The sequence below is a fragment of the Frateuria edaphi genome, assembly GCF_021117405.1.
Classification (GTDB): domain Bacteria; phylum Pseudomonadota; class Gammaproteobacteria; order Xanthomonadales; family Rhodanobacteraceae; genus Frateuria_A; species Frateuria_A edaphi.
Window position 1 is genome coordinate 3,085,001 of record NZ_CP088251.1, and the last position, 56,118, is coordinate 3,141,118.

Below are 56,118 nucleotides of genomic sequence, written 5' to 3' on the forward strand. Positions count from 1 at the left end.
TTCCTGCTGCTGTCTGCTGCCGGCTGCGCGGGTGCCATGCCGAAAACATCGACACCAGCGGTGGAACTGCACGGGCATCGCTTCACCACCGAGCTCGCAACGGACGAAGCCAGCCGCGAACACGGCCTGATGATGCGCGCGGAGCTGGCGGCCGATCACAGCATGCTGTTCGTCTTCCCCGACACGCAGCCGCGCTGGTTCTGGATGAAGAACACGCTGGTGCCGCTGGATATCCTGTACTTCGATGCCGACCGCAAGCTGGTGTCGATGCAGCTGGATGTACCGCCGTGCAAGGCCGATCCCTGCCCGAGTTATCCGAGCGACGCGCCGGCGCGCTATGTGCTCGAGCTGCCTGCCGGGACGGCACGACGCGTCGGCGTGGAATCAGGCGACGAGCTGAAGGTGGAAGGCGACATCGGTCCGGTACGCTGACCGGCGCCGCGCTGACAGGGAAGCCCCACCTGGTAGGGGACCAGCCGCGACGGGTCGAGCCGCTCCAGCACCGCCCAGTCGTCCTCGAACGGAATGAACTGTTTCATGGGTGTCTCCTGTGCCGGGTACGAAGACAGGAAAGCAGACGGCCCGGTCCGCACGATGACGGAACCGGGCCGTTTGATGACATGCGCGAGGCGCGCGTCAGTCGGTCTCGACCATCTCGAAGTCGTCCTTGGTCGCGCCGCAATCAGGGCAGGTCCAGGTGTCAGGCACGTCTTCCCAGCGCGTGCCGGGCTCAATGCCTTCCTCGGGTACGCCTAGCGCCTCGTCGTAGATGAAGCCGCACACCACGCACATCCATTTGCGCGTCGCGGGGGGTTGGGCGTCGGTGCTCATCGGATCGTGTCTTCGTCTGCAGTTGAATGGGCCATTCTCGCAACTCCCCTGCCCGAGCGAAAGCGCGGCGACCTGAAAGAAGGACTTCCATGCCCTGTCTCCCATCAAGTGGCTTGTACGCGATCACCGATGGTCCGCGTAGCGACCTGGTGCAGGTCGTCCGGGACGCGCTGGCCGGCGGCGTGCGTCTGCTGCAGTACCGCGACCTTGGCGATGACCACGCACGCCGCCATGCCGAAGCGCAGGCGCTCAAGCGGCTGTGCGACGAGCATGGCGTGCCGCTGTTGATCAACGGCGACGCCGCGCTGGCGCAGGCGGTCGGCGCCGCTGGCGTACATCTCGGTGAGACAGCCGAGGACCTGGCCAGCGCGCGCGATCGGCTTGGTCCCCAGGCGATCATCGGCGTGTCCTGCTTCGATTCGCTCGAACGCGCACGCGGGATGGTCTCGGCAGGTGCCGATTACGTTTCCTTCGGCGCCTTTTTCCCCTCGTCGACGTTGCCGCGCGCGCGCATGGCACCCCTGGAGTTGCTGAGGCAGAGCGCCGCACTCGGCGTGCCGCGGGTGGCGATCGGCGGCATCACACCCGAGAATGGCGCGGCCCTGGTCGACGCTGGCGCCGACTACCTCGCGGCCATCTCGGCCGTGTTCGGCGCCACCGACGTGCGCGCGGCCGCGCGCCGCTTGGCCGACCTCTACCGTTTTCCTTCCAGCGAGTCCCATCCATGACCACCAACCATGAACTTTTCCAGCGCGCGCAGCGGCTGATGCCCGGCGGCGTCAATTCGCCGGTGCGCGCGTTCAAATCGGTCGGCGGCGAGCCCTTCTTCACCGCGCGCGCCGACGGCGCCTACCTGTGGGACGTGGAAGGCACGCGCTACATCGACTACGTGGGTTCGTGGGGCCCGATGATCGTCGGTCACAACCATGCACACGTACGCGGAGCCGTCGAGCGCGCCGTGCGCGATGGCCTGTCCTTCGGCACGCCTTCCCGAGCCGAGGTGACCATGGCCGAGACGATCACGCGTCTGGTGCCTTCGGTGGAAATGGTGCGCATGGTCAACTCCGGCACGGAGGCGACGATGTCCGCCATCCGGGTGGCGCGTGGCGCGACCGGGCGCAACAAGATCGTGAAGTTCGAAGGCTGCTACCACGGCCATGGCGACAGCTTTCTCGTCAAGGCCGGCTCCGGCGCCCTGACCTTCGGCGTGCCGACCTCGCCGGGCGTGCCCAAGGCAGCCGCCGACCTGACGCTCACCCTGCCCTACAACGACCTGCCGGCGGCCGAGGCCCTGTTCGCCGAACACGGGGCCGACATCGCCGGCCTGATCATCGAACCGGTCGCTGGCAACATGAATTGCATCCCGCCGACGGACGGCTATCTCAGGGGCCTGCGGGAGCTGTGCACGCGCCACGGCGCGCTGCTGATCTTCGACGAGGTGATGACCGGCTTCCGCGTGGCGCTGGGTGGCGCGCAAGCGCATTACGACGTGACGCCGGATCTCACGACTTTCGGCAAGGTGATCGGCGGCGGCATGCCGGTCGGTGCCTACGGCGGGCGGCGCGATCTGATGGAGCAGGTCGCGCCAGCCGGCCCCATCTACCAGGCTGGAACGCTCTCGGGCAATCCGGTGGCCATGGCGGCAGGCTTGGCCATGCTGGAACTGATCCAGGCCCCGGGCTTTTACGACGCGCTGGCCGCACGCACGCGGCTGCTCTGCGACGGCCTGCAGGCGGTGGCAGACGCCGAAGGCGCGCCGTTCACCACCAACCGGGTTGGCGGCATGTTCGGGCTGTTCTTCACGGGCGAGAAGGTGACGAGCTACGCACAGGCCACGGCGGCCGATGCGGCGCTGTTCAACCGCTTCTTCCATGGCATGTTGAAGCGCGGCGTTTACCTGGCGCCGAGCGCGTTCGAGGCGGGATTCCTGTCCAGCGCGCACAGCGAGAAGGACATCGCGGACACGCTGGAAGCCGCCCGGGGCGCGCTGCGCGAGGCCAGGCAACAGGGGTGAGTACAGACATTCGCTGCGTGCTGTTCGATCTCGACGGCGTGCTCGCCGACTACGATCGCGGCAGGCGGGTCGAAACCTTCGCGCGGCATCTCGGGCACCGGGCCGAAGCCGTGCACGCGGCGATCTACGCGTCGGGCATCGAGGATGCCGCCGACGCCGGCCTGCTCGATGCGCCCACCTATCTGTCGGCGCTTGGGCGCGAGCTCGATCGCGACATCGATGCCGAGGCCTGGGTCGATGCGCGTCGAGCGGCAAGCTGCGTCCGACCACCCGTACTTGAACTTGCGGGTCGGCTCCGCGATCAGGGGATCGCGGTGGCCGTGCTGAGCAACAACGGTTTATTGATGGCCGAACGCTGGCCGGTGATCGTGCCGACACTGCTGCCGTTGTTCGAACGCCGGTTCTTCTGTTCGGCCCAGCTGCAGGCGGCGAAACCTTCGCCCGCTGCCTACCTGCGATGCCTCGAGGCGCTGGCCATGCCGCCCGCGGCCACGCTGTTCGTCGACGACAGCGACGCGAATGTCGCCGGCGCCCGCAAGGCCGGGCTGGTCGCGCACCACTTCACGGACCTGCAGCAGTTGCGTTCCGCGCTGGCGAACTGCGGCCTGGCCTGAGGCCGCCTACCAAGTGCCGGTGTTGGGCATCGACGACCACGGCTCCTGCGGCGACAGGTGGCCGTCCTGCAGCAGCTCGATCGAGATCAGGTCGGGGGAGCGGACGAACGCCATGTGCCCGTCGCGCGGCGGGCGATGGATCGTGTAGCCCATGTCCTTCAGACGCTGGCAGGTGGCATAGATGTTCTCCACGCGGAAGGCCAGGTGGCCGAAGTTGCGCGCCGAGCCATAGTCTTCCCGGGAGTCCCAGTTGAAGGTGAGCTCGATCTCCGCCTCGGGGCTGTCCGGCGCGGCAAGGAACACCAGGGTGTATTTGCCCTCGGGAACCTCTTTGCGGCGCGCCTCGCGCAGACCGAGGCCGTCGCAGTAGAAGCGCAGCGACGCGTCGAGGTCACGCACGCGGACCATCGTGTGCAGATACTTCATGGCGTGTCTCCGGCAGGGGTCGCGAGGAAGTCGGTGAATGCCGCGCGCAGGCGCTGCAGGCCTTCCGCCAGTTCCTCGTCGGTGATGGTCAAAGGCGGAAGCAACCGCAGCACGTCGGGCCCGGCCTGCAACAACAGCACACCGTGTGCAGCGGCGACGTCGAGGATGGCGCCGGCCTTGCCGCGATGCGGCGCGGCCAGCGCCGCGCCCAACATCAGGCCGCGGCCGCGCACTTCATCGAAAAGGCCCAGGTCGGCATCGATGGCCGCCAGGCTGGCACGCAGTTCGTTGGCCTGGCGCTCCACGTTGAGCAGCACCGCGGGCGAACCCAGCTTGGCCAGCGCCACGCGCGCCACGGCAGCGGCCAGGGGATTGCCGCCGAACGTGGAACCGTGCGCGCCGACCTGCATGGTCTGCGCAACCTTCGGACCGGCCAGCATGGCGCCGATAGGAAAGCCCGCGCCGAGCGCCTTGGCCAAGGTCACGATGTCCGGCGCCACGTCGTCCTGCACGTGCGCGAACAAGGTGCCGGTGCGGCCCATGCCGCACTGGATCTCGTCCAGCACCAGCAACGCCCCATGCCGGTCGCATTGTTCTCGTACCTGCTTGAGGAAGCCGGGGGCCGCCGGTCGCACGCCGCCCTCGCCCTGCACGGGCTCCACCATCACGGCGGCCACGTCGTCGTGCGCGAAGGCCATCTGGAGCGCTTCAACGTCGTTGAACTCGATGTAGCGGAAACCACCCGGCAGTGGCTCGTAGCCTTCCTGGTACTTCGGCTGCGCGGTGGCCGTCACCGTGGCCAGGGTGCGTCCATGGAAGGAGCCACTGAAAGTGACTATGGTGCGCCGCCCGGCATCGCGCCCCTGCGCGGCCGCCCAACGGCGCACCAGCTTGATCGCAGCCTCGTTCGCTTCGGCCCCCGAGTTGCACAGGAACACGCGCTCGGCAAAGCCGGATGCCTCTACCAGTTCCTGCGCGAGCTTCAGCGGCGGCTCGGTGTAGAACACATTGCTGCTGTGCCACAGCTTGTGCGCCTGTGCAGTCAGCGCGGCGAGCAGGTCCGGGTCCTGGTGGCCCAGGCTGTTGACCGCGATGCCCGCGCCGAAGTCGAGATAGTCGCGCCCCTGCGTATCCCAAAGCCGCGCGCCGAGGCCATGGTCGAGCACGAGCTCGCGCGGACGGTACACCGGCAACCAATAGCGCCGGGCCAGGTCGATCAGGGAAGCGTCTTGCGGGGACATGGCCTCTCCGGCGGCGCACGGGCGCCGTCGCAACGTGCGTGGGAATGCGACCGGGGCGTCGCCCGCACATGCTAGCACCGCGACCCCGGCGGCCCGAACGGCTCCGGCTGTAACAGCCGCACAAGGTGTATCACTGCTGTTACACCCCGCGCCAAGCCCGATTCTATGCGGCTTGCGACCGCCGAAAGGCTCTCGGCGCGCGGCTGCCTGTAACACCCGTGCGGGATTCGTTTGCCTGCATCCGCTCAAAAACCGCGCAGTGGCGCGGTCTGGCGGCCTTCGGAAGCTTTGGCATGGCGCTTGCCACCAGGGCTCTCACCGAAGGAACGAGCGTGCCATGGAATCCGCAGTCGCCCCCCACCGCCTTCTCGCGCTCCCGCCGTTCGCGGCCATGATCGCGCTGGTTGGCATGCCGTTCGCCAGCCATGCGGCGGACGCGCACCGCGCGGTCGACGCCAGGCCGGGCGACATCGTGTTGTTGCGCACTGTCTCCACGCGACCGGCCGCGCGGCCGGCACCGCCGGGGATGGCGCTGATGGTCTCGCCCTCGCCACAGCCCGAGATCTTCGCCTCGCTCGACAGCAGCGAACTTTCCGACGACGACATCGCGCAATTGGGCGCCACGCCCTCGCCCACCGCGCAACTGCAGTCGACCGTGGGCCAGACGCTCGACGGCATGCTGGTCCGCGGCGGCGGCAGTAACACGGTGGCCGGCAACGGCGTGAGCAACACGGTCGCGGCGCCGATCGGCGCGGTCGGCAACGCGACCGGCGGCATCGGCGACCAGGTGCAGGGCGCGCTGGCGCAGTTGCCCTTCGGCAACGGGCATTGATCGCCATGCGCCGCGCGACCGTTCTCACCTCTCTCGCCGCGCTGGCTATGTTGAGCACCGGCGTCAGCGCGGGCGATGACGACTACGCCGCCATGCTCGGCTACCTCACCAGCAGCCGCCTGGATGGCCATGTCTTGAAGGGTGCCGACGGCAGCGTCGCGGTGAACCTGGCGGCGGGCGACCTCAACAGCCAGGCCAACCTGCGCGCCTTCGCCACCGGGCCGGATGCGCAGGCCTGGATCGACGCGCGCCAGCGAACGCTTGGCAACCAGGCCAATGCGCCCACGCACGCGCAGGCCACCATCGCCGGCGACGTCCTCGCCGGGGCGCACGGGCTCGTATCGATCAACCAGGCCAGCGGAACGGCGAACACGCAGCTCAATGCGGTCGCCGCGGCGCTGGCCAGCCAGGGCATACGCGAAACGACGGACGGATCCCTGTCCGCTGCCGTTTCGGCGTCGGCAGAAGTGCAGCCGGGAGCGGGCGCCGGCGTACCGGGCGAAGGCACGCGCAGCGTGTCGGTCGCCGCGGGCGCCATGCAGGGCTTCCGTGGCGTGCTGCAGCTCAACCAGACCGCGGGATCGGGCAATGCCACGGGCAACGTCCTTTCGCTATCCGTGTCGGAGCTACCGCGGTGACCACCATAAGAATCGGAGTGAGGACACCATGAACGCATCCAAGAAGACCCTGATCGCCCTGGCGGTCGCCACGCTGTTCGGCAGCCCGATGGCTTTCGCGAATGGCCATGACCAACACCACTCGCCGTTCGATTCGGCGGCGGTCGCCACGGTCGACAACAACCAGTCGGTGACCGGCAACGTCACCGCCAACAACAAGCTGAAGAACACCAGCTCCATCGATGACCGCACGGCCGCCCAGGCCTCAGGCAACATCGGCATGAACGTGGCTTCCGGCGACAACAACGCCCAGGACAATGCCGCTGCGCTCGCCGCCACGGACGCCGACTTCGCCTTCGGCCTGGCCGATTCCGAGATCGACGTCGGCCAGTCCGGCATGGGCAACGTCACCGTGAACGAAGGCGTCAAGAACGATGCCTACGTCACCGACAACGCCTTCCGCTGGGCCTCGGGCAACATCGGCGTGAACGTCGCCTCGGGCAACAACAACCAGCAGAAGAACGCGCTGGCCGCCTCGGTCGCGACGACCAAGTTCGCCCATGCCGGCGTGAGCGTCGACCAGGCCTCCTCGGGCAACATCGTTAGCAACGCCGGCCGCGTGGAGAAGTACTACGACACCACCACCGTGCACATGAGCGGCACGGTGCAGGGCTACTCGCTCGGCCTGGGCGCGGGTGGCTATCAAGGCCAGACCAGCAGCACCTCCTACGGCGTCGAGGGCGGCCTGTGGACCGTCGGACCGTTCCCGGCCGGCTTCTACGGCGGCCTGACCGCCAGCGAGTCGCAGGGCCAGGAGCAGGGTCAGCTGGGCTTCGTCGAGGTTTCCGCCAGCGACCTGCTGGCCGATCTGTGCGGCACCGTGCAGACCGCCCGCTACGTCGTGGTCAACGCTACCAACGACGCCAGCCTGTCGGGCAATGCCTTCCAGCATGCGACCGGCAACATCGGCGTGAACGTGGCCTCCGGCACCGGCAACCTGCAGGCCAACAGCCTGTCGCTCGCCGTCGCGCAGCCCAGCCCGTAACAACTTCGGCCAAGGCAGGCCAACGAGGGCGGTACCCGGCTGTCCGCAGCCGGGTTCCTATGGAACCCCCCGGCCCGGCCCCTGCGGGCCGGGGGGACTTCCTCCCACTGGTGACATCCATGCGACTGATGACCCGCACCTTCCTGCTCTGCAGCCTCGCGCTTGGCACGCTGGCCTCCGCGCGCGCCGGCGAGGTGCGCTTTGGTGGCGTGCTGCCCAATGGCGGGCTGTACGCACATCCCGTGGAGAGCATGCAGGAGGCGCGCTACCGCAACCTGGTGCGGCAGGAAACCGACTACAGCTGCGGCGCCGCCGCGCTGGCCACGATCCTGCGCTACGCCTACCACCTGGACGTGGACGAGGCGGTGGTGATCCAGGGCATGCTGGGTCTATCCGACGAGAATCTGGTCAAGCAGCGCGGCTTCTCGCTGCTGGACATCAAGCACTACGTGGAAGCATTGGGCATGCGCGGCCGCGGCTACCGCGTGGACGAATCACGCCTGCGCAGCCTGCGCGTGCCCGGACTGGTGCTGATGGACGTGCGCGGTTTCCGTCATTTCGTGGTGCTCAAGCAGGTCCAGGGCAATACCGTGGAGCTGGCCGACCCGATGCTCGGCAACCGCAGCCTTTCCATCGCCGAATTCCTCCAGGCCTGGCAGTCCCGGGCCGTGTTCGTGGTGATCGGCAACGACTTCGATCGCAACACGGTGCTGCTACAGCCGGAGGGCAAGGCCAGCGCGCGTGCCCTGTATGCCCGGCAAGGACCCATTACCGATGCCGAACTGCTCGACTTCGGCTTCAGCAGCGTCGATCTGTTCTGAGAGGAACTTAAAGCCATGCTTCGCCGTTCCCTCCCCTTTCTCGCCGCCGCGCTGCTGCTGGCCCCGGCGCTGGGCGCGCACGCGGCCGACAGTGCACCCGGCACCGGGCTGCACGAGCTTGCCGACACCGAGCTCAATGCCATGCGTGGCCGTTACACCGTCGACGACCACACCGTCGCCTGGTTCGGCGTGACCATGATCTCGACCTGGCAGACCGGCAGCGGCCAGCTGCTGCAGGGGACGCTGGCCTTCGGCATGGATTTCGGCAACGGGAAAGGCCAGCCCACGCTCAACTTCACCCCAAGCGTGACCCTCACCAAGGCCGATGCCCCGGTACCGATGCCCGCCACCGGCACCCGCAGTGTCGATGGCAGCGGGCTGGCCCACGTCGGCGGCCTGCTGCAAAGCGTGCAGGTGGCCGGCGACGGCAACCTCGCCAACAACGTGGCCCGGTTGACCATCCGCGACGGTAACGCGCCCGCCACCACGGGTAGGGCCACCGGAACCGGCGGCGCCAGCGTGAGCGACGGCAACGCGAGCGTCTCGGTCGGCTTCGACGGCCAGTCCGCCGGCGTGCAACTGTCCATCGACGGCCAGGGCACGGTGCAGCAATGGATCCGCAACGGCAGCCTCGGCCAGAGCGTGCAGCTCGCCGCGGACGGCCAGAGCGTGAGCAACCGGCTGGAGATCGACCTGGTACGCCAGGTGTCATCGGCCAACACGCCGCTTGCGCTGAACGTGGCGCAGGCGATCGGCCTCACCCGAGGCATTGCAGGGAACTGAAGCGCGCGCCACCGCCCGGCACGCCTCCGGTCCAGGGGAGCAACACCATGCACAAGACCTTGTTAGCCACCGCCGTGGCCTGCGGGCTGCTGATCGGCCTGCCCTTCGACCTAGCCGCCCAGGCGGCGCCCATGCCGCAGGACGAAGCCCAGGTGCAGACCTTGCTGGCCCAGCTGCAGGCGCTCAAGGCCAGCTACGCGCAGCAGGTACGCCAGCTTCGCGAGCTGGACATGCAGGTGCAGGCGCTACAGGCGAAACTGGCCGGCAAGACCGCGCCACCCTCGCTGCCTGCACCGGGCGGCACGCCACCGACGGACCGGGTGGCGCAGGCCGGCACGCCGCCGGCCGACGAAGGTACACGTGCCGGCAGCGCCGCCCAGGCCGAAGCCGCGCGCCAGGAAGCGCCCACCCGCAGCCTGAAGGATGCGCTGCAGCAGGAGCACGCGCTGTTCGACCGCAAGTTCACGCTGGAAAACAGCGTCAGCTACGCCCGCTACGACCGCAGCCAGATCACGCTCAACGGCTTCCTCGCACTGGATGCGATCTTCCTGGGCAACATCGCCATCGAGGACGTCAAGTCCGACTCGCTCACCTACAACCTGGCCGCGCGCTACGGCGTCAGTCCGCGCCTGACATTGAACCTGGACGTGCCCTACCTCTGCCGCAAGACGGTCTACCAGAAGGGCGGCGCGGGCGGTTCGGCGGCGGCCATCGCGGAGGAGGACACCACCGGCGCGGGCCTGGGCGACGTCGGGTTGAGCGCCAACTACAAGCTGTTGGACGAGACCGGCTCGCGGCCCGACACGGTGCTGACCCTGGGCATCACCGCGCCGACCGGGCAATCGCCCTACGGCATCGACTGGAAGGTGCTGCAGCGCGACGACGACCAGTACATCAGCTTCGCCGTCCCGGACAAGCAACCCACCGGCAATGGCGTATGGCAGGCGAACCTCGGCCTGTCGGCGGTCAAGACCATGGACCCGGCGATCGTGTTCGCCAACCTCGGCTACATCTACTCGAAATCGCGCGACTTCGACGACATCAATACCGATCCGGAAACGCGGAACCCGGGCACGGTCAAGCTCGGCAACACCTATTACTTCGGTGCGGGCGTGGCCTTCGCGTTCAACGAGCGCACCAGCCTGAGCCTGTCCTTCGCCGACAAGCTCAGCGCCAAGGCCTCGCTGCGCTACAAGGGCTCGCCCTGGTCGAAGGTGATCGGTTCGGACGCCCATGCCGCCACCTTCAACATGGGCGTGACCCATGCATTGAGCCAGCACACCACGCTGGTCACCCTGCTCGGCATCGGGCTGACGCCGGACGCGCCGGATTTCAGCCTGAGCTTCAAGGTTCCCTACATGTTCTAGCCGCGGCGGACCGGGTCGGACGACCCGGTCAAAGCTGCTCAGGGCGCGGCCTGCGCCAGCTCGTCCAGCGCCAGGCCGTGCTTCTTGCACAGGCGGTAGACGGTGACCCGGGCGATGCCCAGCCGCCGCGCGCATTCGCTGACGTTGAAGCGGGTCTCGCGCAGGCACGCGACCAGCGCATCGCGCTCGGCCGACACGCGCACGCGTTCCAGCGCGGCCGGCGCATGGCCCGGACGCACGGGCAGGTCCAGGTCGTGCACGCTGATCAACGAATCCTCGGCGACCACGGCGGCCCGTTGCACCCGGTTGACCAGTTCCCGCACGTTGCCTGGCCAATGGAATGCGCGCAGCGCGCGGCGTGCGGCCGCGCTGAAGGCGAGCGCGCGGCAGTCGTGTTGTTCGCGGAAGGCGTCCAGGAAGTGCTGCGCCAGCAGTTCCATGTCGCCGCCGCGTTCGCGCAGTGCCGGCATCTGCACGCGCAGCACGTTGAGCCGGTAGTAGAGATCCTGGCGGAACCGGCCGGACGCGACCGCCTTTTCCATGTCCACGTGGGTGGCCGCCAGCACGCGCACGTCCGCGTGCAGGCTCTGGCTGCTGCCGACCCTCACGATGGTGCCCTCCTGCAGGAATCGCAGCAGACTGGTCTGCGCGTCCAGTGGAAGGTCGCCGATCTCGTCCAGGAACACGGTGCCGCCGCTGGCGCTTTCGATATGGCCGATGCGGCGGGTGGTGGCGCCAGTGAACGCGCCGCGTTCGTGGCCGAACAGTTCCGACTGCACCAGGTTGCCCGGCAGCGCTCCGCAATTGATCGCGACGAACGGCCGCCCTGCCCGCGGCGACAATTGGTGGATGACGCGCGCGGCCACTTCCTTGCCGGTGCCGGTTTCGCCGGTGATCAGGACCGGCAGGTCCACCGGCGCATACTTGCGCAGGCCGATCCGCAGCGCCCGCATCGCGTCACTGGTGCCGACCAGGCCGGGCATGTCCGGTTCGCTGCGGGCGGGCATCCCGCCCACGGCCAGGCGATCGAGCGCCTCACTTAGGCGCGGGAAGTCGATGGGGCTGGTGAACACCGCCATGCAGTCGCGCAGGATCGATGTCACGCGGGGCTCGTGCGCGGGCGTCTCGGGCGAAACCAGCGCGATCCAGGGCACGCCCGGATGCTCGGCAACCATGACCTCCATCGCTCCAAGCGTGTCCAGGTCTCCCTGGCGGAGGTCGGCCAGTGCGACCACGACATCGCCGTTGCGGGCGCCCACGCCGCTGGCCTGCACGTCGGCCACGCGCACCGGCCAACCTGAACGCGCCAGTCCGTTGCGTTCGGCGCCGTCGGGCCGTCCGAACCAGACGACACAGCGCCTGGGTAATGCCAATGCCGCGGTCATCGCCACCTCCGCCCCTGAACGGATGTCCTGTGTCGATCAGCCGGTGATTACCGGCTGCGATGCCGCCCCGTCCGGGGGCGGCGGACTGTGATGAATATCACAAAACCGGGTGGAGGACCTAACGACAACTTCCGTGAAGGAGAAGTCAATCCAGGAAGAGATCCGGCAGGAGGGGCGCGCCCGGCTGCACCGCGTACGGGTCGAAATCGACCACTCCTCGCGCCCGCAGAACGTCTTCGTCGAGGGCGAAATGCCCGCTGTAGTCCCGCGCCGGGCGGGTAAGGACGGCATGGGCCGCGTCGGCCACGATCTCGGGCCGGCGGCACTGTTCCGGCCGCACGCCCTCGATCATGCCGATCGCCGCCGTGGCGATCACCGTGCGCGGCCACAACGCGTTGACCGCGATGCCCAGCGGTGCGAACTCGGCGCTCATGCCCAGCACGCACAGGCTCATGCCCATCTTGGCGATCGTATAGGCCGTGTGCGGCGCGAACCATTTGGGATCGAGGCTGGGCGGCGGCGCCAGCATCAGCACGTGCGGATTGGCCGCGCGCTTCAGGAACGGCAGGCAGGCCTGGGTGACCAGGAAGGTGCCGCGCGTGTTGACCTGGTGCATGAGGTCGAACCGCTTCATCGGCGTGCCTTCCACGCCGGCCAGCCAGATCGCGCTAGCGTTGTTGACCAGGATGTCGATGCCGCCGAAGCGTTCGGCCGCCTGCGCCACGGCGTCCCTGACCTGGTCCTCCTCGCGGATGTCCACCTTGAGCGCCAGCGCCTTGCCGCCCGCCTCCTCCACGGCGGCCGCGGCGGTATGGATGGTTCCGGGCAGCCTCGGGTTGGGCACGCCGCTCTTGGCGGCGATGACGATGTTGGCGCCGTCCCGCGCCGCGCGCAGGGCGATCGCCAGGCCGATGCCGCGCGAGGCGCCGGTGATGAACAGGGTTTTGCCGGCCAGTGTGGTGTCCATAGCGATGCATGCGTCCCGGGGAACGGCAGGATACGCCGGCGACGCCGACCCGGATGACAACCATCACTGGACGATCGTGCCGCATGCCTCCACAGTGCGACGGCCTCCACCGGAACTTCCGCCGATGGCCACGCTCTTGCCCTTTCCTGCTCCTCCCGCGGTTGCCGCTGCCACGGCCGCGCCGGTCCTGCGCGTTCACGGCCTGCGCAAGGCCTTCGAAGGTCGCGAGGTGTTGCGCGGGGTGGACTGGCAAGTGCCGGCCGGGCGCGTGATCGGTCTGCTCGGCCGCAACGGCGCCGGCAAGACCACGCTGTTGCGTTGCCTGCTCGGGCTGGCGCCGATCGACGCGGGCACGATCGAACTGTTCGGCGCGCCGATGACCGAACCGGGCGGCGAGCGGCTGCACAGGGTCGGCTTCGTGCCACAGAATTTCGAGCTGTTCCCGTGGATGAAGGTGCACGCGTATCTCGACTTCACCGCCGCCTTCTACGCGCGCTGGAACCACGCGCTGGCGGAGCGCCTGCTGCGGGAGTGGGAGCTCGACCCCAAACAGAAGATCGGCCGGCTCTCGCAGGGGCAGCGGCAGAAGCTCGCCATCGTGCGGGCGATCGCGCCGGAACCGGATCTGCTGGTGCTGGACGAGCCGGTCGCGAGCCTCGATCCGCAGGCGCGGCGCGCCTTCATGGCCGAACTGCTCGCGCTGATGCGCGGGCCGGGCAAGACGGTGATCTTTTCGACCCACATCACCGCCGACCTGGAGCGGGCCGAGGCTGACATCGCGTTACTGCGCGACGGCCATATCCAGTTCACCCGCCCGCTGGCCGAACTCAAGGCGCGGCTCTCCCACGCCGTCCTCAGTCGCCCGGCCGGCTGGACGACGGCGCCGGCGCTGGCCGGCGTGATCAAGTCACGCATCGCCGGCGCCAGCCTGCACCTGCTCTTGGAAGACGTGCCAGCGGAGCGATTGCATCAACTGGCCAAGGACGAGGACGCCAGCCTGCGCATCGAGATGCCCACGCTGGAGGACCTGTTCGTGGAACTGGCATGAAGGCGATCGTCCAGCTGTGGCTGCTGCCGAGCCGGCAGATGCCGCTGCTGGGCGTGCTTGCTCATCTCTTGTGGCTGGCCGCGCTGGGCTGCCTGGCGTGGATGACGCCGCACGCCGATGGCGCGGCACTGGCCGCCGGCCTGCTCGCGATGGGCAGCTGGTTCTGGCATCTGGGTCTGGCCACCACACTGCGCAGCGCGTGCAAGCCTGAGACCTTCCTGCTGCCCGCGTTCCGCCGGCATCTGGCGGCCTTCGGGCTGCTCGACGCCATGGTCTGGGTCGGCCTGCCCGCGATGTTGGCGCTGATCCTGGGCGTGCCGCACGTGCCGCTCGGGAGCGCGTTGCTGTTGCTCGCCGGGGCGATGGGTTTCGCGATGGGCGTGGAACGCTGGGTGAGCCTGCTGTTCTGGCCACTGCTGGTGCTCGCCGGCTGGATGCCGGGGCTGGTCGGCGCGATCGTGCACGACGCGTGGCGTTCGCCGCTTACCTTGCCGCTGTTGCTGCTCCTGGCCGTGTTGCTTCTCCGCCTAGCGCTGCATCCCATGCTGCGGGTGACCGACCGGCCGCCGGACACCTCGCCGCTGGAGGGACTCAGCCTCGGACGCAACGCCAGCGCCGAGACGGCGCCCCGGCGCAGCGCGCTGGGCCGGCGCTTCGAGGGCTGGTTCGACGCGATCGCGCAACGGGCGATGGAGCGCGCGTTGATCCGCTACCGCGAACAGCCGACCGCTGCACGGCGCCGCACGCTCGTACGCCGGCTGCTTTTGCCGCACGACAACGTGGCGGCGATCGGGCTACGCATCGCGATCATGGCGGTGTTCGCAACGCTGTACGTGGTGGTCGCCCTGCACCGGAAGCATTTCAACGCGACCGTGGTGGGTGCCTACGCCGTGCTGATCGCGCTGGCGCGATTCCCGCAGATCGGCCGCGGCATGGCGCGCATGCGTCCCAACCTGGCCGACCTGTACCTGACGCTGGCCCCGGTCACGCGCATCGAGTACCAGCGGGCGCTCGCCGATGCCCTGACGGTGCTGATGCCGGTCGGCACCGTCACCGCCCTGGCGTACACCGTGCTGGGCATCGTGCTGACCCATGCTGCGCAGCCGGGGCTGATGCTGATGGTGACGCTGATCGTCGCCACCAGTGGGGGCCTGGTCGCGCTGGCGGTGCATCTGATCGGACCGCAGAACGCGGTCGGCCGGCACCTGGTCAACGCGGCCGTGCTGATCGGCACGATGGCAACGTATTGGGCTGGCGTCTGGCTGATCGACGTCTTGGGCTACCTCTTCGGCGGCGGGCTGCTGGCGCTCCTGACGCTGGGCTTCGGACTCGGCGTGTGGTTTGCGGCGCAGCGCGAGTACCAGCGACGCGAGCCCTGCTTCGACGCACCGCTGGCGTGATGGCTTGCGCCCTCTGCCCGGGCGGGCTGTAGGACGCGGCTCGCACACTTTTCCGCAAGCCTTGTTCCCACCCCAGCATCCGCCGAAGGAGGGAACAGGCTAGTTCAACGCGTCGACGAAGCGGCGCGGCGCGTTCTCGAAACCGCCGTTGGACATGAACACGACGTGGTCGCCCGGACGCGCTTGCGCACGCAGGGCCTCGACCAGGGCATCCACCGTCGGCGCCGTCCGGCCACGGCCCTGCAGCGCCTCGGTCACGCGAGCGGCATCCCACGGCAACTCGGGGCGGTGCAGGAATACCACCGCGTCCGCATCCGCCAGCGAGGGCGCCAGTCCCGCCGCGTGCGCGCCCAACCGCATGGAATTGGAGCGCGGCTCCAGCGCGACCAGGATGCGCGCCTTGCCAACCCTGGCGCGCAGGCCGGCAAGCGTGGTCGCAATTGCGGTCGGGTGATGGGCGAAGTCGTCGTAGACGCGCACGCCACCGGCTTCGCCGACCAGTTCCATCCGTCGCTTGACGCTCTGGAAGGTGGCGAACGCGGGCAGCAGCGCGCGCGGGTCGGCGCCGGACGCGCTGGCGGCGGCCAGCGCAGCGAGCGCATTGAGCACGCTGTGGTTGCCCAGCAGCGACCAGCGTACCTCGCCGATCGTCTCGCCCCGGTACTGCACGGCGAATACCGAACCATCCGTCTCGACCAGCCGCGCCTGCCAGTCGCCCTGGCCGATCCCGAACGTCTCCACGGGCGTCCAGCACCCCATCGCCAGCACGTCGGCGAGGTTCGTGTCGTGCGCGTTGACGATCAGCCGCCCATTGCCCGGCACGGTGCGGACCAGGTGGTGGAACTGTCGCTGGATCGCGGCCAGGTCCGGAAAAATGTCCGCGTGGTCATATTCGAGGTTGTTGAGGATGGCGATACGCGGGCGGTAGTGCACGAACTTCGAGCGTTTGTCGAAGAAGGCGGTGTCGTATTCGTCGGCCTCGATCACGAACGGCGCGGCCTGGTCGCCCAACCGTGCGGAGACGCCGAAGTTGCCCGGCACGCCGCCGATCAGGAAACCCGGCGCCAGCCCTGCCTGATCTCTGGAGGCGTGGTCCAGCAAATGGGCCAGCAGGCTGGTGGTGGTGGTCTTGCCGTGGGTGCCGGCCACCGCCAGCACCTCGCGTCCGGCCAGCACGGTCTCGCCCAGCCACTGCGGGCCCGACACGTAGCGCAGGCGCGCATCGAGCATGTGCTCTACCGCCGGGTTGCCGCGGGTCATCGCGTTGCCGACCACGACCAGGTCGGGCGGGGGCGTGAGGTGCGCGGCCGTATAGCCGTCCATCAGACGGATGCCGAGGGCTTCGAGCTGGGTGCTCATCGGTGGATAGACAGCGGCATCGGAGCCTTCCACGGTCAAGCCGAGTTCGCGGCCGAGCGCGGCGACGCCGCCCATGAAGGTGCCGCAGATGCCGAGGATGTGCAGACGCATGCGTTTCGAAACCCCTCCCTCTCGCCAGTTGGGCTCCCCTCTCCCGCCGGGAGAGGGGCTGGGGGTGAGGGTGTCGGGCTTGCGGTGAGCGGAGCTTTCAAACGGCGGCAAGCTCTCGCTTCGCCCGCCCCTCGCCCCGATCCCCGCCCCCGTGCCTGATCAGAAGGGGCAGCGGGAGCAGATTGCGTCAGCCGTTGGCGGCGGCCGACTCGCTTTCCAGCGCGCGCTTGATGCGCGCGGTCACTTCGTCCAGCTCGCCGACGCCGTCGACCACCTGCAGCTTGCCGCGCTTGGCATAGAAGTCGGCCACCGGCGCGGTCTGTTCGGCATAGACGCCCAGGCGCTTGCGCACGGTGTCGGGATTGTCGTCGGCGCGGTTCTCGGCCTGGAATCGGATCTGGCAGCGGCCGACGATTGCCTCGTTGGGCACCTCGAGCTTGACCACGGCGTCCAGCGGCTGGCCGATGCGCGAGAGCAGATGGTCCAGCGCGTCGGCCTGGGTCAGGTTGCGCGGGTAGCCGTCGAGGATGAACCCGTTGCGCGCATCGTCCTGCGCCAGGCGCTCTTCCAGCATGCCGAGCAGGATGTCGTCGGAGACCAGCTGGCCGGCATCCATCACCGCCTTGGCCTTCACGCCCAGCGGCGTACCCGCCGCGACCGCGGCGCGCAGCATGTCGCCAGTGGAGATGTGCGGTACGTTGAGGTCGGCCTTCAGCCGCGCGGCCTGCGTGCCTTTGCCCGAACCGGGCGCACCGAGTAGGACGAGTCGCATAATGCTCCAGGGCGTGTGGTCCGCACGCACGCTGCGGCGGTTCGTCAGATTTCACCCAAGGGGCGTCAAAGTACCGTCTGGACCCGGTAGCGTCAAACCGAGCCGCGCTCCGATGCGCGGCAAGTCGCTGTTTCTCAAGGGTACATGCCCGACCTTGCCAAGGAGATCGCCATGAGTCCTGCTTCCCGTTCCGGCCGACTGCTCTATGCACAGTCCGGCGGGGTCACCGCGGTGATCAACGCCACCGCCGCCGGGGTGATCGAGACGGCGCGCGCGCGGGGCGTGCCGGTTTACGCGGCCCGCAACGGCATCCTGGGCGCGTTGCGCGAGGAGCTGATCGATACGACGAAAGAGTCGAGAACCGCCATCGCCGCGCTGCGCCACACGCCCGGCGGCGCCTTTGGCTCGTGTCGCTACAAACTCAAGTCGCTGGAGGACAACCGCGCCGAGTACGAGCGGCTGATCGAGGTGCTGCGCGCCCACGACATCCGCTGGTTCCTCTACAACGGCGGCAACGATTCGGCCGACACCGCACTGAAGATCTCCCAGCTCGGCAAGGCGATGGGCTACGACATCCGCTGCATCGGCGTGCCCAAGACGGTGGACAACGACCTGGCGGTGACCGACTGCTGCCCGGGGTTCGGCTCGGTGGCCAAGTACACCGCCGTGTCGGTGCTGGAGGCCAGCCTGGACGTGGCGTCGATGGCCGACACCTCGACCAAAGTATTCGTGCTGGAAGTGATGGGCCGCCACGCCGGCTGGATCGCCGCCGCCGCCGGCCTCGCCGGCGAAGGCCCGGACGCGCCGCCGCACGTGATCCTGTTCCCCGAAAACGTGTTCGAGGAAGCGGCGTTCCTGGCCAAGGTCAAGGACACGGTCGAGCGGGTGGGCTGGTGCACGGTGGTCGCTTCGGAAGGCGTGCGCGACGCGGCTGGCCGTTTCCTCGCCGAGGGCGGCACGCGCGATGCCTTCGGCCACGCGCAGTTGGGTGGCGCGGCCTCGGTGCTGGCGCAACTGGTCAAGGACAAGCTCAAGTACAAGGTGCACTGGGCGCTGCCTGATTACCTGCAACGCTCGGCCCGCCACCTGGCCTCGGCTACCGACGCGCTGCAGGCCTACGCGGTCGGCCGCGCGGCGGTGGAGTTCGCGCTGGCCGGGATGAACGCGGTGATGCCGGTGATCGTGCGTACCTCGGACTCGCCTTACCGCTGGAAAATCGAGCCGGCGGAGCTGAAGAAGATCGCCAACCGCGAAAAGAAACTGCCCAGAAGTTTTGTCCGCCGCGACGGTTTCGGCATCACCGACGCCGCGCGCCGCTACCTGTCGCCGCTCATCCGCGGCGAGGCACCGCCGCCCTACGGCAAGGACGGCCTGCCTGCCTACGTTTCCCTGCGCAACGTGGCGGTAGCCAGGCGCCTGCCTGCCTTTCCCTGAGGCGACAGGCACCCGTTTCCTTGCTGAGCGTCACGTGAAGGCCGTGTGGAGGTGGCTACCATGCGTTCAGTCGCAGATTCCTACGCTGCGAATCACCCGGGCCCCGCGCCCGGCCAAGGGAGAGACACGATGAAATTCCTGCTGAGCGCCCTGTTTGCCCTGCCGCTGCTTGCCGCCAGTGGCGCGGCGCTGGCCGACCATGACCACGGCCGCGGGCGCGGCCACGACAAGCACGGCCACGACGAGGGCTGGCACGGCCACGGCCATCACCACTGGGAGCGCGGGAGCCGCTACGAGGGCACGGTCGTGGTCATCCACGACTACGAGCGCGTCCGCCTGCGCCCGCCGCCGCGTGGCTATCACTGGGTGCGCGACGACAACAACGATTACGTGCTGGTCGCCATCGCCACCGGCATCATCCTGGACTACGTGCTCAACTGAGCCTTCGTGGGCTCTGACGCGGCCGGGGCGCTTCGCCCCGGCCGCGTGCGTTTCCGGCGCCCGCTGCGGCGCACAACGATCAATCACATCTCCCCTGCCTATACTCGCCGAGGCCGCTGTCGAAGCGGCCTGGGGCGAGCTGCCCGTGAGGCAACCCGCCTGTCGCGGTATCCACTCACCTGGGGAGGCACCGAATGCAGATGCAGGACGGTATGTGGTTGTGGATCGCGCTGGGGTGCGCGGTCCTCGCGATTCTCTACGGTTTGGTCTCGGTACGCTGGGTTCTCAGCCGCTCGGCTGGCAACGAACGCATGCAGGCGATCGCCGCGGCCATCCAGGAAGGCGCTCGCGCCTACCTCAATCGCCAGTACGGGACCATCGCGCTGGCGGGGATCGTCCTGCTGGTTCTGATCGGCTTCTTTCTCAGCTGGTACACGGCGATCGGCTTTTTGATCGGCGCGGTGCTCTCCGGCGCCACCGGCTACATCGGCATGAATGTCTCGGTGCGCGCCAACGTGCGTACCGCCGAGGCCGCGCGCAGCGGCATGCGGGCCGCGATGGACGTGGCGTTCCGCGGCGGCGCGATCACCGGCATGCTGGTGGTCGGCCTGGCGCTGCTGGGCGTGACCGGCTACTGGTTGATCCTCAACACCCTGCACGTGCCCGACCCGCTGCACCCGCTGGTCGGCCTGGCCTTCGGCAGCTCGCTCATCTCGATCTTCGCGCGCCTGGGTGGCGGCATCTTCACCAAGGGCGCGGACGTGGGCGCCGATCTGGTCGGCAAGGTTGAGGCAGGCATTCCGGAGGACGACCCGCGCAACCCGGCGGTGATCGCCGACAACGTGGGCGACAACGTCGGCGACTGCGCCGGCATGGCCGCCGACCTGTTCGAAACCTACGCAGTGACGGTGATCGCCACCATGCTGCTGGGCGGCCTGATGTTCGCCAACGACCCGCACGCGGTGCTCTACCCGCTGGTGCTCGGCGGCGTATCGATCATCGCCTCGATCATCGCCACCTTCTTCGTCAAGGTGCGCGAGGGCGGCTCGATCATGGGCGCGCTGTACAAGGGCGTGATCGTCTCGGCGGTGCTCTCGGCGATCGGCTTCTGGTTCGTCACCCGCGAGTTGCTCCCGCAGGGCCTGCCGACCGCCGACGGCGGCATCGACAGCATGGCGATCTTCTGGTGTGCGTTGATCGGCCTGGTGCTGACCGGCCTGATCGTGTGGATCACCGAGTACTACACCGGCACGCAGTACAAGCCGGTGCGGCACATCGCGCAGGCCTCGACCACCGGCCACGGCACCAACATCATCGCGGGCCTGGGCGTGTCGATGAAGTCGACCGCGTGGCCTGTGATCGTGGTCTGCGCTGCGATCTGGGGCGCGCATTACCTGGCCGGCCTGTACGGCATCGCCATCGCCGCCACCTCGATGCTCTCGATGGCCGGCATGATCGTGGCGCTGGACGCCTACGGCCCGATCACCGACAACGCCGGCGGCATCGCCGAGATGGCCGACCTGCCGCCGGAAGTGCGCGGCATCACCGACCCGCTCGATGCGGTGGGCAACACCACCAAGGCGGTGACCAAGGGCTACGCGATCGGCTCGGCAGCGCTCGCGGCGCTGGTGCTGTTCGCCGACTACACGCACAACCTGGCCGTGAACAACGCGGGCCAGACCTTCGCCTTCGACCTGTCCGACCATATGGTGATCATCGGCCTGCTGATCGGCGGCCTGATCCCGTATCTGTTCAGCGCCATGGCGATGGAAGCGGTCGGGCGCGCGGCCGGTGCGGTGGTGGAGGAAGTGCGCCGCCAGTTCCGCGACATTCCCGGCATCATGCAGGGCACTGGCAAGCCGGACTACTCGCGCGCGGTGGATATGCTCACCCGCTCGGCCATCCGCGAGATGATCGTGCCCTCGCTGCTGCCGGTGGCGGTGCCGATCGTGATTGGCCTGCTGCTCGGGCCCAAGGCGCTCGGCGGCGTGCTGATCGGCACCATCGTCACCGGCCTGTTCGTGGCGATCTCGATGACCACCGGCGGCGGCGCCTGGGACAACGCCAAGAAGTACATCGAGGACGGCAACCACGGCGGCAAGGGCTCGGAGGCCCACAAGGCGGCGGTCACCGGCGACACCGTGGGCGACCCCTACAAGGACACCGCCGGTCCCGCGGTCAATCCGCTGATCAAGATCATCAACATCGTGGCGCTTTTGTTGATCCCATTGCTGTAGGCCGCCTCGAACCCGCTCCCACTCTTCTCCGGGGAGAGGATCGGGGACGGGCCGCTCTTGCGACTGACCCACTGCCGAAGGCCCTTCACGGGCCTTCGCTTTTGTGGGACGCACTAGCGGGGTTCTCCGCGAGGCCCCGCACACGTCCCAGCCGTCTTCCGGAGGCCAGAGGGAGCAAGGCGCGCCCGACGTCCCTCACAGGCACTGCATCGCCCCAACGGCCACACTCACCCGCTCCACAGGGGATATCCGATATGACCCACACACGCTGGCTCGCCCTTGCGCTGGGCCTCACACTGGTAGGCATGACACACGCACAGACCTCCGCGCCGATCGGCGCACACGCCACCGGCGACGCGTACCTCTGGCTCGAGGACATCGATGGCGTCCGCGCCATGGACTGGGTCAAGCAGCAGGATGCGGCCACGGTCGCCGACTACGCCCAGTCACCCGAATTCAAGCGGCTCGATGCCCGACTGCTCGAAGTGCTCGACTCGAACGAGCGGATCCCCTTCGTGGAGAAGCTGGGCGGGCACTACTACAACTTCTGGCGCGACAAGTCCCACCCCAAGGGTCTGTGGCGGCGCACGACGCTGGCCGAATACCGCAAGGCGGACCCGGCCTGGGAAACGGTGCTGGATCTGGACGCGCTGGCCGCGACCGAGCACGAGAACTGGGTCTGGCATGGCGCGCAGTGCCTGAAGCCCGACTATCGCCGCTGTCTGCTCTCGCTCTCGCGCGGCGGCGCGGATGCCGATGTCGTGCGCGAGTTCGACCTGCATGACAAGGCGTTCGTCGAGGGTGGCTTCATGTTGCCCGAAGCCAAGAGCCAGGTGGCCTGGGCCGACCGGGACCACATCTTCGTGGGCACGGACTTCGGTCCTGGCTCGATGACCGAATCGAGCTACCCGCGTATCGCCAAGCTGTGGACCCGCGGCACGCCGCTGGCCGAGGCGAAGACGATCTACGAGGGCAAGTCGGAGGATCTCGCGGTCAGTGCCTACCGTGATCTGACGCCCGGCTACGAGCGCAGCTTCGTGCAGCGCGCACTGGCCTTCTACGACAGCGAGAGCTACCTGCTGGGCAAGGATGGCAAGCTCACGCGCATCGACGTGCCCACCGACGCCGAAACCAGCGTCGAGCGCGAGTGGCTGCTGATCGAGCCACGCAGCGATTGGGCCATCGGCGGCCACACCTACAAGGCCGGCTCGCTGCTGGCGACGAACTTCGGCGATTTCATGGCGGGCAAGCGCGACGTCACCGTGCTTTTCGAGCCGACCGACACCACCGCGCTGGACGGCTTTTCCTGGACGCGCCACCACCTGATCCTCAACGTGATGGACGACGTGGTGAACCGGCTCGAAGTGCTCACCCCGCAACCGGGCGAATGGAAGCGCCAGCCGCTCCGTGGCGCGCCGGCGCTGTCCTCGATCGACGCCGGCGGCATCGACGCGGACGAAAGCGACGACTACTTCCTCACGGTCACCGGTTTCCTGCAGCCGACAACGCTGTACTACGGCACGCTCGGCAACGGCGATGCCGAGGCCATCAAGCACAGCCCGGGCTTCTTCGACGCCTCGAAATACCAGGTCAGCCAGCATTTCGTGCATTCGAAGGACGGTACCCGCGTTCCGTACTTCGAGATCGCGCCGAAGGAGCTGAAGCTCGACGGCAACAATCCCACGCTGCAATACGGCTACGGCGGCTTCGAGATCTCGTTGCAGCCGAGCTACAGCGGCAGCATCGGCCGCGCCTGGCTGGAGCACGGTGGCGTCTACGTGATCGCCAACATCCGCGGCGGTGGCGAATACGGCCCGCGCTGGCACAAGGCCGCGCTCAAAGCCCATCGCCTGCGCGCCTACGAGGACTTCGCGGCGGTGTCGGAAGACCTGATCCAGCGCAAGGTCACTTCGCCGAAGCACCTTGCCGCGATGGGCGGCAGTAACGGCGGCCTGCTGATGGGCAACATGCTCACGCTCTATCCTCAGCTCTATGGCGCGATCGTCAGCCAGGTCGCGCTATTGGACATGAAGCGGTACACGCATCTGTCCGCAGGCGCATCCTGGATGGCCGAGTACGGCGATCCGGACAAGCCGGCCGAGTGGGCCTGGATCAAGACCTTCTCGCCGTACGAGAACGCCCGGCCGGGCAAGGCGTACCCGCCGGTGCTGTTCACTACCTCTACCCGCGATGACCGCGTGGGTCCCGCGCACGCGCGCAAGATGGCAGCGAAGATGCAGGCGATGGGTTACGACGCGGACTTCTACGAGAACATCGAAGGCGGCCACGGCGGCGCGGCGGACAACAAGCAGTCGGCTTTCATGCACGCGCTCGAATACACCTGGCTGTGGCGGCACGTAAAATGAGGCGTCCGGCGGCCGCCCGGCCGCCGCAACCAACCGCATCGAGCTCATGAAGGCTTCTTCCGGCAACATCGCCCCCCAGTTGCGCGAGTGGATCCTTGCCACCGCTCGCGCGGGCCACGGCGTGCCGGAAGTCCTCAAGCTGCTCAAGGACGCCGGCTATCCGCCGGCGCAATGTCGCAGCGCGGTGGCGGAGGTGCTGAAGATCCCGCTGAGCTCGATCAACGCCAGCGCGCCCGGCGGGCGGCGCACCCGCGCGCCGGCCGCACCTCGGCTGTCCGTCGACGGCCATGAGGTGCGTGTGAGCGCCGGCATGGAGGCGCCAATCGTGCGCGTACTGGACGGCCTGCTCGATGCCGGCGAATGCGCCGCGCTGATCGAGTCGGCGCGACCCAGGCTGGATCGCGCGATGACCGTGGCCGACGACGGCAGGCACCAGGTCGATGAGCGGCGCACCAGCGCCGGGATGTTCTTCAAGCTCGGCGAGACGCCGCTGGTGCGCAACATCGAAGCACGCCTCGCCAAGCTGCTCGACCTTCCGGTCGAGCACGGCGAGGGCCTGCAGGTGCTGCATTACCTGCCCGGCCAGGAATACGAGCCGCACTACGACTGGTTCGACCCCACCCAGCCAGGCTACGCGGCGGTGACGGCGCGCGGCGGCCAGCGCATCGCGAGCGTGGTGATGTACCTCAACACACCCGAGGAAGGCGGCGGCACCGCGTTCCCGAACGTCGGGCTGACGGTCACCGCGCAGACCGGGTCAGCCGTTTATTTCGCCTACGAAGGCGGCGACACCAGCTCGCTGCATGCTGGTTTGCCGGTGATCCGCGGAGAGAAGTGGATCGCTACCAAGTGGCTGCGCGAGCGGCCTCTGCGATAAGCGGGCTGCGACGGGCGATTCCAGCACCCGTTCGCGCTGAGCGTAGCCGCCGGCGAGGTCGAAGCGCCTCGAACCCCAGGATCGAACCCATCTCTGCCTGGAGAGGAGGTGTCGACAGGCTCGAGCGAGAGGCATGACACGCTTTTTGGCATGTCCTCGAATAGCCGCCCGCTAAACAGCCGCCGCTCGCTTCGCTGCATTGCAGCAGCGTTTGCCGTATCCTTTCGCGCCTCGCTTTTTCGTTCCCCCCGAAGGATTCCCATGGGTCTGCATCACGTCCCCGCCGGCCGCAACGTGCCGGACGAAATCAACGTCGTCATCGAAATTCCCAAGGACGCCGAACCGGTCAAATACGAAGTGGAAAAGGAAAGCGGCGCGATTTTCGTCGACCGCATCCTGTCCACCCCGATGCGCTACCCGTGCAACTACGGCTACGTGCCGGGCACGCTGGGCGGCGACGGCGATCCGCTGGATGCGCTGGTGATCCTGCCGCTGCCGCTGATCCCCGGCTCGGTGATCCGCTGCATCCCGGTCGGCATGCTCAAGATGTCCGACGAGGCCGGCAGCGACGAGAAGCTGATCGTGCTCCCCGCGCCGAAGATCTTCCCTGGCTACGCGCACATCAACGACATCAAGGGCGTCTCGCCGCACTGGCTCGAGCGCATCGGCCACTTCTTCGAGCACTACAAGGACCTGGAGAAGGGCAAGTGGGTGAAGGTCGATGGCTGGGTCGGCGCCGAGGAAGCGAAGGCCGAGATCCTTGCCGGCGTCGAGCGCTACAAAGCCGCGAAGTAAACCGCTTTGCCCGAGGCGCGCCGCCAATCACGGCGGCGCGCCTTTTTCATGCCTTGTGCGACGGGGCACGCTCCCACGGCGGCACCTCGCCCAGCTGTTCGGCCAGGAAATCCACGAACGCGCGCACCCGCGGCGGCACCAGCCGGCGTTGCGGCATCACCGCCCAGATCGCGCTTTCCGGCAGGGAGTAATCGGGCAGCACCGCCTCCAGGCGACCGCTACGCAGCGCCTCGTGCACATGCCAGTGCGAATGCAGCGCGATGCCCTGCCCGGCCAGCGCGGCATCGCGGACCAGTTCGCCGAGCGTGCTTTCGAAGCGCCCGCGCACGCGGACCACGTGCTCCTGGCCCTGCCCATCGGTCAGCCGCCAGGTGTCCTGCCGCCCATGGCGGCCAGCCAGCAGCACGCATTCGTGATCCACCAGTTCCGCCGGCGTGCGCGGGCGGCCGTGCCGCGCCAGGTACGCGGGCGAGGCGCACAGCAGGCGCCGGTTGGAGGCGAGCCGGCGCGCGATCAGGCTGGAGTCGTCCAGGGCGCCGATGCGAATCGCCAGGTCGTAGCCCGCGCCTACCAGGTCCTGCATCTCGTCGCTCAGGTGCGCAGACAGGCGCAGCTTCGGATGGCGCGCGAGGAATTCGGGCAACAGCGGCGAGAGGTACTGGCGTCCGAACGCGGCCGGCAGGGTCATGCGCAATGTGCCCGAGACGCTCACGGCGCTCTGGCGCAGGTCGGTGGTCAACGCGTCCAGGTCCTCCACCAGCGCGCGCCCCTGCTCGGCCAGCAGCAGGCCTTCCGGCGTGGGGTGCAGGCGGCGCGTGGTCCGCTGCAATAACCGCACTCCGAGGCCGCGTTCGAGTCGTTTCAGGCGCTGGCTGGCGACCGCCACCGAAAGGCCCAGGCTGCGTGCGGCAGCGCTGATCGAACCGAGGTCAAGCACGCGCAGGAACAGGGTCAGGTCGTCCAGCCGGTCCATGATCTTCAATCGTTTGTTGAAAGCGATTCGTCATCCTGCTGCTTTCTGTCGAAAGTGCAAGCGCCTAGCCTGCGCACTCGCGGCCGTGGTGATCAGTGACCCCGGCGCCCGACTTCGGTCTCAGCCGCAGGAGCCACCATGCCATTCACCCACGTCGCCATCCCCGCCGGAACGCCACCCGCTGACAAGGCCGCCATCGCCCGCGGCGTGCACGAAGCGATGGTCGCGACCCTCGGTATTCCCGACGACGATTTCTTCCAGATGGTCTGCGAGTACCAGCCTGATGATTTCCTGTTCGACCGCGGCTTCCTCGGCGTGCAGCGCTCCGATCGCGTGGTCGTCATCCGGATCACGTTGCGGCGAGGGCGCAGCGACGCGATGAAGCGCGACCTCTACGCCCGTGTCGCCGCCAACCTCGGCCGGGACGCGGACATCCGCCCACAGGACGTGTTCGTCTACCTGGTCGAGAACGATTTTTCCGACTGGTCGGTCGGCGGCGGTCGGATGAGCATGGAAATCGCCGTGCAGCGGGAGGTTGACGCATGAACGGAGGCATGGAATACCGCGCTCTGGGCACGTCGGGCTTCATGGTCCCCTCGCTGGGTTTCGGCGCCGGCACCTTCGGCGGCAAGGGGCCGCTGTTCGCCGCCTGGGGCGCCACCGACACCGCCGAAGCGCGCCGCCTGGTGGACATCTGCCTGGAGGCCGGCGCCAACCTCTTCGACACGGCGGACGTCTATTCCGACGGCGCCTCCGAAGAAATCCTCGGCGCCGCACTGAAAGGCCGGCGCGAGCAGGCGATCATCTCGACCAAGCTGACGCTGCGCGCCGGCGCCGGACCGAACGATGTCGGCGCCTCGCGCCACCATCTGGTCGGTGGCGTGGAAAGCGCGCTGAAGCGGCTGGGCACCGACTACATCGACCTCCTGCAGTTGCATCACTTCGACGCGATGACTCCGGTCGACAGCGTCATGGCGACGCTGGACGATCTGGTGCGCGCCGGGAAGGTGCGCTATCTGGGCGCTTCCAACTTTTCCGGGTGGCAACTGATGAAGTCGCAGGCCGCCGCGGACCGGCACGGTCGTGCGCGTTTCGTCGCCAACCAGGCCTACTACTCGCTGGTCGGCCGCGACTACGAGTGGGAGCTGATGCCGCTGGGACTGGACCAGGGCCTGGGGGCGGTGGTGTGGAGTCCGCTGGGCTGGGGCCGGCTTACCGGGAAGATACGTCGTGGACATCCGCTGCCGGCCGGCAGCCGCCTGCACGAGACCGCACAGTACGCACCGCCGGTGGATGAGGAGCGGCTCTATCGCGTGGTCGATGCGCTGGAGGCGGTCGCCGCCGAAACCGGCCGCAGCGTGCCGCAAGTCGCGATCCGCTGGTTGCTGCAACGGCCGACCGTCTCCACCGTGCTTATCGGCGCGCGCAACGAGGCGCAGCTGAAGGACAACCTCGGCGCGCTCGGATGGACGCTGGACGCACAGCAGGTGGCCCGGCTCGATGCAGCCAGTGCGGTCATGCCGCCCTACCCCTACTACCCGTATTGGAACGGCATGTTCGCCGAGCGAAATCCGCCGCCGGTGCCGGCCACCCTGCCCGCCGGAGACGCGTTGTGAAAGCCGTCGCCCTCACCCGCCATCTGCCCATCGACGATCCGGAATCCCTTCTCGACCTGAATCTGCCCGAGCCCGCCCATGGCGCGCACGACCTGCTCGTACGCGTGGAGGCAGTCTCGGCCAATCCCGTCGACACGAAACTTCGCGCGGCCGGACCGGAGATCGAGGCCTCCCCGCGCGTACTCGGCTTCGATGCCGCCGGCATCGTCGAAGCTGCAGGCGCGCGCGCCAGGGGCTTCGCAACGGGCGACCGCGTGTATTACGCCGGCGACGCCACGCGCCCGGGCAGCAACGCGCAGTTGCAAGCCGTCGATGCGCGCCTGGTCGCGCATGCGCCGCGCACGCTCGATCCCGCGCAGGCGGCGGCGCTGCCGCTGGTCTCGCTGACCGCGTGGGAACTGTTGTTCCAGCGCATGCCCTTCGACAGCGAACAGGGCGGCCGCGGACGCACGCTGCTGGTGATTGCGGGTGCGGGTGGGGTCGGTTCGATGGCCATCCAGTTCGCGCGACGGGCAGGCTTCCGCGTGATCGCCACCGCGTCGCGGCCGGAGACGGCCGCGTGGTGTCGCCAGCTCGGCGCGGCCGCGACGATCGACCATCGTGAGCCGTTGGCGCCCCAACTAGCCGCACTCGACCTCGCGCACGTCGATGCGGCGATCAACCTGGCCGACACCGACCGCTACTGGAACACCCTGGGCGAATTGGTCGCGCCGCAGGGGCATGTCGGCCTGATCGTGGAGCCGCGTGGGCCGTTGGCGATCGGCGGCCCGTACAAGGCCAAGTCGATCGGCATCCATTGGGAGTCGATGTTCACCCGTTCGCGCACCGCCGCCGCAGACCTGGCCGAGCAGGGCCGCATCCTCGCCCGCGTCGCGGCGCTCGTCGACGCCGGTCAGGTGCGCGGCATCGCCCGGGAAATCCTCTCGCCGATCAACGCGGCGAACCTGCGCGAAGCGCACCGGCGTCTCGAGGCGGGAAGGAGCATCGGCAAGCTGGTGCTCGCCGGCTGGTGAATCAGTGCTGCCAGCCGGAGCCGGCGTTCGAGGACGGCTTCGCCGGGGGCTGCGGTTGCGCCGGTCGCGCCGGCTCACCCTGCTCGCCCAGTTGTGCCAGCAGCGTGGCCATGTCCTCGGCGTGCTCCTCCTCCTGCGCCAATACCTCTTCCATGATGCGGCGCGTGGTCGGATCGTCTCCGCCGATGTACTCGATGATCGCGCGGTAGGTGTCGATCGCGATGCGTTCGGCCACCAGGTCCTCCTTGATCATGTCGACCAGGTTGGCGCCTTCGGCGTAGTCCGCGTGGGCGCGGCTGAGCAGGCCATCGGGATTGAAGTTGGGCTTGCCGTCCAGTTGCGTGATGCGCTCGGCAATGCGGTCGGCGTGTTCCTGCTCCTGCTGCGCGTGCTCGAGGAACTCGGCCTTAACCGCCTGGGAGTGGATCCCGGAGGCCATGAAGTAGTGGTACTTGTAGCGCAGCGTGCAGACGATCTCGGTGGCCAGCGCCTCGTTGAGCAGCTTGATCACGGTCTCGCGGTCGGCGGTGTAGCCGGCGGTGATCGCACCCTGGTCGATGTGCTCGCGGGCACGTTTGCGGATGGCCTCGATGTCGGTCAGGAATGGCTTGCTTGCCATGTCGGTCCCTCGGTGGTGGGTACCGGCGCAAGCTAGTGGAGACGGCGCGAAACGCCGGTGAAGCATGGCTTGCCCGTTTCCGCAGAGGGGCTTCGGCCCACCGTGGATCTTGGGGCGACGTCGATGGTCGGCCGAAGCCGACCTCACCTCCGCGCGATCAGCGCGGCAGGTAGGCGCGCAGGAACATCTTCACGCCGGCGCGGGCGGTCGCCTCGATCTCGGCGGCGTAGCTGTCCGGGCATTCGCAGCAACCGAACATCTGCCGCATCATCAGGTTGCCCTTGATCAGCGTGAGGAACTGCACGCAGGCGCGCGGCACGTCGTCGATCTGGAGCTTGCCGGCGTCAACCGCCTGCTGCAGCAGGCGTTCCATCAGGCCATGCGTGCGCGTGGCGCCCTCTTCCCACATCAGCCGGCCGTAGCGGGGATTGCCCTGGCGGCAGTCGGAAAGGATCGCGCGGAAGGTGCCGACGGTCTCGGCATTGCAGTCGAGTCTCGCGTGGGTCAGCGCGACGCGCAGCAGCGTATCGGCGATGTCCTCGTGCGGATCGAAGTGGTACGTCTCTTCCGGCAGCAGGTCGTTCACGCGGGCTCGGATGACTTCGCGGAAGAGATTGTCCTTGTCGCCGAAGTGGCTGTAGACGGTGAGCTTGGACACGCCCGCCTCGGCTGCCACGGCGTCCATGCTGGTGCCGGCGAAGGCATTGCGGATGAACAGCGCCTTGGCCGCCTCCAGGATCGCCGCGCGCTTCTCCATGTCCTTCGGACGGCCGGGGCCGGGAGTCTTGGCGTGGGCGGGACAATTCATGGTGACACCTTGGGCGGGAACAGCTTCACAAGAACGAGCGGGAACTTTATTATACGGATCGGTTTACTTATTTCCAGTTTCCCTGGAAGCGGCCTTGCGTTGAACCGCTCTTTCGTCCCTGTGCGCAGTGTACCGCCATGCAGGGCGCGTGCCGGGTGGCGGGCAGCGGCGCGCTTGCCTGGTTACAGGGGGGCTGTGTCCGCGGACACCGCGCCGGGCATGACTTCCGTCAATCCGGCGCGGTGACTTCCGGCACTTCGGGCACCGGCCACGAGGCCGCACGCTAAACATCACTGTCGCGGCGGCCTCCGAACGCTTATCCTTTTGATCTTTTTGATTCTTGCGGACGTTAGACCATGGCGATGAATTTCGAACAGGCACGGCAGAACATGGTCGAGAACCAGGTGCGCCCCTGGGATGTGCTCGATGCACGCGTGCTCGATGCGCTGGCGCAGGTGCGCCGCGAGGATTTCGTGGCGCCGGAGCACCGCCAGCTGGCGTTCGCCGACCTGTGCCTGCCGATCGGTCATGGCCAGGTGATGATGAAGCCGGTGATCGAGGGTCGCGTGCTGCAGGCGCTCGACCTCAAGGCCACCGAAAGCGTGCTGGAGATCGGCACCGGTTCGGGTTTCCTGACCGCGTGCATGGCCACGCTCGCCGCGCACGTGACGAGCGTCGACGTACATGGCGATTTCACCGCGGCCGCACGGTCGCGCCTGGACACGGCCGGCGTTGCCAACGCCACCCTGGTGATCGCGGACGCGGTGCAGGACTGGCAGCCGCAGGACCGGTTCGACGCCATCGTGGTTACCGGGGCCGTGTGGCAGGTCCCGCAGCGTTTCCTGGGCTGGCTCAAGCCGGGAGGCCGCCTGCTGGCGATCCGCGGCGAGTCGCCCGTGCAGCAGGCCGTCCTGCTGACCCAGGCCGGCGCCGGCGGCTTCCGCGAGGAATACCTGTTCGAGACCGACCTGCCGTACCTGGCTCACGCCGAGCCGCCCCGCCGTTTCGTTTTCTGACTTCCTATCGATTGCATGAGGCAACCCCGATGCGCTTGAAGCTGCTGACCCTTGCCCTGGCCCTGTCGGCGACCTCGCTGCCCGGTCATGGCGAGGACCTGATGGACGCATACCGCCAAGCGCGCGCCAACGATCCGGTGCTGTCGCAGGCCGAGGCGCAGCGCCTGTCGGTGGGCGAGACCGTGACGCAGACGCGCGCCCTGCTGCTGCCGCAGCTGTCCGGCCGCGCCACCTTCAGCCAGTCCAGCGGCGCCAATGCGCAGACCGTGACCGAGGGTGGCGCGCCGATCAACGCCGGCCACCTGCGCAGCCGCGACGAATCATTGGAACTGAGCCAGACCATCCTGGACCTCAGCAAGATCGCCGACCTGCATGCCGCAGAATCGCAGGCCGATTCGCAGACCGCCCAGTACGATGCCGCGCAGCAAGAGCTGCTGGTGCGCGTCACCGCCGCCTACTTCGGCGTGCTGACCAGCCAGGACGAGCTGGCCTACGCCAAGGCCAACGAGGACGCCTTCCGGCAGTCCTACGAACAGGCCGAGCAGCGCTTCAACGTGGGCCTCTCGGCAGTCACCGACGTGTACCAGGCCAAGTCGTATTACGAACTGGCCAAGGCGCAGACGGTCGCCGCCAACAACGCGCTGAACGATGCGCGCGAGGCATTGGCGCAGATCACCGGCAAGCCGGTCGGCGACCTGAAGCAGCTGCGCGACGACCTGCCGATGGTGCCGCCCAAGCCGGCCGATCCGAACGCCTGGGTGCAACAGGCGCAGAAGAGCAACCCCAACGTGATCGCCCAGCAGTACAACGTCGAGGCGGCCTCGCACTCGGTCAATTCCGCCCGTGCCGGCCACCTGCCGACGATCAACGCATCGGTCAGCCGCGGCACGTCGTCGAACTGGCTTGAGAACATGGGCGGCGCCTTCGCCGATCGCAACGGCCGCTATGGCACCACCGTGGGCATCACGCTCAACGTGCCGATCTTCTCCGGTTTCGCCACGCAGTCGCGCGTGCGCCAGTCGATCTACCAGCGCGATGCCGCCGAGGATTCGCTGGAAGCCCAGCGCCGCCAGGTCACCCGCGACACGCTCAACTTCTACCGCTCGGTGATCGCGGGCATCAGCCAGGTGGAGGCCAACAAGGCCTCGGTCGAGTCCGGCCAGAAGGCACTGGAAGCCACCCGCGCGGGCTTCGACGTCGGCACGCAGACGATGCTCAACGTGCTCAACGCGATCCAGACGCTGACCCAGGCCGAGAGCAGCTACTCGCAGTCGCGCCACGCGCTGATCCTTGACCAGCTGCAGCTCAAGCAGGCCGCCGGCACGATCGACGTGAAGGACCTCGAGGCGGTCAACTCGCTGCTCCAGTAACACCTATGCCCGCAGGAGCCCGTTCGCAGGCTTCTGCAGGGTTATTCCTCCAGCACGCGGTCGACCAGTTCCATCACCCGCCCTACGGCACCCCGCTCGCTGTCGAACACGCGGCGCGCCTGGCGCCCCATCCGCTCGCGCTGGCGTTCGTCACGCAACAGATCGAGCACGGCGTGGCCCAGCTGGTCCACGTGTTCGACGCGGTTGGCACCGCCCTCGCGGATCAGCGTGAGGGTGATCTCCTCGAAATTGAACGTATGCGGACCGACCAGCACTGGCCGCGCCAGCGCCGCCGGTTCCAGCACGTTGTGCCCGCCGATCGGCACCAGGCTGCCTCCGACGAAGGCCAGGTCCGCGGCTGCGTAGAACGGCATCAGTTGTCCCATCGCGTCGATCACGAACACCTGGTGCGCGCCGGGCACCTGCTCGACGCTGCGCGTGGCGACGGTGAAGCCCAGGCTGCGCGCCGAGTGTTCCACCAGCTTGAAGCGCTCCGGATGCCGCGGCGCGATCAGCAGCAAAGCGTCGGGCAGCCGGCGCAGCACGTCCAGGTGCGCTTCCAGCACCGCCAGCTCCTCGCCCTCGTGCGTGCTGGCAGCGATCCATACGGGCCGGCGCGGGCCCCATTGCACGCGTAGCGCGGCCCCCTTGTCGACGGCGCCATCGGGTACGGGCATGTCGAACTTGAGGTTGCCGCTGACCACCAGTTGCGCAGGGTCCGCGCCCAGCAGGCGGTAGCGCGCGGCGTCGGTGCGCGACTGGGCGGCGATCTGTCGCACCGTGCGCAGCGCCGAACGGACCAAGGAGCGCAGCGGCCGGTAGCCACGCATCGAACGTTCGGACAGCCGAGCGTTGACGATCATGAGCGGAATGCCGCGACGGCGGCAGGCGAAGTAGAGATTCGGCCAGATCTCCGTTTCCACGATCAACGCCAGTCGGGGGCGCACCCGCTTCAGGAAGCGATGCACCGCGAATGGCAGGTCATAGGGCAGGTAGACATGGAAGACGCTGTCGCCGAACAGCTGGTGCACGCGCGCCGAACCCGTCGGAGTCACGGTGGTAACCACCAGCGGTGCGTTGGGGTAGTCGCGCCTGAGCGCCTTGATCAGCGGTTCGGCCGCATTGACCTCGCCGACCGACACCGCGTGCACCCACAGGCTTCCACTGAACTGCGGCGGCTGGAACAGGCCGAAGCGCTCCGGCCAGCGCCGGTGGTAATTGCCGTAGCGCGCGCCACGGATCATCAGGCGCAGCACGATCAGCGGCGTCGCCAGGTACATCACGAAGGTGTAGAGATAGCGCAACGGGAGGCCAGGCCGGAAGGACGTCAGGAATTATAGGGCCCCTGCTCACTCCGCCTCCGCAGAGCGCAACAACCCGGGCTTGTCGAAGGCGTCGGGTCGAGTCAGTCAAGACTAGCGGGGAGAACCATGCGAACCGGCAGCCTTGATGAAACGCGCCGAGCGTCGCCCAAAAAAAACTCACCGCCGGAAGTGAGAGGGCTTCCGCGCGGTCCATCCCCGTACAATCCCCCGATGCCCGGCATGCCCCGCCCCTCCTTCGATCGCGCCCTGCTCGCCCCGCGCCACTGGCCCGCGTGGCTGGGCGTGGGGGTGATCTGGCTGATCGCCCGTTTGCCTTATCCGCTCCTGTTGCGGCTGGGTTGCGGGCTCGGCGCGCTGATCCGCCACGTGCCCTCGCGTCGTCGCCGCGTGGCCGAGGCCAACGTTGCATTGTGCTTTCCCGAACTGGACGCCCGCGCGCAGGCGGCACTGGTCGATGCGCACCTGACCGACATCGGGCTGATGCTGGTCGAGTTCGCGCTGGGCTGGATGGGATCCGATCGCGCGATCGCACGCATCCCCACGCGCATCGAGGGCCTGGAGCACCTGGAGGCCGCGCACGCGCAGGGCCAGGGCGTACTGCTCGTTGGCGGGCATTTTTCGCATCTGGAGTTGTGCGCGCGGCTGATCTCCCGTCGCATCCCGATCGCCGGCATGTACCGGCGCATGGACTCGGCCGTGTTCGAGTGGACCGTGCTGCGCGCGCGTCTCCACTATGCGGCGGCCATGTTCGAGAAGGACGACATCCGGGGTACGGTGAAGTACCTGCGCGGCGGCGGCACGCTCTGGTATGCCCCGGACCAGGACATGCGCAGCAAGGACAGCGTGTTCGTGCCGTTCTTCGGCGTGCCTGCCGCGACCATCACCGCGACACACCATCTTGCTCGGATGGGACAGGCGCAGGTGATTCCGTTCTTCCACCAGCGCCTGCCCGACGGCGGCTACGCCATGCGGCTGGGCGCGCCGCTGCCGATGGACGGCGACGCGGCCACCGATACCGCACGGGTCAACGCCAGCATCGAACAAATGGTGCGCGCGGCGCCCGCGCAGTACCTGTGGGTGCACAAGCGCTTCAAGACCCGGCCGCCCGGCGCACCCGCGGTCTACCGCTGACGCGGATGGCGCAGCGCCCCGGGCGCGCTGCGCACGCGTGCCTCGTGCAGCTTGGCGTACTTGAGGAAGGCGTAGAAGGCGTGCACGCGCGCCGCGATGAAACCCGCCCAGCCCGCGCGCCAGTGGCCGCGCAACAGGTAGAAGCGCAGAAAGGCGATCGTCGGATAGGCGACCAGTCGCCAACCCAGCCAGGCGCGCTGGCGGCGCGCGTCATCGGCCGCCTGCAACGTGGAGTAGCGGTTGGCCTTGTCCACGCGGCCGGCGATATCCGGTTCGCCAAAATGGTCGAGCACCACGTCGAGCCTGCCGACCGGCCCGTCCACATGGACCGCTTCGTGCACGCTGTGCCCACTCATTTGCGCGCGTTCGCGATCGAACAGCCGCACGTAGTGATTGAGCCGCGCACGCGGCGACTGCCAGCGCCAGAACACCCATTCGCGCCGCCACAGCTGGTACCCGGCGCAGGCCGGACCTTCCAGCGCGCGCAGCATGGGCGCGACGGCATCGGGCGGCAGCGCCTCGTCCGAATCCAGCAGCAGCACCCAGCGATGCCGGGCCAGGTCGATCGCAGCCTGTTTCTGTGCGCTGTAGCCGGCGAACGCCTGTTCGTGCACGCGCGCGCCGTGGCGCCGCGCGATCGCCGCGGTGGCGTCGGTGGAACCCGAATCGAGCACCACGATGTCGTCGGCCCACTTCACCGATCCCAGGCAGGCATCCAGCGTGTCCGCGCTGTTGAAGGTGGTGACCACCACCGATAACGGCTCACGCATCACCGTCCTCCATGACGACATCCTCTATCACGTATAGCGCCGCGCACCAGAGCCCCAGCAGCCAGGCGAACAACAGTCCCCACCACGCCGAGTAGAAGGCCAGGTGGGTGTTGAACGGAAACAGCATCACCGCCAGCGCCACCGTGGCGGGGAACGCCCGCGCGCGTGCCGCCGCGCCCTGCCGGCGCCACGCGCGAAGCCCCCAGAACGTCGCGGCCAGCCAGAGCATCAGCCCGATCGCGCCGGTCTCGCTCAGCACCTCCAGCACCAGCTGGTGCGCGTGGCAGGCGCCCTCGCCCGAGCCGCAGGCCTCTTCGACTAGGAAGTGGTCGTTGGCCGGCGCGTAGTCGGGATAGGCGTAGCGGAAGCCGCGCACGCCCACGCCGTTCCAGGGATGGTCCGCGACCATCCGCGCGCTGGCGCGCCAGATCGCCGGCCGGCCGGTGAGCGCCTCGTCCAGCCCCTGGGGTTCGTCCGCGAACACCGCGAGGGTGCGTTCCATGCGATCCTGGAAGCGACCGGACGTATGCCAGGCCACCGTGCCGGCCAGAACCACCATCACCGCGCCCAGCGCGCACCAGAGCGCGAAGCGATAGGCCGAGCCAGCCTCGCGCCAGGCGAATGCGAGCGCCACCAGGCCGTAGCAGAGCCAGCCCGCGCGCGAGCCGGCCAGGAGCACCGGCCCCAGCACCAGCAGGAAAGCCAGCATCAGCCCCGGGCGTCCCCAGCGCTCGCGGGCTGCCCACAGCGCGAACGGTGCGAGCACCGCCAGCGTCGGCCCGAGCTTGAGGTTATCCGCGCCGAAGATGCCCGACACGCGCTCGGCATCGGCAGGACCGCCAAGGCTGAAGCCGGTGAATGCCTGCAGCCAAGCGTCGGCCACCCACACGGCGATAACGGCGGCGACCGCGAAGAACAGCGCGCGCAGCCTGGCATCACGACGGATCGCGAAGCAGGCGTACAGCCCCAGTGGCACGTACCGCAGCAGGCCGGCGGTGGCGCCCCAGCTCTTGCCCGGCGCCACCGCATCGAACGAGGACAGCAGCGCGGCGCCGACGTAGCAGGCCAGCAACACCAGCAGCAGGCGCGCACCGGCGTGCCCATCCAGCGCCCGCGGGTGGCGCACGAACAAGAGGATGGTGCCGATCAGGCACAGCAGCGTCCCCAGTTCCGAACTTCGCCCGACCGGCAGCAACGCGATCACCAGCCAGAATGGCAGCAAGGGCGAACGCAGCGCGGCAGCTATCGGTCGGATCGCGGGCATCCGGGGATTGTAGGCGCGGCGGCTCCGTGCCTGCTGGCAAGCCTTGCAAGGATGTGCCGGCGGGCGATGTTTCCAGCCGCGGGCGCCGCCATGAGTCGCATGGCTCCTCGTGCGGCCCGGAACGGCGGCAGTCGATCAGCCGGCCACTTCCCCATACAGTGCCAGTACCGCCTGTTGCATGTCCGACAGCCGGTAGCTCTGCAGCATCGGGATCGGCGGCGCCACGCGCAGCAGTTCGGCGGCACGCTCGACCAGCTTCTGGCGGTCGCCCACCGGCACGCGACCGGCCGGGTACAGCTCGGCCAGCAGTTCGCCGACGCCGCCGTGGGCGTAGCCAAGCACGGGACGACACAGCGAGAGTGCCTCGACCACGGTGCGCCCGAACGATTCGGGCTTGGTCGACAGCTGCAGGATCAGTGCGGACACCGCGTAGATGTCGCGCACGTCGTTGCGGGGCGCCGTCAGCACCACCTGCGCCTCGACGTCGCGCTCGCGGATCAGTTGCCGGAGCTCTTCCACGTAGGCCTCGCGGCCCGGCTCGATCACGCCCAGCAACAACAGGCGCGCCTCGATGCCGCGGCGCTTGAGCTCGGCCATCAGCTCGATCGCCTCGTGGTGGCCCTTCAGGCGCGTGCCACGGCCCGGCAGGGTCAGCAGCGGTGCGCCGGCCAACTGCGGGTACTCGGCGAAGAAGGCCTTCTGCCAGGCGTCGTCCGGACGATGGCCGTACGGGAACGCCTCCGGGTCGATGCCGCGCGGAATCACTTTCACTCGCGTCGGATCCAGCCACGGATAGTGGCTCAGGGCGTAGTCGCGCATCGTCTGCGAGACGGCGATGACCCGCTCGCCGCGCAACAGGATCGAGCTGTAGCGGCCGGGCGAGTTGAGCCCGTGCACGGTGGTGACGAAATGCGGACGCGGATTCAGCCCGCGCAAGGCCCACCAGCCCATCCATCCGGGCAGGCGCGAGCGGGCATGCACGATGTCGGGCTTCAGTTCGCGCAGCCGACGGCGCAGCGCGCCCAGGTGCAACAGCGTGCGCGGCGACTTGGTGCCGATGTCCAGGGTGACGTGCTCGCTGCCCTCGGCCTCCAGCTGCGCCACCAGGCGGCCGCCGGAGGAGATCACGATCGAGCGGTGCCCCGCTTCCACCAGCGCCCGACCCACTTCCAGCGTCGAACGCTCCGCCCCGCCCGTATGCAGCGCCGGGATCAGCTGGACGACAACCAGGCGCCGGGTGGGGGTGACGACGGCAGACATGAGGGGTTGTTGGGTGGCCTTCATCCACCTGGGCAAGCAGCGATCGTGCCGAATGCCGCCGTTCAGGAACCGGCCGGGGGCCCGGGTTCAGTCGCGCAGGACGTAATGCGCGCCGCAGTAAGGACAGACGGACTCCCCGCCGTCCTCGACGATCGGCAGGTAGACCTTCGGATGCGAGTTCCACAGCGACATCGCCGGCATCGGACAGGACAGCGGCAGGTCGTTGCGCGTCACTTCGTAACGATTTTCGGCATTCGCCGGGATCGGCGCGGCCTCGGGCAGGGGGCGCGACATGGCAGGCTCCAGGAAGGGGACGTCGAGCCGCCCATGGTAGCAGGGGCACACGCCGGCAACGCGCGGGCGACCACGGCCGCGACCCCGCACTGGACTTCGACGCGCCGTTGCCATCAACTGTGCGCCGGCGTCGCCCGAAGGGGCGGTCGACGCATCGAAGGGGGACGACCGTGGATGGGACGTGGCCCGGCGCCGCGACCCTGACGCTGGCCATCCGTTGCCGCATTCATACGTCGCAAGGGGAACTACCATGGATCTCGGAAAAGCCATCGCGCGCGCAAAAGCCATCCTGGCCTCGCCCAGGACCGAGTGGCCGGTCGCGGCCGCCGAACCGGCCAGCATCGGCGGCCTGTACACCACCTACATCGTCTGGATCGCCGCATTGCCGGCGATCGCCGGCTTCATCAAGAGCAGCCTGATCGGCACCGGATTCATGGGCGTGCACGTGCGCACGCCGATCGGTGCGGGCATCGCCGGCATGGTGCTGCAATACCTGCTGTCGCTGGCCCTGGCCTACGTCATGGCGCTGGTGATCAATGCCCTGGCCGGCACCTTCAATGGCCAGAAGGACATGGTGCAGGCGCTCAAGACGGTCGCCTATTCCTGGACCGCCTCGTGGGTCGCGGGCATCGCGGTGATCATTCCGTGGCTCGGCTGGCTGATCGCGATCGCAGGCGCGATCTACGGCATCTACCTGCTTTACCTGGGCCTGCCCTTCACCATGAAGTGCCCGCCCGAAAAGGCCGGCGGCTACACGGCGCTGGCCGTGATCATCGCCATCGTGCTGAGCTGGATCGTGGGCCTGATCGTGGCGGGCGTGATCGGTACCGCTGCCTACACCGGCGCGGCCATGACCGGCACCCACCTGGGCAGCACCAGCGACAACGTCACCGTCGATCCGGACAGCGCGCTCGGCAAGCTGGCGGCCATGGGCGAGCGCGCCGAACAGGCGAGCAAGGAAATGGACGCGGCGCAGAAGTCCGGCGACAGCGCTGCCCAGCAGGCGGCCATGAACAAGATGATGGGCGCGGCGATGGGCAACGACGGCGACGTGCAGGCGCTGTCCACCGAGCAGGTCAAGGCCTTCCTGCCCGAGACCCTGCTCGGCCTCAAGCGCACCAGCAGCTCGGCCCAGCGCAGCAACGCGATGGGCATGCAGGTCACCGAGGCGCATGCCGAGTACGGCGACAGCAACGGCCGCACCGTCACGCTGGAAGTCACCGACACGGGCACCGCCAAGGGCCTGATGGCGATGGCCGGCGCGATGGCGCCGGAGGAAGAGCGCAGCACCGACCACGGCTACGAGAAGACCTACACCGCCGATGGCCGCCTCACGCACGAGGCATGGGACGATCAGTCCAGGAGCGGCGAGTACAGCGTGGTGGTCGGCCAGCGCTTCACGGTCAAGGCCAACGGCAATGCCGGCAGCATCGACGAGCTGAAGCAGGCCGTGGCCAGCGTCGACCTGGGCAAGCTCGAAGCGATGCGCGAGGAAGGCGTGCGGCATTGACCGCAGGATGGGCTCCAGTCCACCGTCCGGGTCCAATGCGGCGGACTGAAGCCCACCCTGCAAAGAAGAAGCCCGCGCCATCGCGACGCGGGCTTCTTCGTTTTCAACCGGGCACCGGCGCCGTCACTTACCCGCCGAACCCTCGGTCGTGATGCGCAGGCTGATCTCGTCGCTCACGTTGGGCACGTACGCCGACACGCCGAAATCCGAGCGCTTGAGCGTGCCGGTCGCATCGAAGCCGATCGACGGATCGCCGCTCATCGGATGCTTGCCGATCCTGTTGAGCGTGGCATCGAGCACCACCGGTTTGGTCACGCCGTGCACGGTGAGGTTGCCGGTAATGCGGAAATGGTCCTTGCCCAGCGGCTCGACCTTCGTGCTCTTGTAGGTCACGGTCGGGTACTTGGCCACGTCGAGGAAGTCGGGCTTGGCCAGGTGCTCGTCGAGCGCCGGCACGTGCGTGTCCAGCCCGGCCATCGGCAAGGTCACGTCCACGCTGGCCTGCTCCGGATGATCCGGATCGAACACCAGCGTGCCCTGCCCCAGGCCCAGTTCCGCGGTCGGGTGGGAGAAGCCGAAATGGCTCCAGCTGAACAGCACCATCGTGTGGTGCGGATCCAGCTGATAGGTGACCGGCGCCGCCTGGACGAGCGCCGCGGCGCCGAACAACCCGGCGAAAAGAACAGCTTTGAACGTGCGCATGCGTAACTCCTGTGGGGGTTTCAGACGATCCGGCAGACTTCGTCGAACGCGAAGCGGTCCTCGCGCGGACGCAGCACGGCGGGGTTGCCGTAGCCGATGTTGATCATGAAATTCGAGCGGATCTTCGTGCCGGCGAAAAAGGTCTCGTCCACCAGCGTGTTGTTGAAGCCGGACATCGGGCCACAATCGAGCCCCATCGCGCGCGCGGCCATGATCAGGTAGGCGCCCTGCAGACTGGAGTTGCGGAACGCCGTCCCCTCGATCGCGGCCGGTTTGCCGGCGAACCAGTCGATCGCGTCCGGCGATTCCTTGTAGAGCCGCGGCAGGTGCTCGTAGAAGGCGTGGTCCGCCGCCACGATCACGGTGACCGGTGCGGCCATGCTCTGGTCGCGGTTGCCGCGGTCCAGCGCTGGCTCGAGCCTGGCCTTGGCCTCCGGCGAGCGCACGAACACGAAGCGCGCGGGCGAGGCATTCGCGCTGGTCGGCGCGAGCCTGGCGAGATCGTAGATCGCGTGCAGCTGCGCGTCGCTGACCGGCTTGTCCAGCCACGCCTCGGCCGAACGGCGATAGGTGCGCGCGGTGCGGAACAACTGGTCGAGGGCGGCCTCGGAAAGCACTTCGCTCATGAGTATCCTTTGCGTTCTTGGCGCGCCATCCGGCGCGGGCGATCCACAAGTGTAAGCCCAAGGGCGTGGGTGGTCGGGTGAGGAACGGGGAACCCAGCGTGCAGAATCCGACAACAATCGAGCGGGCGGCCATCGCGTGAGCGCACCGCGCGAGGAATGCTGGGTCATCACCGACGCCGCTGCCGGAAACCAGCGCCAGGCGCTGGCGCTGGCCGAGCGTCTGGGCCTGCCGGTCCGGCCACTGGTGATCGCGCCGCGCGGACCGTGGGCCTGGCTGGCGCCGCGGTTGGTGCTGGGCGCCGAACTCGCGGTGCCACCGGCCGAGCGGGCGCGCCTGGCGCCGCCGTGGCCGCGCGTGGCGGTCGGCTGCGGGCGCGCCGCGGCGCTGTTCACGCGTGCGCTTCGGATCTGGTCCGGCGGGCTTTGCCGCACCGTGCAGATCCTCGATCCGCGGGTCGATCCGAAGCACTGGGACCTGATCGTCGCGCCGCGCCATGACGGCCTCGCCGGACCGAACGTGCTTACACCAGCGGGTTCGCTCAACCCCATCGATGACGAATGGCTGGCCGACGCCCGCGACGCCTGGCCGCGCTTGGCCGACCTGCCCGAGCCACGCGTGGGCGTGCTGCTGGGTGGCCCGCGCCACGGCATCCCGCTGGACGAGGCCTGGACCCGCGCCTTCATCGGCGGCCTGCGTGCGGTGCATGAGCGTGATGGCGGCAGCCTGCTCGTCCTCGCCTCGCGGCGCACGCCGCCGAGCCTTGCGGCGGCCCTGCGCACCGCGTTCAGCGCCACCCCGGGCGTGCACTGGCGCGGCGAGGCGGACGGCCCCAACCCCTATCCGGGCGTCCTGGCCTGGGCCGACCGCCTGGTGGTCACGCCCGATTCTGTCAACATGCTCTCCGAAGCCTGCGCCGTCGGCTGCCCCGTCCACACCTTCGCGCCTGCGCCGCTGCCGGACAAGCTCGCCCGTTTCCATCAGGCGCTGCGCGACAGCGGGCTGTTGCACGACCTCCGGGCCGATGCGCCGACGCGCCAGCCACCGTTGCGCGAAACCGAGCGCATCGCCGCCACCGTGCGACGGCGACTCGGGTTGCGCTGAGCCGCGCATCGCCGCGAGCCCCACCCTTACCCCGGCCTCTCCGCCAAAGGAGAGGGAGCAGAAACATCAGGCGAAATCGAAGCCCAAGGCCACGGTCACCACGCGCACTTCGGCGCACATGGCTTCGAGCGCTGCCTCGCGCGGCGCAATCCGCGGCCGCAGATCGAGTGTGCAGGTCAGCGCCCGCTGCAACAGATCGGCATGCACGCGCGCGAGCGTCTCTGCCTGACCGTCATCGAGCAGGGCGGCACGCCGGCACGCATCGATCAGCGACGCGTTGGCCGTGTTGGCCAGCAATTGCGGACACGCCGCCGCATGCGCGAGCACGAGCCCCTGCAACGCGAACTCGATGTCCAGCAGGGCGCCATGTCCCTGTTTGAGATCCAGCCGCGCCTCGTCCGAGCGATCCCGCTCCGCCCGCCAGCGCTGACGCATCTGACTCACCTCCGCCAGCACCGCATCGCGCTCGCGCGGCACCGCGAGCACCTCGCGCCGGACCTCGCCCAACGCGTGGCCCAGTCCCGCGTCGCCCGCCACCGCGCGCGCGCGCAGCAGGGCCTGGTGCTCCCAGGTCCACGCACGGCTGCGCTGGTAGGCATCGAAGGCCTCCAGGCTGCTCACCAGCAGCCCTTTCGAACCGTCGGGGCGCAGCCGCGTGTCCACTTCGTACAGGCGCCCGGCGCGGGTCAGCAGGGACAGCCAGTTCATCACGCGCTGCGCAAGGCGCTGGTACCAGCGCGAACCGTCGATGGGGCGGGCGCCATCGCTGGTGAGCTGGGCGCGCGCGCCGTCGAACACGAACACCAGGTCCAGGTCCGAGGCGAATCCCAGCTCGTCGCCACCGAGGCTGCCGTAGCCGAAGACGGCAAAGCCCGAGCCCTCCCCCGGCAACCGCCCATGCTGCGCGGCAAGCTCGCGCTCGGCCAGCGCGGTGACCGCCTCGACCACGGAAGCGGCCAGCGCGGCCAGGCGTCGCGAGGTGGCCACGGCGTCGGCACGCCCGTCGTTGAAGGCCAGGCCCAGGCGGAAGGCGATGCTCGCCTTGAACTCGTTGATGCGCTCCAGCTCCGCCTCCGCCTCGCGCTCGTCCAGCGTACCGAGCACGCGGCTGATCTCGGCGCTGATGTCGGCGCGCTTGAGCGGGAGCTGGTCGATGCGCGGATCGAGCACGTCGTCCAGCAACAACGGCTGGGCGATCACCCGTTCGGCCAGGAACGCGCTATCGGCGAACAGCCGCGCCAGGCGTGCGCGCGCGGCCGGTTGTTCCTCCAGCAGCGCGAGGTAGGCCGAGCGGCGCGCCACCGCCTGCACCAGCCGGCACAGCCGCAGCAGGCACGGCAGCGGCGCGGCGCTGGCGCGGGCGGCGGCGATGAGGTGCGGCATCAGATGATCGAGCCGCTCGCGCGAGCGCTGCGACATGGCGCGTACCGAAGCGGCCTGCGGCAGCTTGGCGAGGGCTTCGGCCGCCTCGATGCCGGGCACGAAGCCGGCCGCCTCCAGCGCGCCCGGCTCCGGCGTGCCGTGGCAGGCCTGCTGCCACAGCGTGGTATCGGCGACCGCCACGCGGGCCGCGCGTCCGCCGGCGGGCATCAGCACGCTGGCGAAGTCCTCGCTGACGACGGCGCGGTGTTGCGCCAGCTCGGCCTCCAGCGCCTCCCAGTGCTCATGGCCCAGGCCACGGGCGAGACGCTCGCGACTCAACGCATCCTCGGGCAGGTCGTGGGTCTGAGCGTCGCGCAGCATCTGCACGCGGTTCTCGACACGGCGCAGGCAGCGGTAGGCCTCGCGCAACGCCTTGGCGCGCGCTGCGCCGATGTGCCCGCGCGCCTCACAGGCGGCCAGCGCCGGCAACAGGCCACGCACGCGCAGGGACGGTTCGCGCCCGCCGCGGATCAGTTGCTCCAGTTGCACGATGAACTCGATCTCGCGGATGCCGCCGGGACCGAGCTTGAGGTTGTCGGCCAGGTCCTTGCGCGCCACCTCGGCGTCGATCAACGCCTTCATCTCGCGCAGGCCGGCGAAGGCCGTGTAGTCGAGATACTTGCGGTAGACGAACGGGCGCAGCAGTTCCTGCAGCTGCTTGCCGGCCGCGCGGTCGCCGGCCACCGGGCGCGCCTTGATCCAGGCGTAACGCTCCCAGTCGCGGCCTTCGCTCTGGTAGTACTGCTCCATCGCGGCGAACGACAGCGCCAGGCGCCCGGCGTTGCCGAACGGACGCAGGCGCAGGTCCACCCGCGCGCAGATGCCGTCGTCGGTGGGCTCGTTGAGCAGGCGCACCAGGTGGCGCCCCAGCCGCACGAAGTATTCGCTGTTGTCGAGCGAACGCGCGCCATCGCTGTGGCCGGCCTGCGGGTAGGCCAGCACCAGGTCGATGTCCGAGGAGAAGTTGAGCTCGGCACCGCCGAGCTTGCCGAAGCCGATCACCACCAGCCGCTGCGGCGCGCCGTCCTCGCTGCGCGCGTGACCGTAACGCGCGGCCAGCGCGCGCTCGGACCACGCCAGCGCCGCGCCCAGCAGCGCCTCGTACAGCACGCTGGTGGCCGAGAGCGTCTCGGCCAGGTCGTCCAGAGCGTTGACGTCGCGGAACACCAGCCGCAACGCTTCGGCGTGGCGGAACCGGCGCAGCGCCGCCAGCGTGGCGATCTCGTCCTCCGGCAGCGCCAGCGAGCCGATGCGGGTGCCGGCGTCGCCGGCCGAGCGCAGGCGATCCAGGCCGGCCGGCGCCAGCAGTTGTGGCTGCCGTCGCCATACTTCGAAGGCGAAGTCGCTGGCCGCCAGCGTGCGGCGGATACGCTCGGCTACGCCGGCATCGTCGTGCAGCGCCACGCCGGCCGCGCGGCAGCGGGCGGCCAGTTCGGCGTAACGGTCGTCGGTCAGGGCGCGCAGCGCGGGGCTTTCGGGGACGCTCATCCGGCCATTGTGCCGTAGCGTGGGGCCGCATGAACCGCCAGCAACCGCCTGTGGATGGCGAACGCATAGTTCATTTCCGCCCGATTACAGTCACCATTCCATCACGCCGCGCCATCGGACCATTCTTTCCATGATCCTCACCGACCACCCCGCCACGCACTGGCGCGCGCTTGCCGCGCGCGTCCTTGCCGTGGTGCTGATGAGCCTGGCGTTCGTACTGCTGACCGGCCTGATGGATGGCGGTGTGGGCGTGACGCCGCTGCGCATGTTCGACCAGCCGCGTTACCTCCTGGCCAACGCCCTGCCCGGGCTGCTGGCGTCGTGGGCGCTGCTGGCGTTCACCCGGCGGCTGGTGTTTTCGTTCGGGCTGGTGTTCCTGTTCGAGGCGCTGCTCTACCAGATCAACGCATTGAAAGTCGCCAACCTGGGCAACCCGCTGATGCCGGCGGATTTCCTGATGGTCGACCAGCTCAGCAAGGGCGGCGCGCACCTGCTGGTCGGCTACCTGCCGCACAGCCCCTGGCCGTACCTGGGGCTGCTCGCGGGCATCGCCCTGATCGTGGCGATGTGGCGCCTGGAACCCCCGCTGTTCCCGCGCCGCAACTTCGGCAAGCGCTTGCTGGGTGGTGCCCTCGCGGTCGTGCTGCTGGGCAGCCTGCTCGGCGGCGTGGCCGCGTGGGGCAAGCTCTACAACCAGCGCGTCCTGTGGCTCGAGCCCTGGTCGCCTACGGTGACGGCCAACCATTCGGGCCTGGTCAGCTCGCTGCTGCTGTTTCATCAACAGTACGGGCACGGCGGGCACAAGGCCGATCCGGACGCCGCCAAGGCGCTGATCGCGCAGAGCCGACAGGCGCTGGAAGCGCGCCTGGACGCCGCATCGCCCAGCGGCGAGCGACCCGACATCGTGGTGGTGCAGAGCGAGTCGTTCTTCGATCCGAGCATCATGCGCGGCTACCAGGACCGTCACTTCACCCCCAACCTCGACCGACTGGAGAAGCGCGGCGTCAGCGGTCCGCTGCACGTGCCGACGTTCGGCGGCGGCACCATCCGCACCGAGTTCGAAGTGCTCACCGGCCTGTCGCTGCGCTATTTCGACGAACTGCAGTTTCCCTACCTGACGCTCGAGCAGAAGGTGGTGCCCAGCGTGGTGCGCACGCTGCGCGCGCATGGCTACAGCACCACCGCGATCCACGGCAACGATCCGGCGTTCTGGAACCGTGCCGCGGCCTTTCGCAAGATCGGCTTCGATCGCTTCGTTTCGCAGTCCTCGTTCCCGAAGGACTCGCCCAACGACGGCAAGTACATGGCCGACAGCGCGATGACCGACGAGATCATGCGCCAGCTCAAGGACTCGGGCCCGCCGCAGTTCCTGTTCGCGATCAGCATCGAGGCGCACGGTCCCTACGACGTGCCGCCGACGGACGTCGCCGCGCGCGATGCCATCCCGGTCCCGCCCGGCATCAGCGGTCGCGACAAGCAGGAGCTGCAGACCTACCTCTACCACGCCGAGCACGCCGATGCGGAACTGGGCCGGCTGGCCAGATTGCTGGCCCGGCGCGACCGCCCGACCCTGTTGCTGTTCTACGGGGACCACCTGCCCGCCCTGACCAACAGCTACAACGTCACTGGCTTCGTCGACGGCGGCGACATGCTGAGCGAGCCCGGCGTCTGGCTGCTGCTCGACCCGCGCAATCCGGAACCGGCCAAACGCGAGAGCCTGGCCGCCTGGATGCTGCCGGGCAAGCTGCTGGACGCGGCCGGCATCCATGGCGATCCGTACTTCGCGCTGAGCCAGGTGCTGGCGCCGCAGCTGGCCGAACTCACCCGCGCGCCCGGCGCGCCGCAGCCGGAGATGACGGCCGAGCAGAAGGTGATCGACCGCGACATGGCCAGCGTCGCGATGCTGCGCCTGAAGGGCAAGCTGGATGCGCTGATGCCGCAGCTGGCCGCGGCGAGCCATGCGCTGCCACACCCGCAGCCGCCGTCACCCGTGGGCGCTTATGGTGCACGCCCTTGAGCGCGATGGGACGTCCAGACGTCCACCGCTCGTTCACCACGCATGCACAGCGGAGCATTCAGCCATCTGTCCGGCCGCTTAAGCGGACGCAGGCGTATTCATATTGAGGACGGGAAGCCCCGCCTAGGGTCGTGGCTACCGCGGTAAACCCGCGGTTTCCCCACACTGGAGGCATCCCATGCGTAAGACTCTGCTTGCTGCTTTGATCGGTGCCAGCGTGTTCGCCGTCCTGCCTGCCCTGGCGCAGGTCGATCTCGGTGCTGCCAGCCAGGCTGGCGCGGGCGTAAGCGCCGGCGCCAGCGGCGCCGTGAATGGCGCGCCCGGCCAGCTTGGCGCCCAGCCGGGCCAGACCCTGGAGCGGGCGGATCGCCACGCGCACCATGCCACCCGTCACGCGACCGAGCACACTCGTCGCACCCTTGACCGCCATGGCAACGCCAACGTCGACACGACCGCCAGCGGCTCGGCCGGCGCGCGCGAAAGCGATCAGCGAGCCCAGGCGGACGTCGGCGTTCGTGCGGGTGCCCGCGTAGATGCCGGAGCGGCCTCCGACCAGGCCGCCAGCAGCACGCGCGGCGTCGGCGACCAGGTGAGCGATACCGCGCATACCGCAATCGACAGTGCCGGTCGCACCGCGGGATCGGTCGGCGATGCCACCCGCCAAACCGCCACCGAAACTTCGGTCGGTGCCGACGCCAACGCCCGCGCCAAGGCCGACGAGCACGGCCACTGACGGTTCGCCGTAGGGTGGGCTTCCGCCACCGACATTTCCCCCGGGTGGGTTGAGGTCCGCTCTACGGCTGCCACCAGGACTTGCCCGCGCCCGTTCATCCATCTGTCCGGCCGCTTAAGCGCTGTCAAGCCGGTTCAGAGTGCGCTAGGCCGAATGCGCCTAGGGTTACCAAGACCGCGCCAAGACCGCGGGTCGAACCCCGGCGACACCCAAATGGAGGATCCCATGCACAAGACCCTGCTTGCCGCGCTCATCGGCGCCAGCGTGTTCGCCGCGCCTGCATTCGCCCAAGTGATCCCCGGCAGTGCCGGCCAGGCAAGCGCCCATGGCTCGACGCACGCCGGCGCGACCGCGCCGGGCTTGAACGCAAACGCCAGCACCGGCATCGGCACCACAACGTCGACGACCGACGCATCGGGCGCGCAACCGCTCGGCTTGGGCGGCCTGCTCAAGCAAACGCAGGCGGCTGATGCGGCCACCGATACGCCCACCGAAGGCGCCGGTCCGACCGGCGACCTGAACGCGAAAGCCCGCGAGAAGTTGCGCGCCGCGCACGGGCATTGACGCCCCCGGCGGGCAGCTCCGTCTATCGGACTGCCCGCTCAGGCGAGCGCATCTTCCGCGGCGACGAAACCGCCGGTCTGACGCTGCCACAACCTCGCGTACAACCCCCCGTGCGCGATCAACTGCGCATGCGTGCCGCTTTCCACGATCCGCCCCTTGTCCAGCACGACGAGGCGGTCCATCCGGGCGATGGTCGACAGGCGGTGCGCGATGGCGATCACCGTCTTGCCCTCCATGAGCAGGTCAAGGCTTTCCTGGATGGCCGCCTCGGCCTCCGAGTCCAGCGCGCTGGTGGCCTCATCCAGGATCAGGATCGGCGCGTCCTTGAGCAGCACGCGCGCGATCGCAATGCGCTGGCGCTGGCCGCCGGAAAGCTTCACGCCACGCTCGCCCACGTAAGCGTCGTAGCCGCGGCGCCCTTCACCGTCGGACAGCGTCGGGATGAACTCGTCCGCGCGCGCCTTGCGTACCGCCTCGGCAATCTGCATTTCACTGGCGCCGGGGCGACCGTAGAGCAGGTTGTCGCGGATCGAGCGATGCAGCAGCGAGGTGTCCTGGGTAACCACGCCGATCTGCGAGCGCAGGCTTTCCTGGGTGACCCGGGCGATGTCCTGGCCGTCGACGAGGATGTGCCCACCCTCCAGGTCGTACAGCCGCAGCAGCACGTTCACCAGTGTCGACTTGCCCGCGCCGGAAGGGCCGACCAGGCCGATCTTCTCGCCCGCGCGCACGGCAAGATCGAGCCCCGAGATGACGCCACCGGCCTTGCCGTAGTGGAAGTGGATGTCGTCGAAACGTACCTCGCCGCGCGTGACTTCCAGCGGCATCGCGCCCGGCGCGTCCTGCACCGCGCGCGGTTGCGCGATAGTCGTCATGCCGTCCTGCACCGTGCCGATGTTCTCGAAGATGCCGTTGACCACCCACATGATCCAGCCGGACATGTTGTTGATGCGGATCACCAGCCCGGTCGACAACGCGATCGCCCCCACCGTGACCTTGCCGTGGCTCCACAGCCACAGCGCCAGCCCCGAGGTGCCCACGATCAGGAAGCCGTTGAGCGTGGTGATGGTGGCGTCCATCGCGGTGGTCTGGCGCGTCATCGCGCGCGTCTTGTCGACCTGTTCGCGCAGCGCGTCGGCCACGTAGGCCTCCTCCCGCCGCGTGTGTGCGAAGAGCTTGAGCGTGAACACGTTGCTGTAGCCGTCGACGATGCGCCCCATCAGCTTCGAGCGCGCCTCCGAGGCTTTCCACGAACGCTGCCGCGTGCGCGGGATGAAGAACGCCAGCGTGGCGATGTAGAGCAGCAGCCACAGCACCAGCGGCGCCGCCAGCCAGACATCGGCCTGCGCGAACATCACGATGGCGCTTCCGGTGTAGATCGCCACGTACCAGATCGCATCGACGATCTGCACCGCCGATTCGCGCAACGAGCTGCCGGTCTGCATGATGCGGTTGGCGATGCGTCCGGCGAAGTCGTTCTGGAAAAAGGCCAGGCTCTGGCGGATCACGTAGCGGTGGTTCTGCCAGCGGATGCGGGCGGTCACGTTGGGCACGATCGCCTGGTTGACGAGCAGGTCGTGCATGGCGTTGAACATCGGTCGCGCGATGAGCGCCACGAACGCCATCCAGGCCAGCTCGCGTCCGTGCTGACGGAAGAACGCCACGCCCTCGGCCGACTTGGCCATGTCCACCAACCGGCCGATGAAGGCGAACAGCGACACCTCGATGATCGAGACGAAGAAGCCCACCACCAGCACCGCCGCGAACATCGGCCACACCTGGCGCAGGTAGAACAGGTAGAAGCGCCCGGGCGTTGCCGGCGGCATGACATCGACCGGCTCCTTGAACGGGTCGATCAGGGATTCAAACCAGCGGAAGAGCATGGGAGGGCTCACCTGGGGGGAACGCCCATTGTGGACCAGCCGCCGGCACGCCCGCAGTGAACGCTAGCAGCGTCGCCCGAGCGATCCGTGCGGCCACGCTCGCGGGCACGCACGCGTACTGCAATCGCACCTGGCCGCCTCCCTTGCCTTAGGCTCCGAGCGCCCGCGGCAAAGCGGCGGCAGCTCCTCTATGAGCGTCGGATTTACCAGGCAAAGCGAGCTGGCGCCAAGCTCTTCAGCGCCATCGTGTTGCGTCCGGGCCATTTCTTTTGGTTACTTTTCTTTAAGCCAGCCAAGAAAAGTGACTCGAGCGCCGTCGGGCAATCGAAAGCCCGCGGCAGGCGAGCCAGGTCGCGGGGAGCCCACGCCAGAGCAGCCACGCAGCGGACGGTCGGAAGCCCAATCGCCCCAGGCGCGCGCGCCTTTGTCGCGGCAAGGTGCTCCCATGGCCCTTCGCCGGCACAAAAAGAAAACCCCGCGCGAGGCGGGGTTTTCCTGGGTACTGCGGTGAGCGTCGGACTTAGAAGTCCATGCCGCCCATGCCACCCATGCCGCCGCCCATGCCACCGGCGCCGCCGTGGCCTTCGTCCTTCTTCGGCAGTTCGGCCACGATCGCCTCGGTGGTGATCGCCAGGCCCGCGACCGACGAAGCGTGCTGCAGCGCGGTGCGGGTCACCTTGGTCGGGTCCAGGATGCCCATCTGCACCATGTCGCCGAACTCGCCGGTGGCCGCGTTGTAGCCGAAGTTGCCCGAGCCGTCCTTGACCTTGTTGAGGATCACGGAGGGCTCTTCGCCGGCGTTGGCGACGATCGCGCGCAGCGGCGCTTCCAGCGCGCGGCGGGTGATCGCGATGCCGAGGTTCTGGTCCTCGTTGTCACCCTTGAGGCCTTCGACGGCCTTGAGCGCACGGATCAGGGCGACGCCGCCGCCCGGCACCACGCCTTCCTCGACGGCCGCACGGGTCGCGTGCAGGGCGTCTTCGACGCGGGCCTTCTTCTCCTTCATCTCGACTTCGGTGGCGGCACCGACCTTGATGACGGCCACGCCGCCGGCCAGCTTGGCCACGCGCTCCTGCAGCTTCTCGCGGTCGTAATCGGAGGAGGTCTCCTCGATCTGCGCCTTGATCTGGCCGATGCGCGACTGGATGCGCTCGGCTTCGCCGGCGCCGTCGATGATCGTGGTGTTTTCCTTGGTGATCACCACGCGCTTGGCGCGGCCCAGATCGTTGATCGTGGCCTTTTCCAGCTGCAGGCCCACTTCCTCGGAGATCACCTGGCCGTTGGTCAGGATCGCGATGTCCTCGAGGATGGCCTTGCGGCGGTCACCGAAGCCCGGCGCCTTGACGGCGGCGACCTTGACGATGCCGCGGATCGTGTTGACCACCAGCGTGGCCAGCGCCTCGCCCTCGACTTCCTCGGCGACGATCAGCAGCGGCTTGCCGGCCTTGGCGACGGCCTCCAGCACGGGCAGCAGCTCGCGGACGTTCGACACCTTCTTGTCGTGGATCAGGATGTACGGGTCGTCCAGCTCGACCTGCTGGCTGGCCTGGTTGTTGATGAAGTACGGCGACAGGTAGCCGCGGTCGAACTGCATGCCCTCGACGACGTCCAGCTCGTTCTCCAGGCCCGAGCCTTCCTCGACCGTGATCACGCCTTCCTTGCCGACCTTCTTCATCGCAGTGGCGATGATGTCGCCGATGTTGGAATCGGAGTTGGCCGAGATGGTGCCGACCTGCGCGATCGCCTTGTCGTCGGCGGTCGGGTTGGAGAGCTTCTTCAGCTCGCCCACGGCCGCAATGACGGCCTTGTCGATGCCGCGCTTCAGATCCATCGGGTTCATGCCGGCGGCGACCGCCTTGAGGCCTTCCTGGATGAACGCCTGCGCCAGCACGGTGGCGGTGGTGGTGCCGTCACCGGCGACGTCGGAGGTCTTGGAAGCGGCTTCCTTGACGATCTGCGCGCCGAGGTTCTCGTACTTGTCGGCCAGCTCGATCTCCTTGGCGACGGACACGCCGTCCTTGGTGATCGTCGGGGCGCCGAAGCTCTTCTCGAGCACGACGTTGCGGCCCTTGGGACCCAGGGTGACCTTGACCGCGTTGGCCAGGGTGTTCACGCCCTTGAGGATGCGCGAGCGGGCGTCTTCGCCGAAGCGGACTTCTTTAGCTGCCATGTGTCTTTATCCTTCGAATTCGATGGGTAGATTGCGGAGAGTCGTGCGGGAGAGGCTGATCAGCCTTCGATCACCGCGACGATGTCGTCTTCCTTCAGGAAGACCAGCTCTTCGCCGTCGATCTTGATTTCCTGGCCGGCGTACTTGCCGAACAGCACGGTGTCGCCTTCCTTCAGGCTCATCGGACGGACGTTGCCGTCTTCGAGGATGCGGCCGGTGCCGGCGGCAATGACCTTGCCGCGGGTCGGCTTCTCGGTGGCGCTGTCGGGGATGACGATGCCGCCGGCGGAGACGCGCTCCTCTTCCAGGCGCTTGACGATGACGCGATCGTGCAGCGGACGCAGTTTGCTCATGGATGGGACTCCACAGTTCGGGTTGAAAGAAGGTGAGGATCACCGGGACGCTGTTAGCACTCGGTGATGGTGAGTGCCAATTCTAGCGACGCAGTCCGCCCCTGCAAGAGGGTGAAGCGCGATTGGCACAGCAGGTGGGGTGGTGCGGACAGGGTTTCAAGGGTTGCCGCCCACGGCCCGGGGCGCCGCCTCGCATTCGATGCCACGGCCGCCCCTTGCAAGTGCGCACCTGGACGCGACCGCCATGCCTGGCCTGCCATGCGGTTGCGCGCAGGTGCGCTCGGACAGCGCTTTCGGCAAACGGGAGGGACGCGGCGCCGTGCTCGAACCATCTCCGCGCAGGAGAGGGGCTACCATCTCGCGCCATGCCTGGCACCTCCGTCCTGCTCTGCTATTGCACCTGTCCCGACGCCGGCAGCGCCCAGCGCATCGCCGAGGCGCTGGTGGCCGAACGCCTGGCCGCCTGCGTGAACCGTCTGCCCGGCATTGCCTCGACCTACCGCTGGCAAGGCAAAATCACCACCGACAGCGAGCAGCTTCTGCTGATCAAGACGACGGACGCGCGCTTCGACGCCCTGCGCACGCGCCTGCTGGCGCTGCATCCGTACGACCTGCCCGAACTCATCGCCGTGCCCATCGAGCACGCCCATGCGCCTTACCTGGACTGGGTCCGCGACGCCACTGACGAGACAGCGCAAGACTGCTGACAACCCTTGTCAGTGGCATCCCGGCAAACTTGCCTTCCCCGTTGCCCGCTCTCCAAGATGAAGAAGATCGATCTTGCCGTCCTGCTGTCGCTGGGCGCCCTGTGGGGCGGCTCGTTCCTGTTCATGCGCATGGGCGCGGGCGCCTTCGGCGCGCTCCCGCTGGCCGGCCTGCGCGCCATCGGCGCGGCGCTGTGCTTCCTGCCGCTGCTGGCCTCGCGCCGGCGGCTGGCCGAATGGCGCGCCCATTGGTGGCCGATCGCCGTGGTCGGGCTGACCAACTCGGCGCTGCCCTTCCTGCTGTTCACCTTCGCCACGCGCAGCCTGCCAGCCGGCCTGGCCTCGATCATCGACGGCATGACGCCGATGTTCGCCGCGCTGATCGGCTGGCTGTGGCTGGGCCAGCGGCTGGATGCCTGGCGCGGCGCCGGGCTGGTAGCCGGATTTGCCGGGATCCTCTGGCTGGCCCAGGGCAGCCTCGCGTTGGCGCCGGGCGCGGGGCTCGCGCTGCTTGCCTGCATCGCGGCCACCGTGCTTTACGGCTACGCGGTGCACTACACCCACCTGCGCCTGGCGGGCGTCACGCCGCTGGTGGTGACGGTCGGCAGCCACATGGTCGCCGCGCTCGTGCTGCTGCCGACGACGGTGCTGGCCTGGCCGGACCAGGCGCCGCCGATGCAGGCGTGGCTGGCGGCCGCCGGACTGGCCGTGCTGTGCACCGCGCTGGCCTACGTGCTGTTTTTCTGGGTGCTGGCCCGGGTCGGTGCCGTGCGGATCATGGTGATCCCCTACCTGATCCCCGCCTTCGGCGTGCTGTGGGGCGCGCTGCTGCTGGACGAGCCGGTGACCGCGCGCATGGTCGGCGGCTGCGCGATCATCCTGCTGGGCACCGCGCTCACCACCGGATGGGTGCGTCCGCGCCGGGCCGGACCACCGCTGGCGGCCGAGGAGACATAAGGCCGCAACGCCGGCTGGCCAGGCGCGCGATGGGTCCATAATGGATTTCCTTCACCGCGCCGCTGGAGACGCGATGCGCCCGATGATCGGCCGCCTGGCCGCCCGCCTGCCGATGTTGCTGGTGCTGTTCTGCCTGGCCGCGCTGTCGCGTCCGTCGTTCGCGCAGGAAGAGGACGGCCTGCTGCCGGTCACCCAGGCCTACCGGCTCTCCACCGACACCTCCACTCCGGGCGTGCTCAAGCTGCACTGGGACATCGCGCCGGACTATTACCTCTACCGTGGCCGCATGAAGTTCAAGCCGGCCGATGGGGTGACCCTGGGCGAGGCGACGTTCCCGGACGGCGAGAAGCACCACGACGAATACCTGGGCGACGTGGAGATCTATCACCACACGATCGACGCCAGCGTGCCCTACACACTCGCGCCGGGCAGCACGCGGTTGCGGGTTGGCGTGCAGTTCCAGGGCTGCCACGAGGTCGATCCGAAGATCTGCTACCCGCCACATACCGAGCAACTGGACCTGCCGCTACCGGCGGGCACCGCCGCCAGCGGCGGCGGATCGCTCGGCGCCGCGCTGCAAAGCCTGGGCGCGACCCACGGCTCCTCCGGCAGCGATGCGCCATTGCCTGCCGAACAGGCCTTCAG

At 68.6% G+C, this 56,118-nt stretch carries 53 protein-coding genes (2 of these 53 only partly in view); 32 read left to right on the forward strand and 21 right to left on the reverse strand.

Annotated features, from left to right (window positions below; genetic code table 11):
- Positions 1-432: the 3' portion of a DUF192 domain-containing protein gene (locus LQ772_RS14395; RefSeq protein ID WP_231321719.1), read on the forward strand. It extends 21 nt beyond the left edge of the window; 432 of the gene's 453 nt are visible here — the last part of the coding sequence; the start codon falls outside the window, past its left edge; its stop codon occupies positions 430-432.
- A 204-nt stretch (positions 433-636) separates the two neighbouring features.
- On the opposite strand, the gene LQ772_RS14400 is transcribed toward LQ772_RS14395, so the two are convergent.
- The gene (locus LQ772_RS14400; protein WP_231321720.1) at positions 637-831 is read right to left on the reverse strand and encodes a rubredoxin; all 195 of its coding nucleotides are present in this window, start codon (positions 829-831) and stop codon (positions 637-639) included.
- Positions 832-920: 89 nt separating this feature from the next.
- Here LQ772_RS14400 and thiE point away from each other — a divergent pair, with 89 nt between their 5' ends.
- Genes thiE through LQ772_RS14415 form a run of 3 tightly spaced genes read left to right on the forward strand, consistent with a single transcriptional unit; the run spans position 921 to position 3,459 of the window.
- The gene (thiE, locus tag LQ772_RS14405; protein ID WP_231321721.1) at positions 921-1,559 is read left to right on the forward strand and encodes a thiamine phosphate synthase; all 639 of its coding nucleotides are present in this window, start codon (positions 921-923) and stop codon (positions 1,557-1,559) included.
- A complete protein-coding gene (gene hemL, locus LQ772_RS14410; RefSeq protein ID WP_231321722.1) occupies positions 1,556-2,845 on the forward strand; it encodes a glutamate-1-semialdehyde 2,1-aminomutase in 1,290 nt (429 codons plus the stop codon). Before thiE ends, hemL begins: the two co-directional genes overlap by 4 nt.
- A 17-nt stretch (positions 2,846-2,862) precedes the next feature.
- Positions 2,863-3,459 carry an HAD family hydrolase gene (locus LQ772_RS14415; protein WP_231321723.1) on the forward strand — a complete coding sequence of 199 codons (597 nt, stop codon included), beginning with the start codon at positions 2,863-2,865 and terminating at the stop codon, positions 3,457-3,459.
- A 6-nt stretch (positions 3,460-3,465) separates the two neighbouring features.
- On the opposite strand, the gene LQ772_RS14420 is transcribed toward LQ772_RS14415, so the two are convergent.
- Positions 3,466-3,885, reverse strand: coding sequence for a VOC family protein (locus tag LQ772_RS14420; RefSeq protein WP_231321726.1), 420 nt, complete (start codon positions 3,883-3,885; stop codon positions 3,466-3,468).
- The gene (locus LQ772_RS14425) at positions 3,882-5,126 is read right to left on the reverse strand and encodes an acetylornithine/succinylornithine family transaminase (protein ID WP_231321729.1); all 1,245 of its coding nucleotides are present in this window, start codon (positions 5,124-5,126) and stop codon (positions 3,882-3,884) included. Before LQ772_RS14425 ends, LQ772_RS14420 begins: the two co-directional genes overlap by 4 nt.
- 337 nt (positions 5,127-5,463) lie before the next feature.
- On the opposite strand from LQ772_RS14425, the gene LQ772_RS14430 reads away from it, so the two are divergent.
- From LQ772_RS14430 to LQ772_RS14455, 6 genes are all read left to right on the forward strand, one after another.
- Entirely contained in the window at positions 5,464-5,958 is a 495-nt protein-coding gene (locus tag LQ772_RS14430; protein WP_231321731.1) for a hypothetical protein, read from the forward strand.
- 47 nt (positions 5,959-6,005) lie between these two features.
- A complete protein-coding gene (locus LQ772_RS14435) occupies positions 6,006-6,596 on the forward strand; it encodes a hypothetical protein (RefSeq protein WP_231326059.1) in 591 nt (196 codons plus the stop codon).
- Positions 6,597-6,624: 28 nt separating this feature from the next.
- Positions 6,625-7,620 carry a hypothetical protein gene (locus LQ772_RS14440; RefSeq protein ID WP_231321732.1) on the forward strand — a complete coding sequence of 332 codons (996 nt, stop codon included), beginning with the start codon at positions 6,625-6,627 and terminating at the stop codon, positions 7,618-7,620.
- A 119-nt stretch (positions 7,621-7,739) separates the two neighbouring features.
- Positions 7,740-8,441, forward strand: a complete 702-nt coding sequence (locus LQ772_RS14445; RefSeq protein ID WP_425600798.1) for a C39 family peptidase — start codon at positions 7,740-7,742, stop codon at positions 8,439-8,441.
- Positions 8,442-8,456: 15 nt separating this feature from the next.
- Positions 8,457-9,224, forward strand: a complete 768-nt coding sequence (locus tag LQ772_RS14450) for a hypothetical protein (protein ID WP_231321734.1) — start codon at positions 8,457-8,459, stop codon at positions 9,222-9,224.
- Between the two features lie 47 nt (positions 9,225-9,271).
- Complete coding sequence (locus tag LQ772_RS14455; RefSeq protein ID WP_425600799.1) at positions 9,272-10,591, forward strand: hypothetical protein; 1,320 nt, start codon at positions 9,272-9,274, stop codon at positions 10,589-10,591.
- Between the two features lie 38 nt (positions 10,592-10,629).
- On the opposite strand, the gene LQ772_RS14460 is transcribed toward LQ772_RS14455, so the two are convergent.
- Positions 10,630-11,976 (reverse strand): sigma-54 dependent transcriptional regulator, encoded by a 1,347-nt coding sequence (locus LQ772_RS14460; protein WP_231321736.1) that lies wholly within the window; start codon positions 11,974-11,976, stop codon positions 10,630-10,632.
- A gap of 145 nt (positions 11,977-12,121) precedes the next feature.
- Positions 12,122-12,943, reverse strand: a complete 822-nt coding sequence (locus LQ772_RS14465; RefSeq protein WP_231321738.1) for an SDR family oxidoreductase — start codon at positions 12,941-12,943, stop codon at positions 12,122-12,124.
- Between the two features lie 124 nt (positions 12,944-13,067).
- On the opposite strand from LQ772_RS14465, the gene LQ772_RS14470 reads away from it, so the two are divergent.
- Together LQ772_RS14470 and LQ772_RS14475 are read left to right on the forward strand one after the other, a co-directional pair.
- On the forward strand, positions 13,068-13,991 hold the full coding sequence (locus LQ772_RS14470) for an ABC transporter ATP-binding protein (RefSeq protein ID WP_231321740.1): 924 nt from the start codon (positions 13,068-13,070) through the stop codon (positions 13,989-13,991).
- Complete coding sequence (locus LQ772_RS14475; RefSeq protein ID WP_231321742.1) at positions 13,988-15,391, forward strand: hypothetical protein; 1,404 nt, start codon at positions 13,988-13,990, stop codon at positions 15,389-15,391. Before LQ772_RS14470 ends, LQ772_RS14475 begins: the two co-directional genes overlap by 4 nt.
- A gap of 99 nt (positions 15,392-15,490) precedes the next feature.
- Here LQ772_RS14475 and mpl read toward each other — a convergent pair whose 3' ends face one another.
- A complete protein-coding gene (mpl, locus tag LQ772_RS14480; RefSeq protein WP_231321744.1) occupies positions 15,491-16,861 on the reverse strand; it encodes a UDP-N-acetylmuramate:L-alanyl-gamma-D-glutamyl-meso-diaminopimelate ligase in 1,371 nt (456 codons plus the stop codon).
- 187 nt (positions 16,862-17,048) lie between these two features.
- The gene (locus LQ772_RS14485; protein ID WP_231321745.1) at positions 17,049-17,633 is read right to left on the reverse strand and encodes an adenylate kinase; all 585 of its coding nucleotides are present in this window, start codon (positions 17,631-17,633) and stop codon (positions 17,049-17,051) included.
- A gap of 171 nt (positions 17,634-17,804) precedes the next feature.
- Here LQ772_RS14485 and LQ772_RS14490 point away from each other — a divergent pair, with 171 nt between their 5' ends.
- From LQ772_RS14490 to ppa, 6 genes are all read left to right on the forward strand, one after another.
- Complete coding sequence (locus LQ772_RS14490; RefSeq protein WP_231321748.1) at positions 17,805-19,067, forward strand: 6-phosphofructokinase; 1,263 nt, start codon at positions 17,805-17,807, stop codon at positions 19,065-19,067.
- A 129-nt stretch (positions 19,068-19,196) separates the two neighbouring features.
- Entirely contained in the window at positions 19,197-19,508 is a 312-nt protein-coding gene (locus tag LQ772_RS14495) for an RcnB family protein (protein WP_231321750.1), read from the forward strand.
- 200 nt (positions 19,509-19,708) lie between these two features.
- Positions 19,709-21,745 (forward strand): sodium-translocating pyrophosphatase, encoded by a 2,037-nt coding sequence (locus LQ772_RS14500; protein ID WP_231326064.1) that lies wholly within the window; start codon positions 19,709-19,711, stop codon positions 21,743-21,745.
- Between the two features lie 254 nt (positions 21,746-21,999).
- The gene (locus LQ772_RS14505; RefSeq protein WP_425600800.1) at positions 22,000-24,111 is read left to right on the forward strand and encodes a prolyl oligopeptidase family serine peptidase; all 2,112 of its coding nucleotides are present in this window, start codon (positions 22,000-22,002) and stop codon (positions 24,109-24,111) included.
- 46 nt (positions 24,112-24,157) lie between these two features.
- Positions 24,158-24,988 carry a 2OG-Fe(II) oxygenase gene (locus tag LQ772_RS14510; RefSeq protein ID WP_231321752.1) on the forward strand — a complete coding sequence of 277 codons (831 nt, stop codon included), beginning with the start codon at positions 24,158-24,160 and terminating at the stop codon, positions 24,986-24,988.
- 261 nt (positions 24,989-25,249) lie between these two features.
- On the forward strand, positions 25,250-25,783 hold the full coding sequence (ppa, locus tag LQ772_RS14515; protein ID WP_231321754.1) for an inorganic diphosphatase: 534 nt from the start codon (positions 25,250-25,252) through the stop codon (positions 25,781-25,783).
- 46 nt (positions 25,784-25,829) lie between these two features.
- On the opposite strand, the gene LQ772_RS14520 is transcribed toward ppa, so the two are convergent.
- The gene (locus LQ772_RS14520; protein WP_231321756.1) at positions 25,830-26,756 is read right to left on the reverse strand and encodes a LysR family transcriptional regulator; all 927 of its coding nucleotides are present in this window, start codon (positions 26,754-26,756) and stop codon (positions 25,830-25,832) included.
- A 138-nt stretch (positions 26,757-26,894) separates the two neighbouring features.
- Between LQ772_RS14520 and LQ772_RS14525 the strand changes: the two genes are divergently transcribed.
- The 3 genes from LQ772_RS14525 to LQ772_RS14535 are packed head-to-tail and all read left to right on the forward strand — an operon-like array spanning position 26,895 to position 29,385.
- Complete coding sequence (locus LQ772_RS14525; RefSeq protein WP_231321758.1) at positions 26,895-27,302, forward strand: tautomerase family protein; 408 nt, start codon at positions 26,895-26,897, stop codon at positions 27,300-27,302.
- Between the two features lie 8 nt (positions 27,303-27,310).
- The gene (locus LQ772_RS14530) at positions 27,311-28,372 is read left to right on the forward strand and encodes an aldo/keto reductase (RefSeq protein ID WP_231326066.1); all 1,062 of its coding nucleotides are present in this window, start codon (positions 27,311-27,313) and stop codon (positions 28,370-28,372) included.
- Positions 28,369-29,385 carry a zinc-binding alcohol dehydrogenase family protein gene (locus LQ772_RS14535; RefSeq protein ID WP_231321759.1) on the forward strand — a complete coding sequence of 339 codons (1,017 nt, stop codon included), beginning with the start codon at positions 28,369-28,371 and terminating at the stop codon, positions 29,383-29,385. The genes LQ772_RS14530 and LQ772_RS14535 overlap by 4 nt, the downstream gene beginning before the upstream one ends.
- A gap of 1 nt (position 29,386) precedes the next feature.
- On the opposite strand, the gene LQ772_RS14540 is transcribed toward LQ772_RS14535, so the two are convergent.
- Positions 29,387-30,004, reverse strand: a complete 618-nt coding sequence (locus tag LQ772_RS14540; RefSeq protein WP_231321760.1) for a ferritin-like domain-containing protein — start codon at positions 30,002-30,004, stop codon at positions 29,387-29,389.
- Between the two features lie 157 nt (positions 30,005-30,161).
- Complete coding sequence (locus tag LQ772_RS14545; RefSeq protein ID WP_231321761.1) at positions 30,162-30,812, reverse strand: TetR/AcrR family transcriptional regulator; 651 nt, start codon at positions 30,810-30,812, stop codon at positions 30,162-30,164.
- 356 nt (positions 30,813-31,168) lie between these two features.
- On the opposite strand from LQ772_RS14545, the gene LQ772_RS14550 reads away from it, so the two are divergent.
- On the forward strand, positions 31,169-31,828 hold the full coding sequence (locus LQ772_RS14550; protein ID WP_231321762.1) for a protein-L-isoaspartate O-methyltransferase family protein: 660 nt from the start codon (positions 31,169-31,171) through the stop codon (positions 31,826-31,828).
- A 29-nt stretch (positions 31,829-31,857) separates the two neighbouring features.
- Positions 31,858-33,198, forward strand: a complete 1,341-nt coding sequence (locus tag LQ772_RS14555) for a TolC family outer membrane protein (RefSeq protein ID WP_231321763.1) — start codon at positions 31,858-31,860, stop codon at positions 33,196-33,198.
- A 41-nt stretch (positions 33,199-33,239) separates the two neighbouring features.
- On the opposite strand, the gene waaA is transcribed toward LQ772_RS14555, so the two are convergent.
- Complete coding sequence (gene waaA / locus LQ772_RS14560; protein ID WP_231321765.1) at positions 33,240-34,502, reverse strand: lipid IV(A) 3-deoxy-D-manno-octulosonic acid transferase; 1,263 nt, start codon at positions 34,500-34,502, stop codon at positions 33,240-33,242.
- Positions 34,503-34,742: 240 nt separating this feature from the next.
- Between waaA and lpxL the strand changes: the two genes are divergently transcribed.
- Positions 34,743-35,654, forward strand: a complete 912-nt coding sequence (gene lpxL / locus LQ772_RS14565) for an LpxL/LpxP family Kdo(2)-lipid IV(A) lauroyl/palmitoleoyl acyltransferase (protein ID WP_231321766.1) — start codon at positions 34,743-34,745, stop codon at positions 35,652-35,654.
- Here the strand turns inward: lpxL and LQ772_RS14570 are convergent.
- The 4 genes from LQ772_RS14570 to LQ772_RS14585 all read right to left on the reverse strand — a co-directional run bounded on the left by LQ772_RS14570 (position 35,645) and on the right by LQ772_RS14585 (position 39,242).
- Positions 35,645-36,427 carry a glycosyltransferase family 2 protein gene (locus tag LQ772_RS14570; protein WP_231321767.1) on the reverse strand — a complete coding sequence of 261 codons (783 nt, stop codon included), beginning with the start codon at positions 36,425-36,427 and terminating at the stop codon, positions 35,645-35,647. The two genes, lpxL and LQ772_RS14570, sit on opposite strands and share 10 nt — an antisense overlap.
- A complete protein-coding gene (locus LQ772_RS14575) occupies positions 36,417-37,688 on the reverse strand; it encodes an O-antigen ligase family protein (protein ID WP_231321770.1) in 1,272 nt (423 codons plus the stop codon). Before LQ772_RS14575 ends, LQ772_RS14570 begins: the two co-directional genes overlap by 11 nt.
- Before the next feature lie 135 nt (positions 37,689-37,823).
- A complete protein-coding gene (locus LQ772_RS14580) occupies positions 37,824-38,948 on the reverse strand; it encodes a glycosyltransferase (protein ID WP_231321772.1) in 1,125 nt (374 codons plus the stop codon).
- Positions 38,949-39,035: 87 nt separating this feature from the next.
- Entirely contained in the window at positions 39,036-39,242 is a 207-nt protein-coding gene (locus LQ772_RS14585; RefSeq protein WP_231321774.1) for a zinc-finger domain-containing protein, read from the reverse strand.
- 250 nt (positions 39,243-39,492) lie between these two features.
- On the opposite strand from LQ772_RS14585, the gene LQ772_RS14590 reads away from it, so the two are divergent.
- Positions 39,493-40,752: a Yip1 family protein gene (locus LQ772_RS14590; RefSeq protein ID WP_231321775.1), complete on the forward strand. Its 1,260-nt coding sequence runs from the start codon at positions 39,493-39,495 to the stop codon at positions 40,750-40,752.
- 123 nt (positions 40,753-40,875) lie between these two features.
- Here the strand turns inward: LQ772_RS14590 and LQ772_RS14595 are convergent, their stop codons facing one another.
- Complete coding sequence (locus LQ772_RS14595) at positions 40,876-41,454, reverse strand: YceI family protein (RefSeq protein ID WP_231321777.1); 579 nt, start codon at positions 41,452-41,454, stop codon at positions 40,876-40,878.
- Positions 41,455-41,474: 20 nt separating this feature from the next.
- Complete coding sequence (locus LQ772_RS14600) at positions 41,475-42,080, reverse strand: malonic semialdehyde reductase (protein WP_231321778.1); 606 nt, start codon at positions 42,078-42,080, stop codon at positions 41,475-41,477.
- Positions 42,081-42,216: 136 nt separating this feature from the next.
- On the opposite strand from LQ772_RS14600, the gene LQ772_RS14605 reads away from it, so the two are divergent.
- Complete coding sequence (locus tag LQ772_RS14605; RefSeq protein WP_231321779.1) at positions 42,217-43,182, forward strand: mitochondrial fission ELM1 family protein; 966 nt, start codon at positions 42,217-42,219, stop codon at positions 43,180-43,182.
- Positions 43,183-43,248: 66 nt separating this feature from the next.
- Here the strand turns inward: LQ772_RS14605 and glnE are convergent, their stop codons facing one another.
- Positions 43,249-46,092, reverse strand: coding sequence for a bifunctional [glutamate--ammonia ligase]-adenylyl-L-tyrosine phosphorylase/[glutamate--ammonia-ligase] adenylyltransferase (glnE, locus tag LQ772_RS14610; RefSeq protein WP_231321780.1), 2,844 nt, complete (start codon positions 46,090-46,092; stop codon positions 43,249-43,251).
- A 130-nt stretch (positions 46,093-46,222) separates the two neighbouring features.
- On the opposite strand from glnE, the gene LQ772_RS14615 reads away from it, so the two are divergent.
- From LQ772_RS14615 to LQ772_RS14625, 3 genes are all read left to right on the forward strand, one after another.
- Entirely contained in the window at positions 46,223-48,109 is a 1,887-nt protein-coding gene (locus LQ772_RS14615; protein ID WP_231321781.1) for an LTA synthase family protein, read from the forward strand.
- 178 nt (positions 48,110-48,287) lie between these two features.
- Positions 48,288-48,842, forward strand: coding sequence for a hypothetical protein (locus tag LQ772_RS14620; protein ID WP_231321782.1), 555 nt, complete (start codon positions 48,288-48,290; stop codon positions 48,840-48,842).
- A 225-nt stretch (positions 48,843-49,067) separates the two neighbouring features.
- Positions 49,068-49,406 (forward strand): hypothetical protein, encoded by a 339-nt coding sequence (locus tag LQ772_RS14625; protein WP_231321783.1) that lies wholly within the window; start codon positions 49,068-49,070, stop codon positions 49,404-49,406.
- A gap of 38 nt (positions 49,407-49,444) precedes the next feature.
- Here the strand turns inward: LQ772_RS14625 and LQ772_RS14630 are convergent, their stop codons facing one another.
- The 3 genes from LQ772_RS14630 to groES form a co-directional block, all read right to left on the reverse strand.
- Positions 49,445-51,289 carry an ABC transporter ATP-binding protein gene (locus LQ772_RS14630; RefSeq protein WP_231321784.1) on the reverse strand — a complete coding sequence of 615 codons (1,845 nt, stop codon included), beginning with the start codon at positions 51,287-51,289 and terminating at the stop codon, positions 49,445-49,447.
- A 520-nt stretch (positions 51,290-51,809) separates the two neighbouring features.
- Complete coding sequence (gene groL, locus LQ772_RS14635) at positions 51,810-53,459, reverse strand: chaperonin GroEL (protein ID WP_231321787.1); 1,650 nt, start codon at positions 53,457-53,459, stop codon at positions 51,810-51,812.
- Positions 53,460-53,518: 59 nt separating this feature from the next.
- Positions 53,519-53,812, reverse strand: a complete 294-nt coding sequence (gene groES, locus LQ772_RS14640; protein WP_231321790.1) for a co-chaperone GroES — start codon at positions 53,810-53,812, stop codon at positions 53,519-53,521.
- 365 nt (positions 53,813-54,177) lie between these two features.
- Here groES and cutA point away from each other — a divergent pair, with 365 nt between their 5' ends.
- The 3 genes from cutA to LQ772_RS14655 form a co-directional block, all read left to right on the forward strand.
- The gene (cutA, locus tag LQ772_RS14645) at positions 54,178-54,519 is read left to right on the forward strand and encodes a divalent-cation tolerance protein CutA (protein WP_231321791.1); all 342 of its coding nucleotides are present in this window, start codon (positions 54,178-54,180) and stop codon (positions 54,517-54,519) included.
- A 57-nt stretch (positions 54,520-54,576) separates the two neighbouring features.
- Positions 54,577-55,473 (forward strand): DMT family transporter, encoded by an 897-nt coding sequence (locus tag LQ772_RS14650; protein WP_231321793.1) that lies wholly within the window; start codon positions 54,577-54,579, stop codon positions 55,471-55,473.
- Positions 55,474-55,546: 73 nt separating this feature from the next.
- Positions 55,547-56,118, forward strand: partial view of a protein-disulfide reductase DsbD family protein gene (locus LQ772_RS14655; protein WP_231321794.1) — the start only. The gene runs 1,615 nt beyond the window's last position; only the first 572 of its 2,187 coding nucleotides appear in the window; its start codon is at positions 55,547-55,549; its stop codon lies off the right edge, out of view.

Coding starts and splice junctions, on each gene's coding strand:
- LQ772_RS14400 (WP_231321720.1), bottom strand. CDS start 831: ATGAGCACCGACGCCCAACCCCCCGCGACGCGCAAATGGATGTGCGTG.
- thiE (WP_231321721.1), top strand. CDS start 921: ATGCCCTGTCTCCCATCAAGTGGCTTGTACGCGATCACCGATGGTCCG.
- hemL (WP_231321722.1), top strand. CDS start 1,556: ATGACCACCAACCATGAACTTTTCCAGCGCGCGCAGCGGCTGATGCCC.
- LQ772_RS14420 (WP_231321726.1), bottom strand. CDS start 3,885: ATGAAGTATCTGCACACGATGGTCCGCGTGCGTGACCTCGACGCGTCG.
- LQ772_RS14425 (WP_231321729.1), bottom strand. CDS start 5,126: ATGTCCCCGCAAGACGCTTCCCTGATCGACCTGGCCCGGCGCTATTGG.
- LQ772_RS14430 (WP_231321731.1), top strand. CDS start 5,464: ATGGAATCCGCAGTCGCCCCCCACCGCCTTCTCGCGCTCCCGCCGTTC.
- LQ772_RS14435 (WP_231326059.1), top strand. CDS start 6,006: ATGTTGAGCACCGGCGTCAGCGCGGGCGATGACGACTACGCCGCCATG.
- LQ772_RS14440 (WP_231321732.1), top strand. CDS start 6,625: ATGAACGCATCCAAGAAGACCCTGATCGCCCTGGCGGTCGCCACGCTG.
- LQ772_RS14445 (WP_425600798.1), top strand. CDS start 7,740: ATGCGACTGATGACCCGCACCTTCCTGCTCTGCAGCCTCGCGCTTGGC.
- LQ772_RS14450 (WP_231321734.1), top strand. CDS start 8,457: ATGCTTCGCCGTTCCCTCCCCTTTCTCGCCGCCGCGCTGCTGCTGGCC.
- LQ772_RS14455 (WP_425600799.1), top strand. CDS start 9,272: ATGCACAAGACCTTGTTAGCCACCGCCGTGGCCTGCGGGCTGCTGATC.
- LQ772_RS14460 (WP_231321736.1), bottom strand. CDS start 11,976: ATGACCGCGGCATTGGCATTACCCAGGCGCTGTGTCGTCTGGTTCGGA.
- LQ772_RS14465 (WP_231321738.1), bottom strand. CDS start 12,943: ATGGACACCACACTGGCCGGCAAAACCCTGTTCATCACCGGCGCCTCG.
- LQ772_RS14470 (WP_231321740.1), top strand. CDS start 13,068: ATGGCCACGCTCTTGCCCTTTCCTGCTCCTCCCGCGGTTGCCGCTGCC.
- LQ772_RS14475 (WP_231321742.1), top strand. CDS start 13,988: ATGAAGGCGATCGTCCAGCTGTGGCTGCTGCCGAGCCGGCAGATGCCG.
- mpl (WP_231321744.1), bottom strand. CDS start 16,861: ATGCGTCTGCACATCCTCGGCATCTGCGGCACCTTCATGGGCGGCGTC.
- LQ772_RS14485 (WP_231321745.1), bottom strand. CDS start 17,633: ATGCGACTCGTCCTACTCGGTGCGCCCGGTTCGGGCAAAGGCACGCAG.
- LQ772_RS14490 (WP_231321748.1), top strand. CDS start 17,805: ATGAGTCCTGCTTCCCGTTCCGGCCGACTGCTCTATGCACAGTCCGGC.
- LQ772_RS14495 (WP_231321750.1), top strand. CDS start 19,197: ATGAAATTCCTGCTGAGCGCCCTGTTTGCCCTGCCGCTGCTTGCCGCC.
- LQ772_RS14500 (WP_231326064.1), top strand. CDS start 19,709: ATGCAGGACGGTATGTGGTTGTGGATCGCGCTGGGGTGCGCGGTCCTC.
- LQ772_RS14505 (WP_425600800.1), top strand. CDS start 22,000: ATGACCCACACACGCTGGCTCGCCCTTGCGCTGGGCCTCACACTGGTA.
- LQ772_RS14510 (WP_231321752.1), top strand. CDS start 24,158: ATGAAGGCTTCTTCCGGCAACATCGCCCCCCAGTTGCGCGAGTGGATC.
- ppa (WP_231321754.1), top strand. CDS start 25,250: ATGGGTCTGCATCACGTCCCCGCCGGCCGCAACGTGCCGGACGAAATC.
- LQ772_RS14520 (WP_231321756.1), bottom strand. CDS start 26,756: ATGGACCGGCTGGACGACCTGACCCTGTTCCTGCGCGTGCTTGACCTC.
- LQ772_RS14525 (WP_231321758.1), top strand. CDS start 26,895: ATGCCATTCACCCACGTCGCCATCCCCGCCGGAACGCCACCCGCTGAC.
- LQ772_RS14530 (WP_231326066.1), top strand. CDS start 27,311: ATGGAATACCGCGCTCTGGGCACGTCGGGCTTCATGGTCCCCTCGCTG.
- LQ772_RS14540 (WP_231321760.1), bottom strand. CDS start 30,004: ATGGCAAGCAAGCCATTCCTGACCGACATCGAGGCCATCCGCAAACGT.
- LQ772_RS14545 (WP_231321761.1), bottom strand. CDS start 30,812: ATGAATTGTCCCGCCCACGCCAAGACTCCCGGCCCCGGCCGTCCGAAG.
- LQ772_RS14550 (WP_231321762.1), top strand. CDS start 31,169: ATGGCGATGAATTTCGAACAGGCACGGCAGAACATGGTCGAGAACCAG.
- LQ772_RS14555 (WP_231321763.1), top strand. CDS start 31,858: ATGCGCTTGAAGCTGCTGACCCTTGCCCTGGCCCTGTCGGCGACCTCG.
- lpxL (WP_231321766.1), top strand. CDS start 34,743: ATGCCCCGCCCCTCCTTCGATCGCGCCCTGCTCGCCCCGCGCCACTGG.
- LQ772_RS14575 (WP_231321770.1), bottom strand. CDS start 37,688: ATGCCCGCGATCCGACCGATAGCTGCCGCGCTGCGTTCGCCCTTGCTG.
- LQ772_RS14580 (WP_231321772.1), bottom strand. CDS start 38,948: ATGTCTGCCGTCGTCACCCCCACCCGGCGCCTGGTTGTCGTCCAGCTG.
- LQ772_RS14585 (WP_231321774.1), bottom strand. CDS start 39,242: ATGTCGCGCCCCCTGCCCGAGGCCGCGCCGATCCCGGCGAATGCCGAA.
- LQ772_RS14590 (WP_231321775.1), top strand. CDS start 39,493: ATGGATCTCGGAAAAGCCATCGCGCGCGCAAAAGCCATCCTGGCCTCG.
- LQ772_RS14595 (WP_231321777.1), bottom strand. CDS start 41,454: ATGCGCACGTTCAAAGCTGTTCTTTTCGCCGGGTTGTTCGGCGCCGCG.
- LQ772_RS14600 (WP_231321778.1), bottom strand. CDS start 42,080: ATGAGCGAAGTGCTTTCCGAGGCCGCCCTCGACCAGTTGTTCCGCACC.
- glnE (WP_231321780.1), bottom strand. CDS start 46,092: ATGAGCGTCCCCGAAAGCCCCGCGCTGCGCGCCCTGACCGACGACCGT.
- LQ772_RS14615 (WP_231321781.1), top strand. CDS start 46,223: ATGATCCTCACCGACCACCCCGCCACGCACTGGCGCGCGCTTGCCGCG.
- LQ772_RS14620 (WP_231321782.1), top strand. CDS start 48,288: ATGCGTAAGACTCTGCTTGCTGCTTTGATCGGTGCCAGCGTGTTCGCC.
- LQ772_RS14625 (WP_231321783.1), top strand. CDS start 49,068: ATGCACAAGACCCTGCTTGCCGCGCTCATCGGCGCCAGCGTGTTCGCC.
- LQ772_RS14630 (WP_231321784.1), bottom strand. CDS start 51,289: ATGCTCTTCCGCTGGTTTGAATCCCTGATCGACCCGTTCAAGGAGCCG.
- groL (WP_231321787.1), bottom strand. CDS start 53,459: ATGGCAGCTAAAGAAGTCCGCTTCGGCGAAGACGCCCGCTCGCGCATC.
- groES (WP_231321790.1), bottom strand. CDS start 53,812: ATGAGCAAACTGCGTCCGCTGCACGATCGCGTCATCGTCAAGCGCCTG.
- cutA (WP_231321791.1), top strand. CDS start 54,178: ATGCCTGGCACCTCCGTCCTGCTCTGCTATTGCACCTGTCCCGACGCC.
- LQ772_RS14650 (WP_231321793.1), top strand. CDS start 54,577: ATGAAGAAGATCGATCTTGCCGTCCTGCTGTCGCTGGGCGCCCTGTGG.